At 47.5% G+C, this 44,775-nt stretch carries 42 protein-coding genes and 1 pseudogene (1 of these 43 cut by a window edge); 23 read left to right on the top strand and 20 right to left on the bottom strand.

Translation table 11 applies throughout. From position 1 onward, the window contains the following. Positions 1-84: 84 nt before the first annotated feature. Complete coding sequence (gene tnpB, locus FJM67_RS04740) at positions 85-453, bottom strand: IS66 family insertion sequence element accessory protein TnpB (RefSeq protein ID WP_140587524.1); 369 nt, start codon at positions 451-453, stop codon at positions 85-87. Continuing rightward, on the bottom strand, positions 450-755 hold the full coding sequence (gene tnpA / locus FJM67_RS04735; protein WP_140587523.1) for an IS66 family insertion sequence element accessory protein TnpA: 306 nt from the start codon (positions 753-755) through the stop codon (positions 450-452). Before tnpA ends, tnpB begins: the two co-directional genes overlap by 4 nt. A gap of 108 nt (positions 756-863) precedes the next feature. Between tnpA and FJM67_RS04730 the strand changes: the two are divergent. Then, positions 864-2,822 (top strand): annotated as a pseudogene (locus FJM67_RS04730) (methyl-accepting chemotaxis protein); the annotation flags it as partial. Positions 2,823-2,889: 67 nt separating this feature from the next. Here the strand turns inward: FJM67_RS04730 and FJM67_RS04725 are convergent. From FJM67_RS04725 to FJM67_RS04715, 3 genes are read right to left on the bottom strand one after another with little or no spacing between them, the layout of a single operon-like run. Then, the gene (locus FJM67_RS04725; protein ID WP_140587521.1) at positions 2,890-4,416 is read right to left on the bottom strand and encodes a SpoVR family protein; all 1,527 of its coding nucleotides are present in this window, start codon (positions 4,414-4,416) and stop codon (positions 2,890-2,892) included. After that, entirely contained in the window at positions 4,397-5,698 is a 1,302-nt protein-coding gene (locus tag FJM67_RS04720; RefSeq protein WP_140587520.1) for a YeaH/YhbH family protein, read from the bottom strand. The genes FJM67_RS04725 and FJM67_RS04720 overlap by 20 nt, the downstream gene beginning before the upstream one ends. 39 nt (positions 5,699-5,737) lie before the next feature. After that, positions 5,738-7,660, bottom strand: coding sequence for a PrkA family serine protein kinase (locus FJM67_RS04715; RefSeq protein WP_140587519.1), 1,923 nt, complete (start codon positions 7,658-7,660; stop codon positions 5,738-5,740). A gap of 426 nt (positions 7,661-8,086) precedes the next feature. On the opposite strand from FJM67_RS04715, the gene FJM67_RS04710 reads away from it, so the two are divergent. Both FJM67_RS04710 and FJM67_RS04705 read left to right on the top strand, forming a co-directional pair. After that, the gene (locus tag FJM67_RS04710; protein WP_140587518.1) at positions 8,087-10,708 is read left to right on the top strand and encodes a cyclic nucleotide-binding domain-containing protein; all 2,622 of its coding nucleotides are present in this window, start codon (positions 8,087-8,089) and stop codon (positions 10,706-10,708) included. 41 nt (positions 10,709-10,749) lie between these two features. Further along, complete coding sequence (locus FJM67_RS04705; protein WP_140587517.1) at positions 10,750-11,682, top strand: DHH family phosphoesterase; 933 nt, start codon at positions 10,750-10,752, stop codon at positions 11,680-11,682. A 58-nt stretch (positions 11,683-11,740) separates the two neighbouring features. Here FJM67_RS04705 and FJM67_RS04700 read toward each other — a convergent pair whose 3' ends face one another. Both FJM67_RS04700 and FJM67_RS04695 read right to left on the bottom strand, forming a co-directional pair. Continuing rightward, positions 11,741-12,916, bottom strand: a complete 1,176-nt coding sequence (locus tag FJM67_RS04700; RefSeq protein WP_181161430.1) for a putative bifunctional diguanylate cyclase/phosphodiesterase — start codon at positions 12,914-12,916, stop codon at positions 11,741-11,743. 5 nt (positions 12,917-12,921) lie between these two features. After that, complete coding sequence (locus FJM67_RS04695) at positions 12,922-14,343, bottom strand: PAS domain-containing protein (RefSeq protein WP_140587515.1); 1,422 nt, start codon at positions 14,341-14,343, stop codon at positions 12,922-12,924. 370 nt (positions 14,344-14,713) lie between these two features. Between FJM67_RS04695 and dapA the strand changes: the two genes are divergently transcribed. Further along, positions 14,714-15,586, top strand: a complete 873-nt coding sequence (gene dapA, locus FJM67_RS04690) for a 4-hydroxy-tetrahydrodipicolinate synthase (protein ID WP_140587514.1) — start codon at positions 14,714-14,716, stop codon at positions 15,584-15,586. Between the two features lie 81 nt (positions 15,587-15,667). Here the strand turns inward: dapA and FJM67_RS04685 are convergent, their stop codons facing one another. Next, positions 15,668-17,305: an NAD+ synthase gene (locus FJM67_RS04685; protein WP_140587513.1), complete on the bottom strand. Its 1,638-nt coding sequence runs from the start codon at positions 17,303-17,305 to the stop codon at positions 15,668-15,670. 70 nt (positions 17,306-17,375) lie between these two features. On the opposite strand from FJM67_RS04685, the gene FJM67_RS04680 reads away from it, so the two are divergent. Further along, complete coding sequence (locus FJM67_RS04680) at positions 17,376-17,609, top strand: PP0621 family protein (protein ID WP_140587512.1); 234 nt, start codon at positions 17,376-17,378, stop codon at positions 17,607-17,609. Here the strand turns inward: FJM67_RS04680 and FJM67_RS04675 are convergent. The 6 genes from FJM67_RS04675 to FJM67_RS04650 all read right to left on the bottom strand — a co-directional run bounded on the left by FJM67_RS04675 (position 17,590) and on the right by FJM67_RS04650 (position 21,868). Continuing rightward, entirely contained in the window at positions 17,590-17,988 is a 399-nt protein-coding gene (locus FJM67_RS04675; protein WP_140587511.1) for a hypothetical protein, read from the bottom strand. The genes FJM67_RS04680 and FJM67_RS04675 overlap by 20 nt on opposite strands. After that, a complete protein-coding gene (locus FJM67_RS04670) occupies positions 17,985-18,854 on the bottom strand; it encodes a prepilin-type N-terminal cleavage/methylation domain-containing protein (protein ID WP_140587510.1) in 870 nt (289 codons plus the stop codon). The genes FJM67_RS04675 and FJM67_RS04670 overlap by 4 nt, the downstream gene beginning before the upstream one ends. Positions 18,855-18,872: 18 nt before the next feature. Continuing rightward, positions 18,873-19,169, bottom strand: coding sequence for a hypothetical protein (locus FJM67_RS04665; protein WP_140587509.1), 297 nt, complete (start codon positions 19,167-19,169; stop codon positions 18,873-18,875). Next, positions 19,159-19,686, bottom strand: coding sequence for a pilus assembly FimT family protein (locus FJM67_RS04660; protein WP_140587530.1), 528 nt, complete (start codon positions 19,684-19,686; stop codon positions 19,159-19,161). Before FJM67_RS04660 ends, FJM67_RS04665 begins: the two co-directional genes overlap by 11 nt. Positions 19,687-19,724: 38 nt before the next feature. Further along, positions 19,725-20,924, bottom strand: a complete 1,200-nt coding sequence (locus FJM67_RS04655) for a DUF5610 domain-containing protein (RefSeq protein WP_140587508.1) — start codon at positions 20,922-20,924, stop codon at positions 19,725-19,727. A gap of 83 nt (positions 20,925-21,007) precedes the next feature. Beyond that, complete coding sequence (locus FJM67_RS04650; protein ID WP_140587507.1) at positions 21,008-21,868, bottom strand: alpha/beta fold hydrolase; 861 nt, start codon at positions 21,866-21,868, stop codon at positions 21,008-21,010. A 114-nt stretch (positions 21,869-21,982) separates the two neighbouring features. Between FJM67_RS04650 and pabB the strand changes: the two genes are divergently transcribed. The 3 genes from pabB (at position 21,983) to FJM67_RS04635 (ending at position 24,866) form a co-directional block, all read left to right on the top strand. After that, on the top strand, positions 21,983-23,383 hold the full coding sequence (pabB, locus tag FJM67_RS04645; protein WP_140587506.1) for an aminodeoxychorismate synthase component I: 1,401 nt from the start codon (positions 21,983-21,985) through the stop codon (positions 23,381-23,383). Between the two features lie 4 nt (positions 23,384-23,387). After that, on the top strand, positions 23,388-24,041 hold the full coding sequence (locus FJM67_RS04640) for an NUDIX hydrolase (RefSeq protein WP_140587505.1): 654 nt from the start codon (positions 23,388-23,390) through the stop codon (positions 24,039-24,041). A gap of 96 nt (positions 24,042-24,137) precedes the next feature. Further along, on the top strand, positions 24,138-24,866 hold the full coding sequence (locus FJM67_RS04635; protein ID WP_140587504.1) for a phosphoadenylyl-sulfate reductase: 729 nt from the start codon (positions 24,138-24,140) through the stop codon (positions 24,864-24,866). A gap of 34 nt (positions 24,867-24,900) precedes the next feature. Here FJM67_RS04635 and FJM67_RS04630 read toward each other — a convergent pair whose 3' ends face one another. After that, positions 24,901-25,200, bottom strand: a complete 300-nt coding sequence (locus FJM67_RS04630) for a LysR family transcriptional regulator (protein ID WP_140587503.1) — start codon at positions 25,198-25,200, stop codon at positions 24,901-24,903. Between the two features lie 111 nt (positions 25,201-25,311). On the opposite strand from FJM67_RS04630, the gene FJM67_RS04625 reads away from it, so the two are divergent. Then, complete coding sequence (locus FJM67_RS04625) at positions 25,312-26,658, top strand: anti-phage deoxyguanosine triphosphatase (RefSeq protein ID WP_140587502.1); 1,347 nt, start codon at positions 25,312-25,314, stop codon at positions 26,656-26,658. A gap of 5 nt (positions 26,659-26,663) precedes the next feature. On the opposite strand, the gene FJM67_RS04620 is transcribed toward FJM67_RS04625, so the two are convergent. From FJM67_RS04620 to FJM67_RS04610, 3 genes are read right to left on the bottom strand one after another with little or no spacing between them, the layout of a single operon-like run. Beyond that, positions 26,664-27,167 carry a GNAT family N-acetyltransferase gene (locus FJM67_RS04620; RefSeq protein ID WP_140587501.1) on the bottom strand — a complete coding sequence of 168 codons (504 nt, stop codon included), beginning with the start codon at positions 27,165-27,167 and terminating at the stop codon, positions 26,664-26,666. Beyond that, a complete protein-coding gene (locus tag FJM67_RS04615) occupies positions 27,167-28,216 on the bottom strand; it encodes a DUF2333 family protein (protein WP_140587500.1) in 1,050 nt (349 codons plus the stop codon). Before FJM67_RS04615 ends, FJM67_RS04620 begins: the two co-directional genes overlap by 1 nt. A gap of 12 nt (positions 28,217-28,228) precedes the next feature. Further along, complete coding sequence (locus FJM67_RS04610; protein WP_140587499.1) at positions 28,229-29,134, bottom strand: hypothetical protein; 906 nt, start codon at positions 29,132-29,134, stop codon at positions 28,229-28,231. A 101-nt stretch (positions 29,135-29,235) separates the two neighbouring features. Here FJM67_RS04610 and dsbD point away from each other — a divergent pair, with 101 nt between their 5' ends. The 9 genes from dsbD (at position 29,236) to purD (ending at position 39,696) form a co-directional block, all read left to right on the top strand. Continuing rightward, positions 29,236-31,032 (top strand): protein-disulfide reductase DsbD, encoded by a 1,797-nt coding sequence (gene dsbD / locus FJM67_RS04605; protein ID WP_140587498.1) that lies wholly within the window; start codon positions 29,236-29,238, stop codon positions 31,030-31,032. A gap of 232 nt (positions 31,033-31,264) precedes the next feature. Continuing rightward, the gene (accB, locus tag FJM67_RS04600; RefSeq protein ID WP_140587497.1) at positions 31,265-31,714 is read left to right on the top strand and encodes an acetyl-CoA carboxylase biotin carboxyl carrier protein; all 450 of its coding nucleotides are present in this window, start codon (positions 31,265-31,267) and stop codon (positions 31,712-31,714) included. A gap of 15 nt (positions 31,715-31,729) precedes the next feature. Further along, positions 31,730-33,070, top strand: a complete 1,341-nt coding sequence (gene accC, locus FJM67_RS04595; RefSeq protein ID WP_140587496.1) for an acetyl-CoA carboxylase biotin carboxylase subunit — start codon at positions 31,730-31,732, stop codon at positions 33,068-33,070. A gap of 66 nt (positions 33,071-33,136) precedes the next feature. Next, entirely contained in the window at positions 33,137-34,024 is an 888-nt protein-coding gene (gene prmA / locus FJM67_RS04590; RefSeq protein WP_140587495.1) for a 50S ribosomal protein L11 methyltransferase, read from the top strand. 13 nt (positions 34,025-34,037) lie between these two features. Next, entirely contained in the window at positions 34,038-35,276 is a 1,239-nt protein-coding gene (locus FJM67_RS04585; RefSeq protein WP_140587494.1) for a zinc-ribbon and DUF3426 domain-containing protein, read from the top strand. A gap of 128 nt (positions 35,277-35,404) precedes the next feature. Beyond that, positions 35,405-36,379, top strand: a complete 975-nt coding sequence (gene dusB / locus FJM67_RS04580; protein WP_140587493.1) for a tRNA dihydrouridine synthase DusB — start codon at positions 35,405-35,407, stop codon at positions 36,377-36,379. 75 nt (positions 36,380-36,454) lie between these two features. Continuing rightward, on the top strand, positions 36,455-36,733 hold the full coding sequence (gene fis / locus FJM67_RS04575) for a DNA-binding transcriptional regulator Fis (RefSeq protein WP_140587492.1): 279 nt from the start codon (positions 36,455-36,457) through the stop codon (positions 36,731-36,733). A gap of 81 nt (positions 36,734-36,814) precedes the next feature. Beyond that, entirely contained in the window at positions 36,815-38,386 is a 1,572-nt protein-coding gene (purH, locus tag FJM67_RS04570; RefSeq protein ID WP_140587491.1) for a bifunctional phosphoribosylaminoimidazolecarboxamide formyltransferase/IMP cyclohydrolase, read from the top strand. Between the two features lie 20 nt (positions 38,387-38,406). Then, the gene (purD, locus tag FJM67_RS04565; protein ID WP_140587490.1) at positions 38,407-39,696 is read left to right on the top strand and encodes a phosphoribosylamine--glycine ligase; all 1,290 of its coding nucleotides are present in this window, start codon (positions 38,407-38,409) and stop codon (positions 39,694-39,696) included. Between the two features lie 71 nt (positions 39,697-39,767). On the opposite strand, the gene FJM67_RS04560 is transcribed toward purD, so the two are convergent. Then, complete coding sequence (locus FJM67_RS04560; protein WP_140587489.1) at positions 39,768-40,019, bottom strand: hypothetical protein; 252 nt, start codon at positions 40,017-40,019, stop codon at positions 39,768-39,770. Between the two features lie 93 nt (positions 40,020-40,112). Here FJM67_RS04560 and FJM67_RS04555 point away from each other — a divergent pair, with 93 nt between their 5' ends. The 4 genes from FJM67_RS04555 to pdxH all read left to right on the top strand — a co-directional run bounded on the left by FJM67_RS04555 (position 40,113) and on the right by pdxH (position 44,048). Continuing rightward, positions 40,113-42,314 (top strand): 7TMR-DISM family protein, encoded by a 2,202-nt coding sequence (locus tag FJM67_RS04555; protein WP_181161429.1) that lies wholly within the window; start codon positions 40,113-40,115, stop codon positions 42,312-42,314. 75 nt (positions 42,315-42,389) lie between these two features. After that, on the top strand, positions 42,390-42,731 hold the full coding sequence (locus FJM67_RS04550) for a histidine triad nucleotide-binding protein (RefSeq protein ID WP_140587487.1): 342 nt from the start codon (positions 42,390-42,392) through the stop codon (positions 42,729-42,731). 23 nt (positions 42,732-42,754) lie between these two features. Next, positions 42,755-43,393 carry a 2-polyprenyl-3-methyl-6-methoxy-1,4-benzoquinone monooxygenase gene (coq7, locus tag FJM67_RS04545; protein ID WP_140587486.1) on the top strand — a complete coding sequence of 213 codons (639 nt, stop codon included), beginning with the start codon at positions 42,755-42,757 and terminating at the stop codon, positions 43,391-43,393. A 4-nt stretch (positions 43,394-43,397) separates the two neighbouring features. Next, positions 43,398-44,048 (top strand): pyridoxamine 5'-phosphate oxidase, encoded by a 651-nt coding sequence (gene pdxH, locus FJM67_RS04540; protein ID WP_140587485.1) that lies wholly within the window; start codon positions 43,398-43,400, stop codon positions 44,046-44,048. Between the two features lie 3 nt (positions 44,049-44,051). On the opposite strand, the gene FJM67_RS04535 is transcribed toward pdxH, so the two are convergent. Further along, positions 44,052-44,621, bottom strand: a complete 570-nt coding sequence (locus tag FJM67_RS04535; RefSeq protein ID WP_140587484.1) for an alpha-ketoglutarate-dependent dioxygenase AlkB family protein — start codon at positions 44,619-44,621, stop codon at positions 44,052-44,054. A 12-nt stretch (positions 44,622-44,633) separates the two neighbouring features. Between FJM67_RS04535 and FJM67_RS04530 the strand changes: the two genes are divergently transcribed. Next, on the top strand, positions 44,634-44,775 hold the beginning of the coding sequence (locus tag FJM67_RS04530) for a heparan-alpha-glucosaminide N-acetyltransferase (protein WP_140587483.1). It continues 584 nt past the right edge of the window; 142 of the gene's 726 nt are visible here — the first part of the coding sequence; its start codon is at positions 44,634-44,636; its stop codon lies off the right edge, out of view.

Here is a 44,775-nt window from a genome sequence, read left to right as displayed (position 1 = left end):
AGCTGGCTGTAATCCGGCTTTTTGGAGTGAGACTTGGGTGCGATTTTCATGGCGATATGTTAGCAAAAATCACCACATAAATCCTCAGCAGAGTGCCTCATAATGCAAGGTTTTATGGCCTTGCATTAGGCTAAGATCGTAGCCTTCTAACAGCCAATTAATTTGCTCGCCGGTGAGAGATACCAATTCCTCAGTAGCTTTGGGCCACTTAAACTTTTCTTCTGCTAAACCCTTGTAATAGAGCACGAAGCCATTGTCTTCCCACATCACGCACTTGATCTTATTGCGATGCCGATTAGTAAACGCGTACAAGGCTCCGGAAAAAGGATTGTGCCCTAGCTCTTGCTCGATCAGCACCGCCAGTCCATGGGCCTGCTTTCTAAAATCTACTGGGTCACGATACAAAAAGATCTGGGGTAAATTCAATGCAGGGCGCAGATAACGAGGTTTCATAAAGCCGCTACCAGATGGGACACCAGCGAGACATTAGTCATATCAATGCCACGTATGATCACCCCATTGGGGAGCAAGATTTCTAGATCGCTAGAAGGCATAGAAGGCGTTGCCAGCGCTACCGGCACTAATTTCGATCCCGTAGTCGAGTCAGCGGCAGGCGAAAACTTCTGCCGCCAATAGCTAAACTGATGGTACACCAAGTCCTCTTGTTCACAGAATGCTTTGATGGACAGGCCAGAGGCTCGCCACTTTTCGATATGATCTGCCCAAGTTTGGTTTAACACTGTGTTTGCATTCATATTGTGTACTCCGTGGGTGAATAGACGAAACACAGTTTGGGCGGGGTTAAGCGCGAAAACTAGAGGCTGATTTAGTGACGCTTACAAGAAAACCGTAGCAATAACAATGAACCGACTAAAATTGTCCAGTTACGTTCATCGGAAATAAATGAAGCAAATCTAAAAGCCCTCTCCTTTGGCCAGAACCAAACCGCACTGATCCTAGCGTTCATATCGCCGAATGTAGATTTCGATAGCACTATGTCGTCTATCAAACGCAGTGCGCCCTTTTGCTCCAAAATTATTGGCATTATGACGGCTGGGGAGCTCAACACCTGCCAAAGTAATCTTTACCAAAGCACCCAAGGCAACTGGGACAACGTGGTGTTGCAAAGTTTTAGTACAACTTTGTTTGCTCAAGTTAGTGTACATACGGTGAAACTGCACTGTGAAGACCTCCGTTCCGGACAGGTTTCTATGTCCAAACGGGAGCGCATCAAACGTATAAAAGGCGAATTGCAAAACCTCACGCCATCGTTCCCAGTACATTTCAACGACACCCTAGCGCTGACTTTCTTTGATGGCTTGTCCTCTTCTGAAAACTTCTTCATGCAGGCGATATACGATCTAGGTAAATTGCCCTGCCACTTCGTGGGTGGTTCCGCCGGCGGTAAGTTAGATTTCAAACAGGCTTTGGTGTATGACGGCAACAAGGTTGCCCATAATTGTGCGGTCGTCGTATTCGTCAAAATGGCGCAACAAAAACGCTTCGGCATTCTGAAAACCCATAACTTTGAAAAGACCGACAAATCTTTTGTGGTGGCGGAAGCCGATGCACAACGTCGTATTGTTCATTCCGTGATCGACTCCCGTAGTGGCAAGGTAGTTAACATCGTGGATCATTTGTGCGATCACTTCCGCTGTGCCGCGGGCGATCTGAATAGCAAATTACAGTCCCATACCTTTGCGGTAGAAATCCATGGGGAACTGTATATTCGCTCGGTGGCCAATATTGATGTCAATGACCGCAGTATTGCGTTCTTCTGCGACTTAGACTTTGGCGACAAGGTTATCCTTGTTAAAGCCAGTTCCTTTGCTGACAGCACTCAACGAGCTTACGAAAAGTTCATGCAGGGTAAGCCCTCTGCCCCCATTGCGATGATTGCCAATGACTGTATTTTACGTCGACTCAATAATGGTAATCAGCTCAACCAGGTGGGCACCTTCAAGCAACTAAAAGGGGCTGGTTACTCTACCTTTGGTGAGCTACTCGGTGTTCACATGAACCAAACCTTGACCGGCCTGTTCTTTTTCCACGTCAAGGAAGGTGAAAGCTTCTCCGATTACTTTGTGGACAATTTCCCAATCCACTACAGTAACTTCCGTGAGTACTTTATTCAGTCAAAACTGAATAGCTTGCAGCAACTAAATAAACTACAGGCAAACCTGATAGAGTACTTGTCTGAGTACCGCCCACTGCTGGAAAACGTCACTGGCAGTTTCCAACGGGTAACGGATTACTCTGGGGCGACGCAAAATGTGGTTGAGCAAGTTACCGGTGAATTTGCCAAGTTCTCTGCCGCGATTCGTGCCCAAGAGGCAGATCGGGCGGAGATGGTGTCAAATGTCAGTCACCTACGCGATAACGCCGAGCAAGTCCTGAGTATCCTCAAGGTCATCTCGGGGATCGCCGACCAAACCAACCTATTGGCATTAAACGCGGCCATTGAGGCCGCTCGTGCCGGAGAAGCCGGTCGTGGCTTCGCTGTGGTAGCAGACGAAGTTCGTCAACTATCACAAAACACTCAACAGAGTTTGAATCAAACTGGCGAAACCATCACCTCAGTCAGCCAATCTGTGGCGATGATCGAGAAAAGTATCGCCAAGATTGACGAATTTATGGGCACTATGCTGGGAAGTACCAATACCCTAAGCACCCAAATACAAGCCTTGAGTGAGTCTTCGAGCTATGCGGCCAAAGATGTGCGTTCAAGTATCGATGCAATTGAGGATATGTCTGCCCGAGTCGCTGAAATTGACCAAGAGGTAGCCGTAATCAATCGACTTAAAGAGGCAAATCAACTTTAATTCGAAGCAGCAATCGATATCTAAAAACAACCCCAGCTTGGCTACCAAGCTGGGGTTGTTTTTTTCGCTACAAAATCCCGTAAGGATCATTGTTTGAACAGTGGTGAGTTTCCACTAAACTGCCGTCACTCCAAGACTCTAAGCGTACATCAAAGCCCCATAAACGACGTACGTGTTTCAACACTTCTACCGTATCATCATTTAGTGGTCGCTCGTGATCCATAACATGGCGCAAGGTAAGGCTACGATCACCATTGATGTTGACCCGCTGCACCTGAATATTGGGATCCCGATAACCAAGATTGTATTGCTGGGATAGGCGCTGGCGGAGTTCGCGAAAGCCGGTTTCATTATGAATTTCTTTAACTTCGATATAGTTATTCAGCACGTCATTCTCTAAACCAAAGAAGCGAAAATCTCGCATCACTTTAGGTGACAGGTACTGCAAGATGAAGCTCTCGTCCTTGTAATTACGCATGGCGAAATCCAATACTTCCACCCAATTTTTACCCACTACATCGGGAAACCAATAGCGGTCTTCCTCGGTGGGGTTTTCGCACATACGCTTCAGGTCTGAGTAAATGGCGAAGCCTAAGGCGTACGGATTGATACCGGAATAATAGGGGGAATCAAAACCGGGCTGATAAACCACATTGGTATGGGATTGCAAAAACTCCAAAATAAAACCTTCGGTTACTTTACCCCGGTTATACAACTCATTCATCAAAGTGTAGTGCCAGAACGATGCCCAACCCTCGTTCATAACTTGGGTCTGACGTTGTGGATAGAAATACTGCGCCATCTTACGTACGATTCGTACTAACTCTCGCTGCCATGGTTTCAATAGTGGCGCGTGCTTTTCAATAAAATAAAGCAGATTCTCTTGGGGCTCGGATGGGAAATGCCGATCGGTTTCACGTTCTTGCACCTCTGCCATTGCTTTGGGAATGGTACGCCACAGATCATTTACCTGCTGCTGTAATAGTCGCTCCCGCTCGTCCTGGCGCGCCATTTCCTCTTGGGCTGACAGTGGAACTGGCCGTTTATACCGATCGACGCCAAAATTCATCAGCGCATGGCAGGAATCTAACGTGGCCTCAACTTCCTGAATACCATATTTTTCCTCACACTCTTGCACATAGCGTTTCGCAAATACTAAGTAATCAATGATGGCGGTAGCATCAGTCCAGGTGCGGAATAGATAATTGCCTTTGAAAAAGGAGTTATGTCCATAGCAAGCGTGGGCAATTACCAGCGCCTGCATCATCATATTGTTTTCTTCCATTAAATAGGCGATACAAGGGGAAAAGTTGATCACAATCTCGTAGGCCAGCCCCATCCGCCCCCGTTTGTAGTTCTGCTCTACTTCCAGGAATTGCTTGCCATAGGACCAGTGATGATAACCAAGGGGCATACCCACCGAGGCATAGGCATCCATCATCTGCTCTGAACTAATGATCTCTATTTGGTTAGGATAAGTATCCAAACCAAACTCCAATGCTATTTCTCGAATGGCATCATCGTATTGACGAATACTGTCAAAACTCCAATCGGGCCCTTGAGGTAATAAGGTATCAAGCGTTGAGTTGCTCATGTAACCTCCTCTGGAATAACTCCCGGAATACTGGATAAATATCCCCTACGTCGAGGATATGACGCATTGCAAAGCGGTCGCTGTAGGCACTTTGCAGTTTTTCATAGGCATACCAAAGACTCTGATGATCGTGGGGGGTAATTTCGATATAGGTGAAATATTGCACTAAATCGATAAGACCATCTTCCATCACTTGCTGGCAGATACGGGAATCGTCGTCCCAGTTATCACCGTCGGAAGCCTGCGCTGCATAAATATTCCATTGATCTGGTGAGTAGCGCTGCTTAATGATCTTTTGCATTAGTTTTAAGGCACTGGAAACGATGGTGCCCCCGGTTTCTCTAGAGTAAAAAAACTCTTCCTCCGTTACTTCTTTCGCACTGGTGTGGTGTCGGATAAACACCACCTCGATTTTCTCGTAGTTGCGGGTCAAAAATAGGTACAGCAAAATAAAGAAGCGTTTGGCAATATTTTTGGTTTCTTGGGTCATGGAGCCAGATACGTCCATCACGCAAAACATTACTGCTTTACTGGACGGTTGAGGCTCTTTCACATGATGGTTGTAACGCAGATCATAGGTATCTAAAAACGGAGTTTTATCGATTTTCTGCTGGTACGTAGCCGCTTTTTCCCGCAATAACGCCAGCTGGGTATCATCAATGGTTCGACCTGAGGCCTGCTCCTGCTCAAGCTTTTGGATGAGCTCCTCAAGCTCAGCCAAGCGTCTGCGAGCATCACCACTCATCACCATGCGCCGTGCATAAGCATTACGCATGGAGCGCACTAGGTTGAGTTTCGACGGCGTGCCTTCAGATACTATCCCAGCATGTTTTATCTGGAACTCGGTCATATCTCCAAGTTGCTTACGTACCAAGTTGGGCAACGCTAAATCTTCAAAGACACAATCTAAAAACTCTTCTTGGGAAATTTGGAAAGCAAATTCATCCTCCCCTTCGCCGTGATCTGAAGCTTTTCCCTGCCCACTGCCTTGACCGCCACCATTCTGAGGTGGACGGGGTATTTTGTCTCCTGCGTTAAACTCTTTATTGCCCGGATGGACTACGGAGCCAACACCACCACGGCCATGGCCAAACACGGGCTCGTGAATATCCCGCTTTGGTATGGTGATGGTTTCCCCACGATCCAAATCCTTTATGCTGCGATCATTGACTGCTTTTTCCACCGCCTTGCGGATATGATCACGGTAACGACGCAAGAAGCGCTGGCGGTTAACACTGCTTTTGTGCTTCCCATTAAGGCGGCGATCGATAATGTACGACATATGACCTCCTTTGAACCTGCCTGTTTAAAGTCCCAGTGATTACTGAGACTTACGCACCCGCAGATACCACTCAGACAACAAGCGCACTTGTTTCTCGGTGTAGCCCCGCTCCACCATGCGTTTGACAAATTCATTGTGTTTGCGTTGATCATCGCTGGACGATTTAGCGCTAAACGAAATCACTGGTAACAAGTCTTCCGTATTGGAGAACATCTTACGCTCTATCACTACACGCAATTTCTCGTACCCCAACCAACTAGGGTTGTTACCGTTATTGTTAGCCCGAGCTCGTAATACAAAATTCACCACTTCATTGCGGAAGTCTTTTGGGTTGCTGATGCCAGCAGGTTTTTCGATTTTCTCTAGCTCATCATTAATTGCCGCCCGATCTAGAATATCTCCGGTCTCGGGGTCCCGATACTCTTGATCTTGAATCCAGAAATCCGCATAGGTGACGTAACGATCAAAAATATTTTGTCCGTACTCCGAATAGGATTCTAGGTAGGCGGTCTGGATTTCCTTACCGATAAACTCCACGTAACGGGGAGCGATGAACTCCTTCAGGGCTCGTAGATAACGGTCGTGACGGTCTTGATCGAATTGCTCTTGTTCGATCTGTTGCTCCAACACATACATGAGATGTACGGGATTAGCTGCCACTTCTGTGGGGTCAAAGTTGAACACCCTAGATAGGATTTTGAATGCAAACCGGGTAGACAGACCATCCATGCCCTCATTGACTCCGGCTGCATCCTTGTATTCCTGCAAGGATTTCGCTTTTGGATCAATGTCTTTTAAAGACTCCCCATCATAAATGCGCATTTTTGAAAAAACACTGGAGTTCTCTGGCTCTTTTAGGCGTGATAGAACCGAGAACTGAGCCAGCATCTTCAAGGTATCTGGTGCACATGGGGAATGAGCTAAGGACGAGTTCTCCAATAGTTTTTGGTAGATACGCATCTCTTCAGAGACTCGCAAGCAGTACGGGACCTTAACGGTGTAAACCCGGTCGATAAAGGCTTCGTTCGTTTTATTATTTTTGAAGGACTGCCACTCGGATTCGTTAGAGTGGGCTAAAATGATGCCGTCAAAAGGAATATTCCCCAACCCCTCGGTGCCATTGTAATTACCCTCTTGTGTGGCAGTTAATAGTGGATGCAGCACCTTGATGGGTGCCTTGAACATCTCCACAAACTCCATAATGCCTCGGTTGCCGCGACACAAGCCTCCGGAATAACTGTAGGCATCCGCATCGTTCTGCTCAAAGAATTCAAGTTTACGGATATCCACTTTACCGACTAGGGAGGAGATATCTTGGTTGTTTTCATCCCCTGGTTCGGTTTTTGAAATCGCTATTTGGCGTATCGCCGATGGATAAACTTTCACCACTCGGAATTGCTGAATATCACCATTAAACTCTTTCAAACGCTTGGCAGCCCAGGGTGACATGATGCCCTTCAGGTAGCGTTTGGCGATGCCATACTCTTCCTGCAAAATCTGCCCATCTTCATTCACATCAAACAGATTCAATGGTGATTCAAATACCGGCGAGCCTTTGATGGCATAAAACGGAACGGACTGCATCAGCTCTTTAAGCTTCTCAGCGAGGGATGATTTACCGCCACCAACCGGCCCAAGTAAATACAGCACTTGCTTGGACTCTTCCAAGCCTTGGGCCGCATGGGTAAGGAAGGCGACGATTTTTTCGATCGCCTCTTCCATGCCATAAAAATGTTCAAAGGTAGGGTAGCGTTTAATTAATTTATTGGAAAAGATACGGCTCAGCCGTGTGTCTTTGGAGGTATCCACAATTTCCGGATCACCAATTGCCAGTAACAGCCGTTCTGGTGCGGAAGCGTAAGCAGCTGGGTCAGTTTTACATAACTCTAGGTACTCGGCCAGTGACATTTCTTCTTCTAACTGGGCATCGAAACGAGATTGAACATGGTCAAAAATACTCATGGTAGTATCCCCTTTTCTTCAGATATTCACGGCAGGCGTCCGTTGAATCAGGCTTTCAGACCCGCATTTCGCCACCTTTCTCAACATTAAATTTCGGTAACATCAATTATTTAAGGTGTAGCATGGTTTCTTGGCTCTACAAGGGAAACAGCGACTCTTTTACAAAATGAAGCGTAATGAATAGGTTTCGAAACATGCTTAACCATCTGAAACTTAAACACTTAGAAGATAGTTTTGGATTGCTTTAAGGGAACGAGTTACGCAATTTGTTCACAATTAACTTTTATAGTGAACCTATGGCATGGAGGTTGCTTTGTTCTACAAAGGTGCTTCACATTACCAGTTGGGATGTAGTAATTTAACGAAAATCAGCAAGTTATTGTGGGACTCACCGTTTCCCACCCACCGATGCCAGTAGGAGTGTTTATGACCCCGGCCAGCCTTATTCAGGAATTTCCTTTTTCACCTTGTCTTGATGATGAAATACGTGAACAACTCGAACAATTCACCACGATCAGAGAGCTGGCTCCAGGGGAAACATTAGCGCGCCAATTCGCCATCGGTGAACGCATCTACTTTTTAGTGGAAGGGGAAGTTTCAATTTCAATCCCGCTATATGAGTCTGGCAAGTCTTACAATGTGGGTCTCATTAAAGAGCGTCTAGCGCCTATCGGCTGGTCGGCATTTCGTCATCCGTGTCGCTATGCAACCAGCTTCGTTGCCACTAAAAGTAGCCGCCTAATAAGTTGGCCAATAGATGCACTGCAACAGGTATTGAATGATCACTGTGAGTTCGCCGCACAGTTTCTGAGCTTTATTTACCGGCAGTCCCTCCCAGTGCTTACCAATATTCAGAATTTAACTCGCCCTTACTTTGCCAACGAGTCATTAGCCTTTGAGGAAACCAGACCGCTCCTTGCCCCTGAGCATCAAAAGCAAACCTTGAAAGACTCTATCGCCCTGCTTAATCAATCGGCATTTTGCGACAGCTTCACCCAGGCAGAGATTCACTCACTTGCTAAAGTGGCGAATATTATCCTCGCCCATCAAGGGGATATTATTTCTCAGCAATCTAAACCAGAAGATGGTCTCTATTTGCTGGTGAAGGGCAAGGCAGTGGTGAGCTACCAAACTGAAGCAGGTGATATCATCACCACTCGCTCAATTTCTCGCTCCGGCACCGTGTTAGCCTCTTGCACCTTGGACGACGAGCAAAAAAACCGTGCTTCAATTATCTCATCCCGCGATTCCACTATCCTTTTCATTAGGAAAGCGGACTTGGTTCAACTTGCTGAAGAGAACCCCAAGCTCGGTATTAAGTACTGGCATCGCTTGATTTGGCTGATTGGCACTCATCTGCTTGCGGCTCGGATGCGCTACCTGTCTCAGGTAGCTAATGATGAGGTGTTGGCAGTCAATAACGTTATCGAGCAAAATGCCGCTGTGTTACCGGTTAGCTCCCCGCTTTACAAAGTAGGAAAACTACTGGCCAACGCAGTGACTACCGATGAAGCCTTCGGCGTTCTCTACCAATGCTTGCACTATGGCGAGCGAATCGAGCGCACCATTGCTGGTATGTGTTTAGATATCCTCAAAGATTTACAGCGGGAAAATGCGTTCTATCGGCATTTGAAGCGCATTTACGATGATATCAATGCGCTACCCGCGGAATTGGGGGCCAATGACGTGCGCCGTATTGGCACGGAGCGCTTCCAACAAGCGTTCCAGCAAGTTCCTTATGTGATTAAGGGATTAGAGAATCTACCCAAAAAAGCCGGTAGCCTGTTTATCTATAACCATCTGCTTGGCTCACAAAGCACCCAATTACCCAATGGTTTCCGCTACTCTCTGGATGCACAATTTATCAGTTCCATGATTATCGCTAAGAATTACGGTATGCCGGGACAGCGTGTGGTAAGACGTAGCCGAGAGTACGAATACTGGCGTGATGCTTTCTACGCTCGCTTCGGCAATATCTTCGTCGATAGTTGGCAGTCTTTGGTGAGCGGCTCGGAACAACATGAGCAATTTCTGCGCGACGGCCAAGATACCCTCAAACGCAATATTCCCCTATTAATTTCACCCGAGGGACGCAGCTTTTCTACCCTTGAATCCCCAGGGGAACTCTTGCCTTACGTATTTGAACTAGCCCAAAGTATGGCTGGGGAAGACGAGCCTTGGATCGTTCCTATCGCCGTCGCTAACTTCGATAAACGGGCAGATCACAATATTTATAGCATCGTGATTCGACCTGCGTTTCGCATCTCTGACCGACTCACCGAGTACACGCCGGCGGCCATGGCGGAATTTTTACAAGCCTATCAGGAAGAGTTCCGCGATGCAGTCACCGAAGCAGAGGCCCTAGCGCAAGAAATTAAGCAATACCCAATTCTATCCGGACGCCGTGGTTTCGAGTCTAATGTGTTAAGCGTGAACCAAATTGACGTGGAGTTCGAATCCGATGTTCGAGAACTCGAATTCCGTTTAGCTCATCACCGGGACAATGCTCAATCGGTGGCTTTTTATGGCAGCTCGACTATGCGCTTGTGGCCTAACTTTGAGCAGACTTTTGGGCCTCTGGGAGGTCTTAATCTAGGCTTTAGCGGCGCGACAATTGAGGCCTGTGTGTACTACTTCGAGCGTATCGTATTGCCACGTAAGCCTCGGTCTCTCGTGCTTTATGCAGGTGACAGCGATATCGGCAATAATCATGATGCCAACAAAGTTATCGCTAACTACATTCAACTATTAGAGAAAGTTGATATACACTTACCCGGTATACCTGTGACCTTGATCAGCATTAAATCAAGTCCAACTCGCGAACGGTTAAGAAACACGATAGAAATGACCAATAAGCAATTGGAGCAATTAGCAAGAACTCGGCCAAATACTCGCTACATTGACTTGTTCTCTTTGTTAAAGAGTAAAGACGGCAGTCTAGACGAAAGCTATTTCGAGAATGACTTGCTGCATATCAACAGTAAAGGGTATCGTCGCTGGAACGACGCTTTAATGGATCACAAAGAGTTCATTTTTAATGCAAAATAACGGGATACATATGAGTGCCCCACGAAGCTATGGAATTTCCTATGACAGAGACAACTTATAGATTGGTAACCCGCAGTGATTTCGACGGCTTGGTCTGTGCTGTATTACTGAAAGATCTCGGTATTATCAATGACATTTTATTTGTACATCCTAAAGACATGCAGGATGGCAAGGTGGAAATTGGTCCTAACGATATTACGACGAACTTACCCTATGTGGCGGGCTGCCATTTAGCCTTCGACCACCACTTGAGCGAAACGGTCCGCAACAGTGGGGATATCGAAAATCATATTATCGATCCTAACGCTCCCTCTGCGGCGCGGGTTGTATACGATTACTACGGTGGCGCAGAGCGTTTCCCTAATATTTCAACGGAGATGATGGAAGCGGTAGATAAAGGCGACTCTGCTCAATTCTCTGAAGATGAAGTACTCAATCCAACGGGTTGGGTTCTATTAAACTTCATCATGGATGCGCGTACTGGTTTGGGGCGCTTCCGAGATTTTCGCATCTCTAACTATCAGTTGATGATGCAACTGATCGATTACTGTAAAAATCACACGATCGACGAAATCCTACAGTTAGAGGACGTCAAGGAACGTACTGACCTGTACTTTGAACACGATGCTAAAGCCAAGGAACAGATCCAACGCTGCGCCACAGTATACGACAATCTGGTTGTACTCGATCTTCTGAACGAAGAAACCATCTACACCACTAACCGATTTGTTATCTATGCCATGTTCCCTGATTGCAATATTTCGATCCATAAAATGTGGGGACTGAAACAACAAAACACCGTATTCGCTATTGGCAAGTCAATCTTAAATCGATCCTCGAATACCAATGTGGGTGAGCTTTGCCTGAAATACGGTGGTGGCGGTCATCTAAATGCCGGCACCTGTCAGGTCGCTAATGATGTAGCCGATGAGACACTGCAAGCGCTAATCGCAACAATTAATGCCGATGGCTAACCATCAAAAGACTGATGTTGGGGAAACCAACATCAGTCACCCTCTTTTTAAAAAGAAGTTACTTTTGTGAGGCCAATAATCTAGCAATTTCTTCAGCAGGTTTGGGTTTCGAGAAATAGTACCCTTGTAGATACTGGCAACCGAATGAAGCAAGTAGATCCCACTGAGCTTTCGTTTCCACACCTTCCGCAACGACTTCCATAGATAAACTATTTGCTAAAGCAATAATGGCTTTCGCGACATCGCGATCGTAACCATCCTCGGTAATGTCATCTATAAAGGTTCGATCTATCTTTAAAGTATTGGCGTTCAGCTTCTTCAGGTATCCAAGGGAAGTGTACCCGGAGCCAAAGTCGTCTACAGAAGACTTGACCCCCAGATGAAGTAAGTGGTTAAGAGAAATAGTCGCCTGGTCGGGATCGGCCATAATCGCGGTTTCCGTTAACTCCACCTCGATGTAATTGGCGAGCTCAGGATGCTCATTCAGAATTTGCGCGAACAGTAAGACTAAGTCAGCTCGGGTGATATGGGATGCGGAAACATTCAGGGAAACAGGGACAATAACTAACCCTTGTTTGCGCCAAGCTAATTGTTGTTCTGCCACTGCGGCTATTACCCAACGATCAAGCTCAACAATCAAATTGGACTCTTCAGCAATCCCGATAAAACTGTCGGGGTAAATCAACCCCAACCTTGGGTGCTGCCAACGGACTAGCGCTTCTAAGCTATGTAGCTCGCCAGCCACTGCATTCACTTTAGGTTGATAGTGCAAGATCAGCTCGCCACGTTCAATACCTTCCCGTAGCTCGGATTCGATTTGTATTCGCTCCGGCGTGGAATCCTGCAGGTAGCTTCGATCCCAAAGTCGATAACAGCCTTTCCCACTTTTTTTGGCACGATATAGACAGATATCCGCATAACGCATGGCACTGACCATATCCTGAGCATCTTCTGGCAAACGCACAATACCGATGGAGGCTCCGACGTAAATCTGCTTATCAAAAACGGTAAATGACTGGGACAAAGCATCCACTAGGCGTTGGGCGATAGCTTCTACTTGCAGAACATCATCTTTACCGGATAACAGAACGATAAACTCATCTCCTCCTTGGCGCGCTATCATGCCCGCATGGGGGACAACTTCCCTCAGGCGCTGCCCCACCAAGAACAGTAAATTGTCACCCGCATGGTGACCCAAGGAATCGTTAACGTATTTAAACCGATCCAAGTCCATGTACATCAACACAAGTGGATGACGCTTGATCGTTGGTGACGTGAGTTTTGCGAGAGAAATTGCTCGCACTGAAACCGGTTCGGCAGGCCAGTTTGGGAATCAAAATAGGCCATTTGATGGAGTTGTTCTTGGGCTCGTTTGGATTCAGTAATATCGTTAAAAATAGCAATAAAGTTGGCTATCTTGCCGGTATCGTCACGTACTGCTTCAAGGGATAACCACAAGGTTCGCCCGGCTAGCTCTGGGGCGGAAAAAAAGACTTCTCCCGCCCAACGATCATGCTCTACCACGTAGCGCCAAATATCGTTGATGGACATATCGTTCGTCCAAGCAGAGTACAACCTCTCGTCAATGCGCTCAATAAATTCATCTTGACTGAGTTGGAAGATGCGACACACAACCTCATTAAATTCCAGAATGTGGCGGCGCCGGTCCATCAAGATATTGCCTTGCATCGAAGAACGAAAGAACTGGGAAGAGACACGCATGCGGTGCTCTGAAGCGCGAATATCAGAGATATCCTGTAGTACTCCCAACAGTCGGTCTGGCTCGTCTCCAGCGCCTATTTGCAAACCACCACGCAGTAATACGTAGTATTCGTTACCAGAAAGACGCAACGGATGCTCTACATTCAGACTTTGGGCAAATTGGATGCTTCGATTAATATTCTTCTCGACACGGCTTCGGTCGCGCTCAGGAATACAAGCCAAATAGGCCCTTAACGGCCAACTTTGCTTATTTTTGGGTAGCTGAAATAGTTCGATGAGTTCCTCTGACAACAACACCTGCCCACTATTTATGTCTAGTGACCAAGGCCCCATATGAGCTAACTCATGGGCTAAACGCAGATCATGCTGATAAATACTTAACGCTTTTTCAGCTTGTTTTTGCTCGGTAATGTCTTTGAAAGTCCATAAGCGACCAACCAAACGTCCAGACTCCAGTCGCGGCACCACATCGTAGTGCAACCAGCGGCCATCCTTGAGTAATAACTCCCCGGCAAACTCGTCGGTATTGACCAAACTGCGCTTGAGAAACTCGATGAAATTCTCAGCGTTGTCTAAAAATTCTGGTAAACGCTGAAAGAACTCTTGATGAGAAATCTCGCCACCGGTCTCTGCTTGCCATTCCCACAGGAGACCAAATGCAGGGTTGAATAATATGGCGTCACGGTCGAAATCAATCAGTAGCAAAGCATCAGGAGAGCTGTTGAAAATCGCGTCGAATAATTCTGCTTGGTTACTGACCGACTCGGTACGCTCACTAATTGCATCCGAGGCCAAATCTACCGAGCGCTCCAACAGCGCTACACGCGCTTCCATATCTGCGAACAAGTCATCCACATCTAACAAAAATGCAGTTAGGTTCGGGTCATTATTCTGCCCTGCAAAGTATGACTGAACTAGTAACTGCAGTTGTTTGTTCATGCTTACTCCATCATGCGGTGCGTTAGCCAGATAAGTGGATCTCTCGTACTAGTGACTAAATCGGCCAACATCGTAAAACATAAAGTTACAAATAGCTATGTAAGACAAGCAGTAAAGCTGACGACGGCAACATTTCTATTGACTAAGACGAAAAAAGCCTGCAGCATGTGGTTAACGTTAATTTCCCACGATGACTAAAATGCTACTTATCAGCGCTCTAAGCCTAGTCAAGAAACAGTACAAGCGTAAGGTTAAGAAACCTTGCGGTGCTGGCGTGTGGATGGCGTAAATTAACTTCCCCGGCAGCATGTTTGCTGACGGGCCCCTTCAGAAAAACATGCTGCGACCATTTAAAAAATGAGGAAACAGTATGTTCCAAGGTGCAATTACCGCTTTAGTTACCCCCTTTCGCAACGGTGCGTTGGATGAAGATGCTTTACGTCGTCATGTACGTTGGCAAATAGAACAAGGCATTGATGGCTTAGTACCTGTCGGTACTACGGGCGAAACCCCCACTTTAAGTGAAGCTGAACACAAACGTGTTATTGAAATTACCGTCGAAGAAGTAAATGGTCGTGTTCCGGTGATCGCTGGGGCTGGCTCGAATAATCCAATTGAGGCGGTGGAATATTCGCGTTTTGCCAAAGAAGCCGGTGCAGATGCGGCTCTACACGTGGCGGGCTACTACAACAAACCTAATCAACGTGGTTTGTATGAGCATTTTCGCTACGTCCATGACCATACTGAGCTGCCAATTATTGTTTACAACATTCCTCCCCGTGCGGTGGTCGGTCTTGATGTGGCGACTCTGGCGAAAGTGGCAGAACTACCAAGAGTTGTCGGCGTAAAGGATGCCACCGGGGATTTAACGCGCCCAATTCGCGAACGGGCCTTGATTAGCAAACCCTTTAGCTTCTTAAGTGGCGATGACGTAACTAGCGTAGCTTACAACGTTGGTGGCGGTGTCGGCTGTATCTCAGTGACCAGTAATGTGGCACCAAAACAAGTCGCACAACTTCAGCGTTTATGCATCGAAGGAGATTACCAAGCTGCGGCAGCTCTACAAGACAAACTTTTCGCCCTTCACAGCGCCTTGTTCTTGGAGCCAAACCCTGCGGGAGCCAAATACGCCCTGAGCCTGCTCGGCATGTGTAGCGAGGACTGCCGTCTACCAATGGTGCCATTACTAGACGAAAACAGGGCCGCTATTCGTTTAGCCATGCAGAACTTGGAATTGATTTAATTCAATCGAAATACCCCCTAAAAACAAAACGCCCCGTTCACAGCGGGGCGTTTGTTGAAAGGGGCAAATACCAGCGCCGCCCTACTCTCCGATATGCCAACCATTGGTAATCGGGTAACGACGATCTCGCCCAAAACCACGCTCGGTCACGCGCACACCTACCGGCGCTTGACGACGTTTGTATTCATTTAGATCAACTAACCGTAGCACCCGATACACCGTCTCTTGATCAAACTCTCCCGTTGCCAGGATAGCTTGAGCACTCTGATCCTGCTCGATATAAAGGTGCAAGATCGCATCGAGCGTATCGTAATCCGGCAAGGAATCTTCGTCTTTTTGATCTGGCGCCAACTCGGCACTCGGTGGTCGCGTAATCACTCTCTCTGGGATCACATAACCTAGCTCGTTGCGATAACGAGCCAGGCGGAACACGAGTGTTTTAAATACGTCTTTCAGTACCGAATATCCACCGACCATATCGCCATAAAGGGTGGCATAACCAACCGCCATTTCGCTCTTATTACCAGTAGTGAGTACCATATAGCCTTTCTTATTGGAAATCGCCATCAAGGTAACACCACGCGTACGAGCTTGAAGGTTTTCCTCCGTTGTATCTTTACCGTAGCCCTCAAATTCGGGGGCCAAGGTCGCCATAAAGGCTGATACCATAGGCTCGATGGGCAACACACTATATTGCACGCCCATACGCTTAGCCTGCTCGGCGGCGTCTTCCACACTCATGGATGAGGTGTAGGTGTAGGGCATCATCACCGCTTGCACACGGTCTGCACCAATGGCATCAACGGCAACGGCCAAGGATAGAGCAGAATCGATACCACCGCTCAGCCCAAGCACTATACCCTTGAAGCGGTTTTTCTCGATATAGCCACGCAAGCCAACGACCATGGCCTGATATACACTGGCTTCTACCCCAAATGCTGGCGCGATTTGTGCCACAACAGGTTCAACCCGCTGAGCTCGATCCTCTACCACGGTAAACTCACAACCATACAAGCCGTTTTCATACCAAGGGGCTTGAACACATTTGTTACCTTGAGCGTCCACCACAAAGGAGCCACCTTCGTAGACAAGTTCGTCTTGAGCCCCCATGTAGTTCACATAAACAATGGGGAGCTCAGTCTCGGTAGCGCGCTGGCGTAAAAGGGCCTCACGGGTTCCCATCTTCTCAATATGGAAGGGTGAGGCATTCAAATTCAGAATCAGCTCAGCACCGGCCGCTTTCGCCTGCGCAATGGGTTCTGGGTGCCAAATGTCCTCGCAGATACTAATACCAGCTTGGACACCTTTGATATTGACAATGCAAGGTTCCGTGCCCGCTGCGAAATAACGCTTATCATCAAACACTTGGATATTCGGCAATTTTTGCTTGGCATACTCGCCAAGCAAAACACCCTGATGGATCACGCCGGCACAATTAAACAAACTGCCATCAATAAAGCGCGGGTAGCCTACCACCATGTAGATATCTAGGTTACTTGCCAGTAGTGCTTGTATGGCACTTTCGATACGTTGTTCTAGGCTCGGGCGCAGTAACAAATCTTCTGGTGGGTAGCCAGTAAGAGTCAATTCAGGAAAAACAATGACATCGCCCTGATGCAGGGTCAGCGCCTCTTGCGCCGCTGCCAATACCGCTTGAGTATTCGACTTAATGTCCCCAACCAACATATCCAGTTGGGCCATAATGATTTTTAAGCTCATGACGCTGCTGTCTCGCAAACTTTAAAAGATTGCGGTATTGTCTCCAAATTCCCATTGTAAGGTAAAGGGCATGATCATCCGTTTATTACTTTTTATCGTCGTTTTCGCTGTTGGTTGGCTAATTTATCGTCAGATAAAACGCTCCCTCGCTCAGAACAAATCGGCGGAAAAGATTCAAAGCAGCGAAAAAATGGTGAAATGTGCCCAGTGTGGTACCCACTTGCCAGCCTCTCATGCCACTTATGATCACCAACAACGTCCATTTTGTTCGGAAGATCATCGCCTCAAGGGGCCAAAGCAATAACGCCATAGCCTAAACTACCATTCTGCCAAACACAGTAAGCGAGTGTTTGATTTTGCATAATACATAGACGTAACCGTGTATTGCCGTTTGTGTCTAAGCTTTTGCGGTAATGAATCAGCCAACTATCTCCGTTATAAGAGACTGTCTGAAACTCACTTTGATGGGGAATACATAGTGAAGGGCAGCTTGAAGGCTGCGCCCACTCTGGATGAGCCAACCAATGCCGTACCAGAGCGTTCGGGGTCGACATGGAGTGAATGACCGACTGCCATTTAAGCGTCTGCATCTGGTTTGCCCCATACTCTTTCAATTGCGCACTCATTATCGCGACCATGAGTAAGAGTGGCATAGCTATCCAACCGGCACTGGCGCGTTTCATTTAGCCCCCAGCACAATGAACCGTTGCCCAAGTTGGGAACAAGATGGGGGGTAGTGCCAAGTTTCCCCTGTGAAACTCTGATAACTAGAGTTTGAAGAGGTTGTCTCCTCGCAGTCATTCAAGGTAATCAGATACTCCACCCAAATCCCTTTCACAGACTCAATATCAAAGCGACCTGTGGAACGATGTACATCCTGCACCAACGGCCCCTCCGGTGCTCCCTGCAAGAGATAGAAATTGAGTTGCGCTATTTCATCAACTACCTCTACCCCGTTGCCGGAAATAGCACTTTTACTCCACAAGGCATAGCCGTGACTTTTAGAAGGAGCCAGATACCAGTAGGTTGGCTGAAAGCTAGCAGCCAATATTGGACTAGTGACGCTACTAGGTAATGCAATATCAACACGATTGCCGTAGGCGTGTACGACAGTCGCTAATTGCTGCTGACCACAAGTGTCTAACAGAACTGGATCACCAACATCAAAATTTAGGCACGACAATGGCGCGGTCAACACGCCAGAAGTCACCGAACCATAAGCAGCACAAAGTCCGACACTGTCCCCTAACAGCCAGCGCGACCCAGCTTTTAAATCCGCACTAGATAAGCGCGACGGTGGCGTATCTGCTTGTCCAACCTCAATGTATCCATACTTATCAGATGCACAACCGAAGCCGCCGAGTAGACCAAGTTGACCATCCAATATTTCACCAACCAAAGCTACCTTGTTCTGGAGACGCACGTGGACTTGATCGCGCTTCAGACTTACCAACCAATGTTGTTGGATGGCAACAACCATTGTTAGTAACACCGCGAGTACCAGCAGCGCCACCAACACCTCAAACATAGTAAATCCCTTACTACGCATTTCCTCTCCATGATTATGCTAACGCAAAGTTTGATACGCCGTTCGGAATAATTCTACGAGCTCATTCCCACTACATATTTGGCAATTGGGGAAATTTTCCTGCTCCACGTTTGTCTCCAACGAGCTACCATTACCTGTCATTAACTCAAATCGCTGCTGCATGATTTGCTGTTGGTCGGCTGCAAGATCAGCTTGAAAAATAACGAGCTGCGCTTGCCAATATTGATTTTGTTTCACCAGAGTGTGGAACACGATCGCCAATGCGGTGAGCACGATACAGACTTCCGCCAAGACCCATCCCCGTTTAGCTCCCATAACAGGACTCCACCTCCACTGTTGTGGTGGATAGCTCGACGATTGGATCCAAGTAAGCGCGACCACTTTGATTCAGGCGTACACGCAGCAAGTAGTCGGGATCACAGATGTAAAAGGACCCATTCTGGTAGCTCGCCCCACCCTCTGGGGTAAATTCAATGTGATCCCGCTGAATCGGAAAGCCTTTCCACACGATTGATATATCATCGCTTGAGGTGATTATTTGCTGCCATTGCAAGCTACCATCATCAGTACGATAGACAAACACCTGTCTGCCCCAGCCACTGTGACAATCCCAGTTACCACATAAAAACATGCTTTGTTGAGTTGATGTAGCTAAGGTACGTGTGTAGGAAATAATTTCTAACAGGGAATAGGCACTGGCTCTGAGTGAACGCATTCGTTGCCATTGACGCCAGCTATCAAGCAAACTTGACTGCTGGAAAGTGATAGAGATAACAGCCAATATAGTCATGACTAGTAATATCTCTAGTAAGGTAAAACCTTTGACTGACATGACACCTCCTTGTGTCGTCAATAAGAATGTTAAAACGATTAGCTCGGACTTGTCTCCGCTGATGGGGGTGTCTGAGCCTCTATCAGGGCACTCAGTTTGCCGATCAACTTGTTATTGAAATCCAAAATATCAGCTACCCGAGCACGGGCTTCATCCTGACGTTGCTGCATTTCTGACAAATTACTCATCACATCAGCCACGCTAGCACGATAGTCTTCCAGAATATTAGAAGCTCTTTCCATGGTTTGCTCTAAGGCCTTGCGATAGTCTACCAGTGGCTCAGTCACGGCTTTGTTGCCATTACCACGACTGTAAGCAGTTTGTACTTGAGAGGCTTTCATAGTCTGGTCAGTTTGCAATGCCATGGTAAAACTAGCGAGCTGTTCGGAATTGAAACCTGAACGTAGCGCCTGCTCCATCGCACCTTGTACATCCCCAGAAAAAAACAACTCGGCCGTTTTCCCCAGTGAGTTAACCAAATCACTGATAGCACTCTGCTCGTTATCGTTAAGCTCTCCTGTCACCGCAAACTCAAAGCCGAAGCGGGACGAAGTACTTTCGAAACTCGCCATGGTCTGCTGACCATTTTGGTTTACCTTGGCAAGCCCAGCGGCACTGCTAGAAAGCGCATACATGTTAAGCGTAACCTGATCGCCCTCTTGAATCGTCAGCGTCAACTCCGCTGCGTCACTACGCTCGTAAGATGCAGCGACCGCTTCAGTTTGTGATACTTCCTTGGTTCCAAGGAACGCCTCTCTCATTGCTGTCATACCATCGTTCAGACGGGCGGTAGTATCGTCAATCCCAGTTTGAACATCTTGCGTCAACCAATTGAGAGAGGATAGCTTCTCAGCGGCCAAGCCCAATCCTTTTTCAATACTTGATTGAGCTAAGTCCAGCAAGCTACTGATTCTTTCGTCGTCAGCACCTTGCTGCTGTTGTTTTTCAATATAATTGCCCACAAACCCGAGAATGCGACTTGCCACTGCTTCAGGAGAAAAATCCTGCTGACTAAATCGTTTCGTTTCTTGAGCGCTATCAGTCTCGGCGACGGCAGATACCGTTTCCGTCACTGTCTGTTGCACCACGCCTAGGGCCCGCATCGACTGGGAGGAAGGCTGGTACTGATCACTGCCCCACACCTTCACCTGCTCTGCGGACGTCGCACTTGCATACTTGCGTTCTTTAAATAAATAACCAGTCGCCACATCCCCGAGACCGGACATTGGATCAGACATGGCTTACCTCCTGCGTTACACATCTTCTCTTAGACGGTTAACGGCACCTCATGTTCAAACTTTAATCACTTTTTAAAGTTTTTTCACTTTTTTTCTACTAACCAGCGGTTGACATGGATAGCAATCTGGCGTGGTTTTTGAAATGGAAGAGAATGATCGCAGCCTTTTAAATTGATATGGTGCCACTCCAGACGCTCATCCGCTAATGCCTGGTAATGATCAATAAGCCCCTGATGGCTGATTGCCCCGGAAAAAAGCAACACGTTTTTAGCAGAGTCAATCAACTGCTCCCGCATGGCTTGTCCCTGAGCGGCTTGTTCTACCCAGGCAGTAACTGCGTCCAAAGCATAGGCGAAACCGTGGGGACGGTGGGCTAAGCGACTCTGAGTTTTTTCTTCTACCCGTGGATTCTTCCGGCGATTAGGTGACACGCTATCCATAAACAAAGCGATCCCCTGTTCCACATCCCCTGTTTGACGAATGATTTCTGCCGCTTTGCGGTAACGTCGGCGCACATCAAGCAGATCTTCTAATGACGCTCTATCAAGGGAGGCGGGCTCTAGCAAAATCAAATTTGCCTCAGAGCAACCGCGCCGGGCGTTTAAATGCAATGCCACTAAACCGCCTAGGGAGTAACCTAGAAGATCAAACTTTTCCCACATCAAGGCGTCAAGCAAATCTTCTAAATCTTCACTGAGCTGTTCTATGGTAATGGGGGCTTCTTGTCCATGTAAAAATGTCGTCTCACCCATGCCAGTTAGATCAGGAATTAGCATCCAGCGCCATTCAGTGAAATATTCATACATTGGAGCAAACGTCTCGACTCCACCCACCCCTGCTCCGTGCAATAAAACTGCACACCGATTGCCACTACAATGCGGGTTCTCTACTAGCCGATAGCCTACACGTACACGATGATTTTCAAAAAAAGTTGTCTCTAACACTTTAATCTTCCTAACATAGCCTTAAATACCCGAAGGAAGGCCGCTACTGTACAGTCGGTTGCCGTCACAGGGACTCTTACGTCACTTTTGTTTAATAACAACCTTGGTTTGATTATGTCAAAAATTAAACTGATAAGCTTACCTTATCAGCCTGAATTAGCCGCTCTATTTCCGAATTTTGCGCACTTACCGTTTCCTATCGTATTCGATAGTAACCATGCAACGTTCAAGGAAACTCGGTTCGATATTCTTAGCGCTGCGCCCGCTTGTACAGTGCACATTGAGCGAGAAGATTCAGGAGTGACTTGGCATCAATCACCCTTATTCCAAACCAAAGATGGTGTTGCACCACTCCCCCTGTTAGAACATATCATGCAAACCATGACGACACAGGAGTGGGCTCAAGAAATGGACGCATCCTTGCCTTTTACCGGTGGACTGCTGGGCTACTATGGATACGAAGTGGGTCGACATGTGGAACGCTTGCCACAAAATGTAATCGAGGATGTACAAGTACCTGAACTACTGATGGGACTCTATACCTGGGCTCTGATCTCTGATCATGAGCAACAATCTACTTATCTGATGATCACTCCTTGGTGTGTGCAGGATGAAACTGAGTTACTGTCCCTCGTGCAACAAGTACCACCATCGCGCCAAACTGAGCCATTCCAGTTGGGTACACCATTCCAAGCAAATATGACTGAAATGGAATACCTCAGTAAGTTTGATCGTATTCAGGATTATATACGAGCTGGCGACTGCTATCAGGTCAACTTGGCGCAACGTTTCAGCGCGCCTTACCAAGGGGAGACTTGGGCTGCTTACCAAGCTCTGAAACAGGCTTGCCCTACCCCTTACTCGGTATACTTTAAGCTAGATGATCGGCGAGCTATCTTGTCTCATTCTCCGGAACGTTTCCTACTTTGTAATGATGGTTATGTGGAATCGAAACCGATCAAAGGAACCCGTCCTCGGGGAGCCACTCCGGAGCAGGATCAATATTACGCAGACCAATTAATGAACTCGGAAAAAGATCGCGCCGAGAACTTAATGATCGTTGATTTATTACGTAATGACTTGGGACGTACATGCGTCACTGGAAGCGTTTCCGTGCCCAAGCTCTTCGCTTTAGAGTCCTACCCGAATGTGCATCACCTAGTTTCTACTGTTTCAGGCCGAGTAAATCAGCGCCATGATCCCATTCGAGTATTCCATGAAAGTTTTCCGGGCGGATCCATTACCGGCGCTCCTAAGGTACGCTCCATGGAAATCATCGATGAGCTAGAACCCCATCAACGTAGCGCCTACTGCGGTGCCTTTGTGTATTTCAGCTGCAATGGACAAATGGACTCCAATATCACCATCCGTACTCTTGTCGCTGATGGGGAAAACATCCATTGCTGGGCAGGGGGCGGAATCGTTGCCGATTCGGTAGGATTAGAAGAATATCAGGAAACCTTTACCAAAGTAGGTAAACTCACCCATACTTTGGAAGACTCATTTCTAAGGTAGCCTTATGACTGCGGTTCAAGAGTTCCTAAAAGCCCCTCCGCTAACGGTCAGCATGGATGATATTCGTGCCGCTTTTACTCGACCGCACCTCCCGAGCCCACACTATTTCACCGATCAGCAGTTACCTGAACAAATGCCGGAACATAAATATCGCCCGGCAGCGGTATTGATTCCCCTATTTACGTGCCCGCAAGATGATTGTATCAAGGTACTACTTACCCAACGGGCGCTCCATATGCGCAATCATCCGGGACAAATCGCCTTTCCAGGAGGCAAACATGATCCCAACGATGCCAGTATTCAATATACCGCTTTAAGGGAAACGCTAGAGGAAGTAGGACTAGCTCCAGATTGTTTCGAGCTTCTCGGTGAGTTGCATGAATACTGCACTATCTCAGGATTCTGCATCAAGCCCGTGGTAGCTGAACTGACCCGACACAGCGAACTCAGCCTATGTCGAGACGAAGTGGAGTCCGTGCATTGGGTACCTCTCAACTACCTTCTCAACCCAGCTAATTACCGCACACGTTCGAAGCACATTGGCAATACCGAACGTTCTTTTCTGGAAGTGGAATATGACGGCATTCGTATTTGGGGGGCAACCGCCGGCATATTGTGCGGTCTGTATGAGCATCTCGCTCATTATCAATCGTTATAACAAATCGATATTATAACGATAGTCGTGTTTCGTATTTCATCTAAGCCCGAATTATTGGTATCTTGAGCCTATCATTTCTCTATTTGAGACTTACTTATGTCTGATTTTAATTTACAAGATTTTATTGCCAATCATCAGGAAGATGCGGCACAGAAAATTATTCATAGCGCCTTAGCCGCGTTTGACAATATTGCTATTTCGTTTAGTGGCGCCGAAGATGTGGTATTGATTGATATGGCGGTAAAAGCCAAAAAAGATGTACACGTCTTTTCCTTGGATACAGGACGTTTGCATCCAGAAACTTACCGTTTTATCGATCAAGTGCGTAAACACTATGGCATCGACATCGATATCTTGTCACCAGACACTCAGGCGCTACAGGATTTTGTTAAGAAAAAAGGACTATTCAGTTTCTACGAGGACGGCCACAAGGAGTGCTGTAATATCCGTAAAGTAGCCCCCCTAAAAGCCAAACTGGCGACTTTAGATGCTTGGATTACTGGTCAACGTAAAGACCAAAGTCATGGCACACGCAATCAACTGGCCTTTGCCGAAGTAGACAGCGCCTTTAGTAATGAAGACCACACGCTACATAAATTTAATCCATTAGCGAATTGGAGCTCCGAGGACGTTTGGAACTACATTAAGATGTTTGAAGTGCCCTACAATGAACTTCATTCCAAAGGCTACATCAGCATCGGCTGTGAACCTTGTACTCGTCCAGTGTTGCCCAATCAGCATGAGCGGGAAGGTCGTTGGTGGTGGGAAGAATCAGAACACAAAGAATGTGGTCTGCATATCGGAAATCTAGCCCCGAAATCCTGAGAAGATAACAGGTAGCGCTCAAACGAGCGCTACCTTAAGCACTGGTGCGTAGTAATTCAGCCTCATTGACCCCAACCTGCCCACGCCAACGCGCAACAAAATTGGCATAGCACTTATCCAAATCCATGACATGCTGAAATAGCAGCTTGCCCGCTTCGGTAAGCTCGGTGGTACGTCCATGGCGAATAAGTAACGCTTCGCCCAAACCCCGCTCCAGCTTTTGTATGTGCTGACTGACCGCAGGTTGAGTTAAACCAAGACGCTTCGCGGTCTGCGTGAAGCTACCAGTTTCAACCAGTGTTTTAAAGGTGATGAGATGTTGGGTATTTAGCATAATTGTTCCTTATAGTGGTAACTATTATGCCCAAGCATGTTTCTACTGGCATTGACCTACATCGTATTTTAATGAAAGACTAGCAACACCTTGTTTGAACCGAGAGTGGTTATGACTGCCAACAATCTTTGCCTCGATATTTGGATGCAGCGCCGATCCGGCCCCCGCCGAAAACGCATCGACGACTACCGCAACGTCTATCAAAGAGATCGGGCTCGGATTATTCACAGTGCGGCATTTCGACGTCTCCAGTCAAAAACCCAGATTTTAGCCATCCGTCAGAATGATTATAGTCGCACTCGACTTACCCACTCTCTCGAAGTGGCGCAAATTGGTAGTGGTATCGTTCACCATCTAAAACACGCCTATCAGGACAGGGAAGACATTCAAACTTGGCTAGCTAGCGAAGCATTGATCGAAACCATCTGTCTTAGCCACGATATTGGGCATCCGCCTTTCGGTCATGGTGGTGAAGTGGCATTAAACTACATGATGCAGGATCATGGTGGCTTTGAGGGTAACGGTCAGTCATTGCGTATTCTCGGTAAACGCGGATCTTACTCGGAAGATTTTGGCATGGACGTGTCCCGACGCACCATGCTGGGCATTTTAAAATATCCAGCCCTTTATCAGGATGTAGTTGGGACCTATCCCACCAAACCCAGCAATCTGCGCACCTTCAAAGCCAAGCATTGGGGCCCACCTAAATGCGTGTTTGCTGAGGAGCGCTCCCTGTTAGAGTGGATTTTGCAGCCCTTTAGTGAGGCTGATCGTGCATTATTTACCAGCATCAGCAAGCCAGACCCAGCGCGTCACGGGAAAACTCAATATCAGAGCTTTGACACCACCATTATGGATTTAGCCGATGATATTGCCTATGGCGTACACGATCTCGAAGATGCCATTGTTTTGGGCATGGTCAGTAGAGAAAAGTGGCAGCAGGTTCTGGCTCCTCAACTGGGTGACATAGATGACGCGTACTTACAAAATGAGCTACCACGCTTGGAAAGACAACTATTTAGCCGCACTAGCCACCAACGCAAAGAAGCCATCGGTGATTTAGTTTGCTGGTTTATCACGAATGCACAAATCACCGAGAATGAGCAATTTGAACACCCACTGTTACGCTTCAATGTGACTTTACCAAGCGAACTTCGCCAAGCATTAGATGTGTTGAAAACGTTCGAAATGGATCACATTATTCAACGGCCTGAAGTGCAGATGCTGGTCTATAAAGGCCAACAAATGCTGCTGGAGATTTTCGAAGCATTACAAGCAGACCCGGCACGCCTATTGCCCCGGGAACTCGCTCAGGAATGGCATCAGGCGGAAGCTAAGGGCAAAAATAGCCATAGGATCATTTGCGATTATATGGCATCCATGACCGATGATTATGCCAGTAGACTCTACAAAACTCTGTTTGTGCCTAGTTCCGGATCGGTATTCGAACCTATCTAATGGACTCACTCTCCCGGCAAGGAGAGACCATATATGATCAGATCTTGCTGGGGCAAGTTAGGCTCACACAACACTTGTGGCAAACTCCCCCATTGGCAAAACCCTGAGTCTTCGAAGAACGCCCGGCTGGCAACATTACCGGAGCCAATATGAGCGACTAGAGTAGTACGCCCTACTCGCCGCTGTTGATTGATAGCGGTATTTAATAAGGTTCGCCCCAATCCCATACGTTGCACATTGGGGGATACGTAGAGCGCTACCTCACCGACACCAGCCAAGGCCGCTAAACCATAATAAGGTTCGACCGCCAACCAAGCTAATACCGACGAACGCTCTCTTACCACAAAAATAGGATTTTGATCATCCGCTTGCTCAAGCCAATCCAACACTGAAACCAGCGTAATGTCTGCCTGCGTCGACAACGGTGCCGTTTGCTGGAAAACAGAAAGTATTTGCGGCGCATCTTCTAACTCAGCAAGATGCACCTCAAGATTCCCACGCTCAGCCATTAACCTTGATTCAACAAACGACGCAGATCGATGATCGCTGCATTTGCGCGGGTAATATAAGAAGCCATTACCAATGAATGGTTAGCCATCATCCCAAAACCACTACCATTTAGGATCATTGGCGCCCACACGGTTGTCTGTGTTGCCTCTAGCTCACGAATAATTTGACGTAAACTCACCAACGCATTTTTGTCTTGAAGCACAAAAACGAAGTCCACTTCGACTGCGCGTAAAATATGAATAAGCGCCCACGCCGCACCACGAGCTTCATAAAATACGTTATCAATCTCAGACCATGGGGTCTTAACGTATTTATAGTCCCCCGTCTCAGTAGACTGAGTTGCCTGTGCGTCACCGGCCAAGTCAGTATTCTCTCTTACGTTTTCAACACTGGCTGATAATCGTTGCGACAAGCTACCAAGACGAGTAGACACATCACTTAACCAATCATTTAGATTGTCAGCGCGGGCATAAAACTGAGCATTGGTCTCACTCTTGTTAGCCAAGCGATCAAGATATTTCAACAACTCCTGATTACCGCGCTCATATTCGCTTTCACTGGAAGGGAGTGCCCAGCTCTTGGTATCAAAGTTGAACTGTGGCTCGGCAATTTTGAGATTTTCATCTTCAGTAGACTGAGATTGTGACCGGCTAAACTCTTTACGCAAGGCTCGCGCTAGATCACGCGCCTGTACCAATGCCCCAAACTCCCAAGAGGGCATATTGTCGAGGAAAAGACCTGGCGGCATGATGTCATTGGTAATGAAGCCACCGGGCTTATTGAGCAAGGTATCAACAATATCGTATAGCGCATTGGTGGTGGTGTAGCCAACAACCAGTTGTTTGCTATTGTTCAAATAACCACGCTGTTCGGCGCGATCTTTTGCCGCCGCCACCACGTCAAACTGTTCCGGCTCAGAGCTCCAATACATTCCTAAACCAACAGTCAGCACCGACGCGGCCACAACACCCATTCCCACTCCTTTGGCGATAGTCGAGGCCTGATCCGCACTATTCCAAAAGGCAAGTTTCGACAATAGATTTGCCATAATTACTCCTAATTATCTGAATTCCACGCTATACGACGGCCTGTGATAGATCATCGCCCGAACCCGATATGCTGGGGTTCTACTGTTAATTATCTGATAAATTAGCCGCGCTTCTTTATCAGACGGCCAATTGATCTCGATACGCCTTTGCTGCCGATTCAATTCGTCAATGATAGGCTGCATTCTGGCAAGAATCTCTTCTTCGCTCAAACTAAATAGGGATTCTGGCAAAATCACCTGAGATAAGGGCTGCGCTACTCCGGTTTCCTTGTCGCTGGTTATTGACTCATCCCCTTTCAAGTCGGGCGCCAACGATGTGGATTTTGGTCTTACATCGCCAGCGAGAATTTGTCGTTGTGTCTGCCCGATCAAAGGATCCTGGGGGTTAACCAGCTTGGCTTGTTCCAAATAATGGTGCACACTGACTTGATTACCAGCCCTTGCTGCCTCCAAAGCCCAGTTACAGTATTGTTCTACGATACTGGCAATACCCATAGTGGCACGATAATTACCGGGAGAACGCCCCAAGGCTGCCTGATAGTATAAGTTGGCATTGTCTTCCTCTGGCGTTAGCAGACGAAGTTTAGCCAAAGCGTGATCACCGCGCTCTAGCAACGCTTGCGTAATCGGATCGAGAAATTCCGGTGGCTGAGATTGATCTTCGGTCTTTGCAGTTGAATCGGTGCCACTATCTGCTTCTATTACCGAAAAGTTGGTGCTTGCTTGTTCCAATGGCAAGGTGATTGGCAGTGATGCGACGGCCCCAAGGCTTTCATTAAGTCTCTCGGTATTCACTGTCTTCGACGTAACTTGTGCGGTTTCTTCGGTCTCCCCCTTCTTGTCATCTTTTATCGATGAGCTAGCGCAACCCGTGACGAGCAACAAGAAATTGAGCAACAAAAACGTTTTTTTGAACACCTGCGCCTCTTTCAATTGGCAACCTTTTTCACCATTGGTAGTCTATATCAAGCTATCTGAGCTGAATCCATTCAACCTGTCAACTTTAGTCTACTGAACTCATGAAGCCTATTCTTTTGCTTTTGTCCCTACTCGTACCCTTATCCGCTTTAGGGTTTTCTTTTGGCAACAACAGCAAGCCGGAGTTCCTACCAGTTGAACAGGCATTTATCCTTGGGGTAAGACAAAGTGACAAGCCCGGCACCATCAATGCTACTTGGCAGATAACCGAGGGCTACTATCTCTACAAACATCAATTTAAACTCACCACGGACGGAGACATTCCGGTCCAGTTTCAGGATCTACCGGCAGGCAAAAAGAAGAATGACCCGTACTTCGGAGAAGTGGAAGTCTACCGTCGCGAATTGACACTTCCCATTCGTTATCCAGCAACTAATACCACCCCACAAGAGCTGAATTTCATCCTACAATACCAAGGCTGCGCTGACGCGGGACTGTGTTATCCCCCCCAAAAAGTCCCAGTCTCAATTACCATACCTGCAGCCAGCCTCACCTCCACCACGTCAGCCCAGCCGATCCCGATCCAAGACACTACCACCTCTGTGAGCAGCACTTTAGCCAACGGCAGTCTATGGCAAACGATTGGTATCATGTTTGGATTAGGCTTACTGCTTACATTTACGCCCTGCGTCTTGCCGATGATTCCCATCGTTAGTGCTATCGTGATAGGCGGAAAGCAAAAGGGCTGGCAGGGGTTGGGCACGACTGCTATTTACGTATTAGGCATGGCTTCGACTTATGCCCTTATTGGCGCTTTGGCGGCTTGGTTCGGAACTCAATTTAACCTGCAGGCAGCATTACAGAAACCTAGCTTGATTACTGCCAGCGCCCTATTGTTTACCGTACTAGGATTGGCGATGCTCGGAGTCTTTAACCTAAGACTTCCCAGTGGCTTACAACAAAAACTAGAGGTGCTGTCTGATCAATCACGTTCAAGTTCAAGCCGCTTTCTCGGCACCTTTCTAGCAGGAGTTTTTGCTACCTTAATTGTCTCACCCTGTGTTTCAGCCCCCCTAGCAGGAGCCGTACTTTACATTAGTACTACCGCTGATATTGCATTGGGGGCTTTCGCCCTATTTGTTATGGGCTTAGGTATGGGCGTTCCGTTACTAGTGGTAGGGGCAATGGGAAGCCGTATTTTACCTCGTAACGGAGTATGGATGGAGGACGTAAAAGCGCTGATGGGCTTCGCCATGTTAGGCATGACAGTGTGGCTTTTGGCGCGACTCTTACCCGGTGGACAGGCACTGTATTTATGGGGAGCTTGGTTGGGCCTACTGGCTGCTTATGCGTTTCATACTGCTCGCCGCGGGGAAAGTCAGTACTGGCGCTGGCTACTGGGTATAATGCTGGTGTTGTTGGCCGCCTTACAATGGCTTGGGGCCGCCAGCGGCAATTCCAACTTTCTGATCCCACTAACTCAGAACAGCACGCTTTCTATTGGCAATGAAGGCAAGAGCCAAAACCGAGCGAATTATCAGTTCAATATCGGTTCTTTGGCGGAGATGAACGATATTCTCGCAACAACTAAAGTGCCGGTAATGTTTGATCTTTACGCAGACTGGTGTATCAGTTGTCAGGAAATTGAACACAAAATTCTGGCAGCAAAAGAGGTTACTCCGCTACTCAACAAGATTACTTTAGTGCGCATCGACGTTACGGACAACTCAGCCGAGAACCAAGCATTGATGCAACAATATCGGCTATTTGGCCCACCTGCCCTATTGTTTTTCAATGACAAAGGGGAGTACCAACAAGACTGGTCATTAATTGGTGAACCCACCAAAGAAGAAGTTGTTTCGAGACTTAGTGCGCTGCTCACCCTCAACCAAAGTTAACTAGAGTTCATTTTTTAACCAAAACATAGCGGCGCGCATAATTTCTTGTCATAACTGGACAACTTCCTGCAATTTAACGATAATTTCACGCCAGTTGCCGTATAAAAACGATTGAACACTTCCGTCGCAAGCGTCGGAGATGTCGACATTAAGCGATGTTTGACCCATAACAAACAGAGTCATTCTGGATATCGGTTAAACTAAACACATCACTGATTAGAAGAGAGTTATCATGGACATCCGTAAAATTAAAAAACTGATCGAACTACTTGAAGAATCCAACGTATACGAGATCGAAATTAAGGAAGGCGAAGAAGCTGTTCGAATCAGTCGTGGCGGTGCACCTGTTGCTCCTCAAATGTATGCTCCAGCACCTGCGCCTGTTGCTCCTCAAGCTGCTGCGCCAGCACCTGTTGCAGCAGAAGCGGCTGCTGAACCAGCAATCTCCGGCCATGCTGTAACTTCACCAATGGTGGGTACTTTCTACCGTTCTCCAGCTCCTGGTGCGAAAGCCTTCATTGAAGTAGGCCAAAAAGTTAACGCTGGCGATACCATCTGTATCGTTGAAGCGATGAAAATGATGAACCAAATCGAAGCAGACAAGTCTGGCACTATTGGCGCCATCCTAGTAGAAGATGGTGAGCCAGTTGAATTCGACCAGCCGCTAGTCACCATCATCTAATCAAAAGGTTTCGTCATGTTAGATAAGGTATTGATTGCCAACCGAGGAGAAATAGCGCTGCGTATTTTACGCGCCTGTAAAGAACTCGGCATTAAAACCGTCGCTGTCCATTCCAAAATTGACCGAGACCTATTGCACGTACGCTTGGCTGATGAGTCAATCTGTATTGGTCCGAACCCATCCAAAGACAGCTACCTAAATATTCCTGCCATTATCAGTGCAGCAGAACTTACTGACACATCTGGTATCCACCCAGGTTACGGCTTCTTAGCAGAAAATGCTGACTTTGCAGAGCAAGTTGAGCGTTCTGGGTTTGCTTTCATCGGTCCACGAGCAGAAACAATCCGCCTAATGGGTGACAAAGTGTCCGCCATTAAAGCGATGAAAGAAGCAGGCGTACCAACTGTACCTGGCTCAAACGGCCCAGTGCCATCTGATCCAGAGCAATGTATGCGTATTGCCCGTGAAATCGGCTATCCAGTTATTGTCAAAGCAGCGGCAGGCGGCGGTGGTCGTGGTATGCGCGTTGTACACAACGAAGGCAGCCTACTTAAGTCCATTAGCGTTACCCAGTCTGAAGCAGGCTCTTACTTCGGTGACAGCACGGTTTACATGGAGAAATTCCTAACCAACCCACGCCACGTTGAAGTGCAAGTACTGGCAGATGGCCAAGGTAATGCCATTCATCTTTACGACCGTGACTGTTCGCTACAGCGTCGTCACCAAAAAGTATTGGAAGAGGCACCCGCACCATTGCTTGACCCAGAGTCTCGCGCCCAATGTCTGCAAGCCTGTGTGGATGCGTGCATCAAGATCGGCTACCGCGGCGCAGGTACTTTTGAGTTCCTATATGAAGATGGTCGCTTCTACTTCATCGAGATGAATACTCGAGTTCAGGTAGAACACCCTGTAACGGAAATGGTTACCGGCATCGATATCGTAAAAGAGCAGCTACGTATCGCCAGCGGTCTACCGCTTTCTATTAAACAGGAAGATGTCAAGCTTAGAGGTCATGCGGTAGAAGCACGTATTAACGCAGAAGATCCCAAAACCTTTATGCCAAGCCCTGGTAAAGTTAACTACTTCCATGCTCCAGGCGGTATGGGTGTTCGCGTAGATACTCATCTGTACAGTGGCTACTCAGTACCACCAACTTACGATTCTATGATCGCGAAAATCATCTGTTTCGCTGACGATCGTGAAGGCGCACTAAAACGCCTATCGGTAGCGTTAGACGAAACTTTTGTAGATGGTATTAAGACCAATATCGATCTACAGAAGGATTTGGCTACCGATGGCAACTTCATCGCAGGCGGTGTCAATATTCACTACCTCGAGAAAAAGCTCGGGCTATAATGCCTCCGTCGGGTGCCTTATGGCACCCGACTCTCTTCCGTAATAACTCTATAAGGCTTTGCTTTTATGCCATGGCTGCAAATTCGTGTGCAAACCACACCAGATTATGTTCCTGCTTTTGAAGACACCCTACTAGAATGTGGCGCTTTAGTCGTTACGTTTGAAGACGTGCATGACGACCCAGTTTATGAGCCCGAACTAAATACCACACCGCTTTGGAATCACACTCGTGTGACAGGCTTGTTTGAAGCAGATGCAGATATCGAACACATTCGCCCCGTAGTCGAGCACAAGGCAACGCAGCTAGGTCAATCTGATATCAATTTAAAAATTGAAATTTTGGAAGACAAGGACTGGATTAGAGAATGGATGGATTCCTATCATCCGATCCAATTTGGTAAGCGTCTCTGGGTATGTCCGAGCTGGCGCGAAGTTCCGGATGCTAATGCCGTTAACCTCATGCTTGATCCAGGGCTTGCCTTTGGCACCGGCACTCACCCAACCACCGCATTATGTCTAGAATGGCTCGATAGCGTTGACTGTAAAAACAAGACAGTCGTGGATTACGGTTGCGGTTCTGGCATTTTAGGCATTGCCGCCCTTCTGCTTGGCGCCAGTAATATGATTGGCATTGATATAGACCCTCAAGCGGTAGAAGCGACACAAGCCAACGCTGAACGCAACGGCATTGAAGCTAGTCGCTACGAAGTGAAATTGCCACCTTACGAAGGCGATATTAAAGCCGATATCGTTGTAGCCAATATATTGGCGGGCCCATTGGCGGAATTGGCTCCGGTTATCACCGCACTTGTAAAACCTAACGGTCAGCTGGCATTATCTGGCATATTAGCGAACCAAGCTCATAATGTAATTGACGCTTATCGAGAAGCTTTTCATATCGACTCGGTTACCGAGAAGGAAGAATGGGTTCGTATCGTTGCAACTAAACGCTGAGAGCTAATACCTCATGACCACGGATAGCATCATTACCCGCTGCCCTAAATGCTCTACGGCATTTCGTGTTACTAATGACGTGCTAAAAATGGCAAACGGCAAAGTGCGCTGTGGTCAGTGTTTTCATATTTTCGTCGCTACACCAGCACCTCAATCTCCAGCACCAGCACCAGCACCAGCACCAGCACCAGCACCAGCACCAGCACCAAGTGTAAGCGAAAGCGCTACTCCACCCACTCAGCTAAACTCTAAATCAACGCAGAGCATGGCGACTTCAGCAAAGCCTTCCTCAGCTGCTGAAGAACCACCTGTTGATCCAAAATGGCTTAATACGCTATTTGACGAAGATGATTTAGCGCCTTTACCGGCAAAATCAAAGACACAACAAACACCTCTGGATGAAGAGACTCCTGCTCCCTGGGAAAAAGAATTAGCAGAGCTGGAATCTGCTTTGGAGCAAGACAAAAAGAAAGCACAGATCAATATTCCTCGACCTACTACATCCACAGCAGCACAACGGCAGCAACCAAGCGTTCCAGTTGCACCGCAAACTAGACCTCAAGCCCCACAGAACCAGCCAACAAGCCTGCACGAGGATGTGGAGCCTGATTATATGTTGGCACTCCATGCTCTTGCTCAGGACATTTCCGACCAACAGCACTCTACTGCCTCCGCGCGAAAAGCGCAGGACACTTTGGAACAGATTAATGCCCAGAGCAGCCTAGCACCATTAGTCGATGATGACCTACCGCAAACAAAAACTCGGCATGGGGGATTATGGCTAGCGGGGTCTTTTGCAGCATTGCTTCTGTTGCTGGCACAAGCTGGCTATTTCTATTTCGATTCTGGCAGTCGCTCGGCACAGTTGCGGCCGATTTATAAATTGGCCTGCACCTACTTGGGCTGTGTGTTACCGACATTCGAAGACGTAACCGCTATTAATATTCAACATACCCGTATTCAAAGCCACCCAACCACCAGCAATGCCCTCGTGGTAAATGCGATTATGAATAACACCAGCCAATTCGCCCAACCTATGCCGAAAATTGCGTTAGAGTTTTATGATCTCAACGGCGCCCCGGTTGCAGCGCGACTGTTCACACCGAACAACTATCTACATAAAGACTTTCTCGATATTACCTACATGCCCCCAAACACCCCCATTCATATTGTGATCAGCATTCACGATCCCGGCGCTCGGGCGGTCACACACCAACTTAAAGTCTACTCAGCACAAGCCCGCTCTTTCTGAGAAAAGCACAAAATTTAGTCAATTTATCCTTTGTCAAGACTTCAAAAAGGGCAGCCTAGCCGTTATTATTCACGCCCGCTCGACATGGTCGAAGATCTTTAACACTTTACTTGGTTTTCTTTGTTTCAATGGCGTTCTCAATTGGACCGTACACCATTACTACTCCGCTAGTTTTGGCTCCCATGGCTGGTGTGACTGACCTCCCTTTTAGGAAGTTATGCCACGCCCAAGGAGCAGGCTTAGTAGTATCTGAAATGGTGACATCTGACGTCCGTTTGTGGGACTCGAACAAGAGCCGAACGCGCTTGGTTCATGATTATGAAGTGTCACCAAGATCCGTTCAGATCGCTGGTTCAGACCCTGCCATGATGGCTCAAGCCGCACGCCAAAACGTGGAACTTGGCGCGCAAATTATTGATATCAATATGGGCTGCCCTGCCAAAAAAGTGCTTAACAAGGCTGCAGGCTCTGCGTTATTGCAGAACGAAACATTGGTCAGAGAAATACTCGAGTCAGTTGTTAATAGTGTCGATGTGCCCGTTACATTAAAAATCCGTACCGGCTGGTCGCCCCAACACCGCAATGGTGTCACCATCGCGAAGATTGCCGAACAATGCGGCATTCAAGCACTTGCCGTGCATGGGCGTACTCGGGCTTGTAAATTTGCTGGTGCGGCAGAGTACGACACCATCGCGGAAATTAAAGATACGATTTCTATCCCTGTGTTGGCCAATGGCGATATCAACACAGCGGAAAAAGCCCATCAGGTGTTACAACACACTGGTGCGGATGCTGTGATGATTGGACGTGCAGCACAAGGTAGACCTTGGATATTTAAGGAAATTAGTCACTACCTAAACACAGGGGAATTGCTGCCCCCGCCGGGACGCTCAACCATACAGAAGTTGGTTATGCAGCATGTGCGAAACTTGCACGAATTTTACGGAGAATACTTGGGCGTGCGTATTGCCCGCAAACACGTCGGTTGGTATCTGCAAACATTAGCAGACACATCGTCCTTTCGGCGTCAGTTTAATGCTATCGAGTCTGCAACATTGCAACTCGAACAGTTAGATCACTTTTTTACTTCACTCCCTGAGTGAAGTCTCTCGGGTCATTGAGTCGCGCATTTTTGCCTGACTTCAAGATGGTTAGCTTTAAAATTAGAAGGTTATTCTGTGGTAGAACAAACTCATACTCAAACGTTTCAAGCGGCTTCAGCTGAGCAATCCCAAACGCTACGCGATAATGTAGAAAAGGCCCTGCAAAACTACTTCGCTCACCTCGATGGACAACCTGTCACCGATCTTTATCAGTTGGTGCTAGCGGAAGTGGAAGCGCCTCTACTTGAATCAGTGATGAATTATACTAAAGACAATCAGACCAAAGCGTCTACCATCTTAGGATTAAATCGCGGTACTCTGCGCAAAAAATTGAAGCAGTACGGCATGTTATAAATGAAAAGGGCGTTCACGCCCTTTTTTCGTTTCTAACCCCAAAAGTTCCCGAAAACTACGTTGATAAACTTGAGAAACTATATGGCAACCCCAACCAAATCCATCAAACGCGCGCTAATCAGCGTGTCAGATAAAACCGGTATTGTTGAATTCGCCCGTGAATTGACCAATCAAGGCGTTGAAATCCTCTCTACAGGTGGTACTTACAAGCTGCTACTAGAACACGGTGTTGCAGCCATTGAAGTCTCTGACTACACAGGTTTCCCCGAAATGATGGATGGTCGCGTGAAGACTCTTCATCCTAAAGTACACGGTGGTATCTTGGGACGTCGCGATATCGATGGTGCTGTCATGCAAGAGCACGGCATCCAAGAAATCGATATGGTTGTGGTCAATCTATACCCATTCGAAGCCACCATTGCTCGCCCTGATTGCGATTTGCCAATGGCAATCGAAAACATCGATATCGGCGGCCCAACTATGGTGCGCTCTGCAGCGAAAAACCACAAAGACGTTGCCATCGTGGTTGATCCAGTAAGCTACGAAGGCATCTTAGCTTCTCTAAAAGAGCATGGCGGTCTTACTTACGAACGGCGTTTCGACCTAGCTGTTAAAGCGTTCGAACATACCTCAAACTACGATGGCAATATCGCTAATTACCTAGGTAAGAAAGTGGAAGGCGGTAGTGAAGACTTCCCACGTACTTTTAACTTGCAATTCAACAAGCAAGAAGAAATGCGTTACGGCGAGAACCCACACCAGAAAGCGGCTTTTTATGTAGAAGCCAACCCACAAGAAGCCTCTATCAGTACTGCGAAGCAACTTCAAGGTAAAGCCCTTTCTTACAACAACATCGCTGATACTGATGCAGCCCTTGAGTGCGTTAAGAGCTTCCAAGAACCGGCTTGTGTTATCGTTAAACATGCTAACCCATGCGGTGTGGCAACAGCAGCTAGCCAACTTGAAGCCTACGATCTAGCTTTCAAAACTGACCCTACTTCTGCTTTCGGCGGTATCATTGCTTTTAACCAAGAGCTAACAGCTGAAACAGCACAAGCTATCGTTGATCGTCAATTCGTTGAAGTCATCATTGCTCCGAAAGTAAGCGCTGCTGCACTTGAAATCGTTGCTGCTAAACAAAACGTTCGTCTTTTAGAATGTGGCGAGTGGTCAACTGACAAGCCTGCCGCACTTGATTACAAACGTGTAAATGGTGGCCTATTGGTTCAAGACCGTGATGACGGTGCCATTGAACTTGGCGACCTTAAAGTTGTTTCTAAGCGCCAGCCTTCCGAGGAAGAACTAAAAGATCTTCTATTTGCTTGGAAAGTAGCGAAGTTCGTGAAATCAAACGCTATTGTCTATGCGAAGAACAGCCAAACCATCGGTGTCGGTGCAGGCCAGATGAGCCGCGTTTACTCTGCGAAAATCGCAGGTATCAAAGCTGCTGATGAGAACCTACAAGTAGAAGGTTCAGTTATGGCCTCCGATGCCTTCTTCCCATTCCGTGACGGCATTGACGCTGCGGCAGCAGCAGGCATCACTGCGGTTATTCAACCTGGCGGCTCAATGCGTGATGACGAAGTAATCGCAGCCGCTGATGAAGCGGGTATGGCGATGGTATTCACTGGCATGCGCCACTTCCGTCACTAAAATAGGAATAGGAAACAAGCATGAAAGTTCTTGTAATTGGTAACGGCGGGCGTGAACACGCGCTGGCTTGGAAAGCGGCACAATCTGCCGACGTAGAAATGGTTTACGTTGCTCCAGGTAACGCTGGCACTGCTCTAGAAGCAAAAGTTGAAAACGTAAACATCGGTGTTGAAGACATTGATGCCCTGGTAGCCTTTGCAAAAGACAACAACATTGGTCTGACTATTGTTGGCCCTGAAGCACCACTGGTGATTGGTGTAGTCGACGCCTTTGACGCAGCAGGTCTCCCTATCTTTGGTCCAACCAAAGCGGCGGCTCAGTTAGAGGGTTCAAAAGCCTTCACCAAAGACTTCCTTGCTCGCCATAATATTCCCACAGCGGAATACGGTAACTTCACTGAAATCCCACCAGCGATTGCCTACATCAAAGAAAAAGGCGCACCAATCGTAGTTAAGGCTGACGGCCTTGCTGCAGGTAAAGGGGTGATCCTAGCACAAACCGAAGCCGAAGCGATTGAAGCAGTTGAAGACATGCTAGCAGGTAATGCATTTGGTGAAGCCGGCTCTCGCGTTGTCATTGAAGAGTTCCTAGTAGGTGAAGAAGCTAGTTTCATCGTCATGGTTGATGGTGAGACGGTTCTGCCAATGGCATCAAGCCAAGACCATAAAGCTCGGGATAACGGTGACCAAGGCCCTAACACTGGCGGCATGGGAGCCTACTCCCCTGCTCCGGTTGTGACGGCTGAAATTCACGACCGCATCATGAATGAAGTCATCATGCCAACAGTAAAAGGCATGAATGCTGAAGGCAACCGCTACCGTGGCTTCCTGTATGCAGGTGTCATGGTCGCACAGGACGGCACCCCTAAAGTGCTGGAATACAACTGCCGTTTCGGTGACCCAGAAACACAACCCATCATGATGCGTCTACGCTCTGATCTTGTGTCTATGTGTCTAGCTGCCATTAATGGTGAGCTTGAGTCGGTAGAAGCCGATTGGGATCCACGTGCAAGTTTAGGCGTTGTGCTAGCAGCTGGCGGTTACCCTGCATCTTACAACAAAGGAGACGTCATCTCCGGCCATGATGTTGCTTTACCTGAGCATCAGAAAGTTTTCCATGCTGGTACGAGCTCCAAAGATGGCAAGGTTGTCACCAACGGCGGTCGCGTGCTTTGTGCTGTATCACTTGGTGAGACGGTTGCGGAAGCGCAAGCAGGTGCCTACGACGTGGTAAACCAAATCTCTTGGGATAAGGTTTACTTCCGTACCGACATCGGTCACCGGGCCGTCGCTCGCGAACAAGCTAAATAAAGCATCCAGGCAACGCCTAGTTACTTGTAAAAGGCCACCATCATGTGGCCTTTTTTTATCGCTATAGCCGACTACTTGTTCAGATTAGCTTGCTTGGCATCCAGCCAACGTTTGAAAACCGTACCGACTTCCAACACCAACAAACCGAAAATCACACCGCCCATCCAGTCAAAACCAAGTACGAAACCGATCGCTGCCAACATCCCATAAAAATACATTCTGTTACGACGACTGACCAAATCACCAGAACGCGTGAACCAAGTTACTCCTAGCAAACCGATACACCACCAAACATAATACTCAACCAAGATTGGATATAGCATTGCACCCTCTATCTAGTTAATAATGGAAGCCTCTTGGAGGAGGCTGCATTGACTTATCGCATGTTACAACGACTGCTTTTTTTCGTTTTATTAATGTTTTTCGCAAGCGCCTACTCAGCGCCGAATATTGCGATCCTAGATGACAATATCTCCCGAGCTAACTTGGGCAAGATTGGTTACCTCTTTATTGACGAAACCAAACAGCTTTCCCAGGAGCTGATCGAAACAGATACCTACTCACGACGCTTTGTGCCCATTGAGCGAGATTTCCTACAATTTGGCCTAGTCGATGGCAGCGTTTGGTTACGAGCTCAAGTTGCCATTCAGTCTAGCGCACGAGCTCCCGTTGCTTTGCATATCAATGCACCTCGGTTACAGCAATTAAGCATTTTTATACCTGAACTCAATCTAATCGGCCCTTTGGCGGAGCTAGGTGAATACAATCCTGCCCAAGGGCGCCCGATAAAACATGCTGAATTTATCGTGCCATTGCCCGATCCGCTGCCGCCGTTATTTACCATATACCTGAAGATTGACTCCAACGTACCAATCAATCTGACCGCAGAAGTGAAGACTTTATCCGATACTTTTGCCGATACACAAAGGGAGCAACTTTGGACAGGCATCATTCTCGGCATTGCCTTCATCGTCTTATTTACCAATATTGTTTTTTGGCTACGCCTAAGCAATATCATGTATCTGATTTTCAGTGGCATTCTAGCAGGTTTGATCACCTTACACTTATCCGTTCATGGCTATCTCTATGATTGGTTTCCAACCTTTACGGGACTACAGGAACGGCTCTACAACTTGTCTGCTCTCGGGTGTGCTGCCACTATCTCCCTATTCACCCGTCTATATTTAAACACAGCAACCACACTACCTAAACTTGATCGCTTACTGCTTGGCTTAGGTTTGCTTAATGGATTTCTCGGCCTCATTTATTCCCTCATACCAGAACAACTAAACATTAGATACCTATCGCTCATGGCTACCGGCACTCTGATGTTGCTGTTCCTAGCGGGATTTTTTGCCTACCTGAAAAAAGTGCCCTATGCCGGGTATTACCTTCTTGCCAGGTCAACTTTAACATTTGGGCATTTTCTGTGGATCCTGACAGCGTATGGCATGATATCTAGCATGTTTTGGTATGAATGGGGGCTCACACTCTCTATTTTGGCTGAGGCGCTAATCCACTTCACTGGCATGTTGCTGCGACAACGTCATGCCAACTCTCATGTGGTCGGGAAGTATTCCCCCGGCTACTCTCGGGATGTTTCACTACAACTACTAGATGACATCAAGAGGCGACTTGCCTATCCCATCAATATTATGACCGGCATAGTCCCCACGCTGCCAAACAATGAGGAACAGCGCACTGCGCTGGCATCCGCCAAGGTTGGCATGGAGCAACTTAGTAACCGCATTAGCACACTCATAGATATTGAGACTGGAAGGGTACGGGAGCAGACTCTACCCGTTAGTCTGGATACCCTGATTCGCGAGGTACAGTTAAGTTCTCGTACGGCTGGCGCAGATTATCAATCAGTGCTCTTTGAATACGATAAGTCCCTAAAGGTAGACATTCATTCCAATGCCCCTATGCTGCAACATCTTTTGGTTACCCTGTGTTACGAGCTACAACTCTATTCAGATCAGGAACTGACTATCTGCTTTAATACACCGGAATTCAAAGATACCCAAGACCATTCCGTCAAACTTGAGATTGTCATAGAACCGATGCCTACGTCCATAGATTTAGCTGCCACGGGGAATATCGGGATACGCCACGCCATCCATGTGCTAGATTTTCTAAATGGTAAGTTTGAAGACCAGGGGGTAGGCAGCCAGCGTAGAGGTTTGATCACTCTCCCGCTGAAGGCCAGTATTGGGCGACAACAACAGCCATCGTTCAACCTAAAAACGAGTGTATTACTGTTCGGCCATTATACCGCGCTCATGGAACGCACTATGTATGTGTCCGAAAATAACGTAGGTGCCATGCACCACGTCGCAGACCTCGAAGACTTGGTGCAAATGCTAACTCGTAAACGTGACGAAGATGAGAGCGTGATAATTTGCTTGTTCGAAGATGAAGCGAACAGTGATGCAGCCCTAATCTCACGTATTCGAAACTACCTTAGTCCTAACGATATCACTTTGTTAATCACCGATAATATTCGTATTTCCGAACGTTACTGCCATAATCAAGGCTTTGACGGCTTAATCTATGAGCACGATTTGGAGCGAAGATACCTTGCGCACATACGTCGTTTAACCAAACTCATTGCTTAACATCAAGCTCACTTGTTTTCTCTCTTGTAGACGAAAACTGAACCTTCAATAATAGTTGCTCGTAAAGGAGTTATTATGGACTGCTTATTTTGCAAATTAGTAAACGGAGAGATACCGGCCAAAATCTTATTCGAAGACGATGACGTCATTGCTTTTGAAGATATTGCGCCTCAAGCTCCACATCATTTCCTTGTGATACCGAAAAAACACTTTAGCACCTTGAATGATTTAGCTTTAGAAGATGCACCGGTGATTGGCAAGTTACCCATCGTTGCAGCTAAAGTGGCTAAAGAGAAAGGCATCGCGGATAGTGGCTATCGGGTAGTAATGAATTGCAATGAGCAAGGTGGACAAACTGTCTACCACATTCATATGCACGTACTAGGTGGTCGCGCAATGAGCTGGCCACCAGGCTAATAATTAACAAGAGGAGTTCCTCAATGAGAGCCTTATCATTTGTGGACAAGGGCATAATGCAGCTTGATCGAGCATTGCAAACCATTGTCCCCAGGGCTGCAAAGTCTTTTCGTCCGTCTCCCGCCACGCAGCATCCAGAAGCAGACATGACGCCGGAAGAAAAACGTCATGCAATTGGTTTGATGCGTATTAACCATACTGGAGAAGTATGTGCTCAGGCTCTCTATGCCGGTCAAGCAGCGACAGCCAAGCTTGAGAGTGTACGTCAAGAAATGGAACATGCTGCTGACGAGGAAATCGACCATCTGGTCTGGTGTGAAGAACGCTTATATGAGTTAGGCAGCCGCCCTAGTCTCCTGACACCGTTGTTCTATGGTGCTTCCTTTGCTATCGGGGCGGGAGCTGGTGCTATCAGCGACAAATTATCCTTGGGATTTGTTGCTGCTACAGAAGACCAAGTGTGCGTTCACCTCGACAAGCATATGGCCGCACTCCCAGCCCAAGATGCCCGCTCGAATGCGATTTTGGCGCAAATGCATGTGGATGAAGCCAAACACAAGCAAATGGCCCTAGACTCCGGTGGCTATGAATTTCCGGAACCTGTTATGAAAGTGATGACATTGGTTTCTAAAGTGATGACTGTTTCAACTTATCGGATCTAATTATATGAATCGAGATTTACAATCTATCCGTCGTGATTATCAGTTTGATGATTTAACTGAAGACAAAGCAGGCTTGGATCCGCTGCCACTGTTTGACAGTTGGCTTGAAGAAGCCATTACTGCATGCCCCGATGACCCTACGGCCATGACATTATCGACAGCAGATGCAAATGGGCGCCCCCACGGTCGTGTGGTACTGTTGAAACAAAGAGAGGATGCTAACTTCTCTTTTTATACCAACTACGACAGCGACAAAGGACAAGAAATTGCGACTAACGACAACGTCGCCCTGACTTTTTTCTGGCCAGCGCTGTCGCGCCAGGTACGTATCGAAGGCAAAGCGACCAAAGTGGCACGCGCAACCTCTGAAAGCTACTTCGCGACGCGCCCGAAAGGTAGCCAGATTGCGGCGTCGATTTCTCGCCAAAGCCAAGTAGTATCAGGTCGCGAAGTCTTGATTAACGAATTTGCTGAGAAAGAAAACCAGTACCAAGACGTGGACACATTACCCTGCCCGGTCAATTGGGGCGGTTATTCCGTTGCCGCAGAGCGCATCGAGTTTTGGCAAGGGCGCCCTAGTCGGCTGCATGACCGTATCGTCTTTGAACACGATACTGCAACCGCTAGCTGGAAGCGTTACCGTAAAGCCCCCTAGGACTTAGCGAATAACCTGACGAAAGGTCAGACTCACACGCGGCTGCGTTACTCGTAGCCGCTTTGGTAAGGCGTGTTGCCAAACGACCTGCATTTCGGCTTGCATCTCTAACCAACTACCGTCATCAATCGATTGAATCAGGCGCTGGCTAGTCTCCCCTTTTAGGCGTAGACAGAAATCTCTCGTCGCACCAGCACTATACATGACGATTTTAGGCGCAGGACCAAGGGACGGCTCATCATCGCTATGCCACCCCATGTAATCTTTACCATTACGATAAAGATTACACAGCACGGTATTGAATGTTTGACCACTGATCTCGTATGCCTTCGCGAACAGCGGCCGTAACCAGTCTGGGATACCTCGCCCGTAATAGGCTTGACCACTGTAGCTGTAGCACACTCCTTGCTCCCCATAAAACGCCACCAAACGTGGCGATTTGACCGCCTTACCAAACATAATTAGCTCCTCTTCCTGCCAGTCAATATGCTTATGTAGGTAGGCAAAAGACCAACGCTCACTTGAGGCTGTCACAATATATCGGTATGGTGCAGCGATATGATTTGAAGGCATCCCATTTCTCTTATGCAGACATCTCCCCGCTCAGCCCGTTTCCCATTGCTCGATTTCTATCGTGGCACGGCCGTCATACTTATGATGGTGTTTCACTTCTGCTGGGATTGGCGCTATTTCGGGTACCTAGAATATTCGTTGCAAGATCCATTCT

This window comes from Maribrevibacterium harenarium (genome assembly GCF_006385675.1).
Taxonomy (GTDB): Bacteria; Pseudomonadota; Gammaproteobacteria; order Pseudomonadales; family Marinomonadaceae; genus Marinomonas; species Marinomonas harenarium.
This window is presented reverse-complemented; position numbering and strand designations above follow the sequence as displayed.

Excerpts from the sequence above, each read along its gene's own strand:
- FJM67_RS04620 (WP_140587501.1), bottom strand. The coding sequence starts at position 27,167 with ATGGCTGAGCGTGGGAATCTTGAGGTGCATCTTGCTGAGTTAGAAGAT.
- FJM67_RS04635 (WP_140587504.1), top strand. The coding sequence starts at position 24,138 with ATGTCTGATTTTAATTTACAAGATTTTATTGCCAATCATCAGGAAGAT.
- FJM67_RS04535 (WP_140587484.1), bottom strand. The coding sequence starts at position 44,621 with ATGCCTTCAAATCATATCGCTGCACCATACCGATATATTGTGACAGCC.
- dsbD (WP_140587498.1), top strand. The coding sequence starts at position 29,236 with ATGAAGCCTATTCTTTTGCTTTTGTCCCTACTCGTACCCTTATCCGCT.
- coq7 (WP_140587486.1), top strand. The coding sequence starts at position 42,755 with ATGAGAGCCTTATCATTTGTGGACAAGGGCATAATGCAGCTTGATCGA.
- FJM67_RS04560 (WP_140587489.1), bottom strand. The coding sequence starts at position 40,019 with ATGCTATATCCAATCTTGGTTGAGTATTATGTTTGGTGGTGTATCGGT.
- FJM67_RS04680 (WP_140587512.1), top strand. The coding sequence starts at position 17,376 with ATGATCATCCGTTTATTACTTTTTATCGTCGTTTTCGCTGTTGGTTGG.
- FJM67_RS04725 (WP_140587521.1), bottom strand. The coding sequence starts at position 4,416 with ATGAGCAACTCAACGCTTGATACCTTATTACCTCAAGGGCCCGATTGG.
- tnpA (WP_140587523.1), bottom strand. The coding sequence starts at position 755 with ATGAATGCAAACACAGTGTTAAACCAAACTTGGGCAGATCATATCGAA.
- purD (WP_140587490.1), top strand. The coding sequence starts at position 38,407 with ATGAAAGTTCTTGTAATTGGTAACGGCGGGCGTGAACACGCGCTGGCT.
- FJM67_RS04665 (WP_140587509.1), bottom strand. The coding sequence starts at position 19,169 with ATGGGAGCTAAACGGGGATGGGTCTTGGCGGAAGTCTGTATCGTGCTC.
- FJM67_RS04550 (WP_140587487.1), top strand. The coding sequence starts at position 42,390 with ATGGACTGCTTATTTTGCAAATTAGTAAACGGAGAGATACCGGCCAAA.
- pabB (WP_140587506.1), top strand. The coding sequence starts at position 21,983 with ATGTCAAAAATTAAACTGATAAGCTTACCTTATCAGCCTGAATTAGCC.
- FJM67_RS04675 (WP_140587511.1), bottom strand. The coding sequence starts at position 17,988 with ATGAAACGCGCCAGTGCCGGTTGGATAGCTATGCCACTCTTACTCATG.
- FJM67_RS04720 (WP_140587520.1), bottom strand. The coding sequence starts at position 5,698 with ATGTCGTACATTATCGATCGCCGCCTTAATGGGAAGCACAAAAGCAGT.
- FJM67_RS04705 (WP_140587517.1), top strand. The coding sequence starts at position 10,750 with ATGACAGAGACAACTTATAGATTGGTAACCCGCAGTGATTTCGACGGC.
- accB (WP_140587497.1), top strand. The coding sequence starts at position 31,265 with ATGGACATCCGTAAAATTAAAAAACTGATCGAACTACTTGAAGAATCC.
- dusB (WP_140587493.1), top strand. The coding sequence starts at position 35,405 with ATGGCGTTCTCAATTGGACCGTACACCATTACTACTCCGCTAGTTTTG.
- purH (WP_140587491.1), top strand. The coding sequence starts at position 36,815 with ATGGCAACCCCAACCAAATCCATCAAACGCGCGCTAATCAGCGTGTCA.
- FJM67_RS04630 (WP_140587503.1), bottom strand. The coding sequence starts at position 25,200 with ATGCTAAATACCCAACATCTCATCACCTTTAAAACACTGGTTGAAACT.
- FJM67_RS04555 (WP_181161429.1), top strand. The coding sequence starts at position 40,113 with ATGTTTTTCGCAAGCGCCTACTCAGCGCCGAATATTGCGATCCTAGAT.
- tnpB (WP_140587524.1), bottom strand. The coding sequence starts at position 453 with ATGAAACCTCGTTATCTGCGCCCTGCATTGAATTTACCCCAGATCTTT.
- FJM67_RS04615 (WP_140587500.1), bottom strand. The coding sequence starts at position 28,216 with ATGGCAAATCTATTGTCGAAACTTGCCTTTTGGAATAGTGCGGATCAG.
- FJM67_RS04655 (WP_140587508.1), bottom strand. The coding sequence starts at position 20,924 with ATGTCTGATCCAATGTCCGGTCTCGGGGATGTGGCGACTGGTTATTTA.
- FJM67_RS04685 (WP_140587513.1), bottom strand. The coding sequence starts at position 17,305 with ATGAGCTTAAAAATCATTATGGCCCAACTGGATATGTTGGTTGGGGAC.
- accC (WP_140587496.1), top strand. The coding sequence starts at position 31,730 with ATGTTAGATAAGGTATTGATTGCCAACCGAGGAGAAATAGCGCTGCGT.
- FJM67_RS04710 (WP_140587518.1), top strand. The coding sequence starts at position 8,087 with ATGACCCCGGCCAGCCTTATTCAGGAATTTCCTTTTTCACCTTGTCTT.
- FJM67_RS04670 (WP_140587510.1), bottom strand. The coding sequence starts at position 18,854 with ATGCGTAGTAAGGGATTTACTATGTTTGAGGTGTTGGTGGCGCTGCTG.
- dapA (WP_140587514.1), top strand. The coding sequence starts at position 14,714 with ATGTTCCAAGGTGCAATTACCGCTTTAGTTACCCCCTTTCGCAACGGT.
- prmA (WP_140587495.1), top strand. The coding sequence starts at position 33,137 with ATGCCATGGCTGCAAATTCGTGTGCAAACCACACCAGATTATGTTCCT.
- FJM67_RS04660 (WP_140587530.1), bottom strand. The coding sequence starts at position 19,686 with ATGTCAGTCAAAGGTTTTACCTTACTAGAGATATTACTAGTCATGACT.
- FJM67_RS04625 (WP_140587502.1), top strand. The coding sequence starts at position 25,312 with ATGACTGCCAACAATCTTTGCCTCGATATTTGGATGCAGCGCCGATCC.
- FJM67_RS04640 (WP_140587505.1), top strand. The coding sequence starts at position 23,388 with ATGACTGCGGTTCAAGAGTTCCTAAAAGCCCCTCCGCTAACGGTCAGC.
- FJM67_RS04715 (WP_140587519.1), bottom strand. The coding sequence starts at position 7,660 with ATGAGTATTTTTGACCATGTTCAATCTCGTTTCGATGCCCAGTTAGAA.
- FJM67_RS04700 (WP_181161430.1), bottom strand. The coding sequence starts at position 12,916 with ATGGACTTGGATCGGTTTAAATACGTTAACGATTCCTTGGGTCACCAT.
- FJM67_RS04585 (WP_140587494.1), top strand. The coding sequence starts at position 34,038 with ATGACCACGGATAGCATCATTACCCGCTGCCCTAAATGCTCTACGGCA.
- FJM67_RS04695 (WP_140587515.1), bottom strand. The coding sequence starts at position 14,343 with ATGAACAAACAACTGCAGTTACTAGTTCAGTCATACTTTGCAGGGCAG.
- pdxH (WP_140587485.1), top strand. The coding sequence starts at position 43,398 with ATGAATCGAGATTTACAATCTATCCGTCGTGATTATCAGTTTGATGAT.